The 57671-nt window shown below is 59.1% G+C and carries 52 protein-coding genes (1 of these 52 only partly in view); 27 read left to right on the forward strand and 25 right to left on the reverse strand.

All coding sequences use genetic code 11. The annotated features are described in order from the left end of the window. The first annotated feature begins 12 nt into the window (after positions 1-12). Positions 13-858: a GIY-YIG nuclease family protein gene (locus A0251_RS01595; RefSeq protein ID WP_062815077.1), complete on the forward strand. Its 846-nt coding sequence runs from the start codon at positions 13-15 to the stop codon at positions 856-858. Positions 859-870: 12 nt separating this feature from the next. Here the strand turns inward: A0251_RS01595 and A0251_RS01600 are convergent, their stop codons facing one another. The 8 genes from A0251_RS01600 to rpmH all read right to left on the reverse strand — a co-directional run bounded on the left by A0251_RS01600 (position 871) and on the right by rpmH (position 10668). Beyond that, positions 871-2988 carry a DUF6160 family protein gene (locus A0251_RS01600; RefSeq protein WP_062815078.1) on the reverse strand — a complete coding sequence of 706 codons (2118 nt, stop codon included), beginning with the start codon at positions 2986-2988 and terminating at the stop codon, positions 871-873. Then, positions 2978-3541: a hypothetical protein gene (locus A0251_RS01605; RefSeq protein WP_156478214.1), complete on the reverse strand. Its 564-nt coding sequence runs from the start codon at positions 3539-3541 to the stop codon at positions 2978-2980. The genes A0251_RS01600 and A0251_RS01605 overlap by 11 nt, the downstream gene beginning before the upstream one ends. A gap of 113 nt (positions 3542-3654) precedes the next feature. Continuing rightward, complete coding sequence (locus tag A0251_RS17320) at positions 3655-4971, reverse strand: hypothetical protein (RefSeq protein ID WP_156478215.1); 1317 nt, start codon at positions 4969-4971, stop codon at positions 3655-3657. Between the two features lie 9 nt (positions 4972-4980). Further along, a complete protein-coding gene (locus A0251_RS01615; RefSeq protein ID WP_062815081.1) occupies positions 4981-6513 on the reverse strand; it encodes a hypothetical protein in 1533 nt (510 codons plus the stop codon). A 360-nt stretch (positions 6514-6873) separates the two neighbouring features. Then, positions 6874-8256, reverse strand: a complete 1383-nt coding sequence (gene mnmE / locus A0251_RS01620) for a tRNA uridine-5-carboxymethylaminomethyl(34) synthesis GTPase MnmE (protein WP_062815082.1) — start codon at positions 8254-8256, stop codon at positions 6874-6876. A 96-nt stretch (positions 8257-8352) separates the two neighbouring features. After that, entirely contained in the window at positions 8353-10089 is a 1737-nt protein-coding gene (gene yidC, locus A0251_RS01625; protein WP_062815083.1) for a membrane protein insertase YidC, read from the reverse strand. 40 nt (positions 10090-10129) lie between these two features. After that, a complete protein-coding gene (gene rnpA, locus A0251_RS01630) occupies positions 10130-10495 on the reverse strand; it encodes a ribonuclease P protein component (RefSeq protein ID WP_062815084.1) in 366 nt (121 codons plus the stop codon). Between the two features lie 38 nt (positions 10496-10533). Next, a complete protein-coding gene (gene rpmH, locus A0251_RS01635; RefSeq protein ID WP_011590025.1) occupies positions 10534-10668 on the reverse strand; it encodes a 50S ribosomal protein L34 in 135 nt (44 codons plus the stop codon). A 593-nt stretch (positions 10669-11261) separates the two neighbouring features. Between rpmH and dnaA the strand changes: the two genes are divergently transcribed. The 4 genes from dnaA to gyrB all read left to right on the forward strand — a co-directional run bounded on the left by dnaA (position 11262) and on the right by gyrB (position 17583). Continuing rightward, on the forward strand, positions 11262-12671 hold the full coding sequence (dnaA, locus tag A0251_RS01640; RefSeq protein WP_062815479.1) for a chromosomal replication initiator protein DnaA: 1410 nt from the start codon (positions 11262-11264) through the stop codon (positions 12669-12671). 86 nt (positions 12672-12757) lie between these two features. Then, positions 12758-13858, forward strand: a complete 1101-nt coding sequence (gene dnaN / locus A0251_RS01645) for a DNA polymerase III subunit beta (protein ID WP_062815085.1) — start codon at positions 12758-12760, stop codon at positions 13856-13858. A gap of 188 nt (positions 13859-14046) precedes the next feature. Next, a complete protein-coding gene (gene recF, locus A0251_RS01650) occupies positions 14047-15156 on the forward strand; it encodes a DNA replication/repair protein RecF (protein ID WP_062815086.1) in 1110 nt (369 codons plus the stop codon). Positions 15157-15165: 9 nt separating this feature from the next. Beyond that, positions 15166-17583 carry a DNA topoisomerase (ATP-hydrolyzing) subunit B gene (gyrB, locus tag A0251_RS01655; RefSeq protein WP_062815087.1) on the forward strand — a complete coding sequence of 806 codons (2418 nt, stop codon included), beginning with the start codon at positions 15166-15168 and terminating at the stop codon, positions 17581-17583. A gap of 228 nt (positions 17584-17811) precedes the next feature. On the opposite strand, the gene A0251_RS01660 is transcribed toward gyrB, so the two are convergent. The 5 genes from A0251_RS01660 to glyQ all read right to left on the reverse strand — a co-directional run bounded on the left by A0251_RS01660 (position 17812) and on the right by glyQ (position 22802). Continuing rightward, entirely contained in the window at positions 17812-18171 is a 360-nt protein-coding gene (locus A0251_RS01660; RefSeq protein ID WP_062815088.1) for an H-NS family nucleoid-associated regulatory protein, read from the reverse strand. Between the two features lie 111 nt (positions 18172-18282). Beyond that, the gene (locus tag A0251_RS01665) at positions 18283-19011 is read right to left on the reverse strand and encodes a 1-acyl-sn-glycerol-3-phosphate acyltransferase (RefSeq protein ID WP_062815089.1); all 729 of its coding nucleotides are present in this window, start codon (positions 19009-19011) and stop codon (positions 18283-18285) included. A gap of 2 nt (positions 19012-19013) precedes the next feature. Further along, entirely contained in the window at positions 19014-19556 is a 543-nt protein-coding gene (gmhB, locus tag A0251_RS01670; RefSeq protein WP_062815090.1) for a D-glycero-beta-D-manno-heptose 1,7-bisphosphate 7-phosphatase, read from the reverse strand. Positions 19557-19737: 181 nt separating this feature from the next. Next, positions 19738-21810, reverse strand: coding sequence for a glycine--tRNA ligase subunit beta (gene glyS, locus A0251_RS01675; protein WP_062815091.1), 2073 nt, complete (start codon positions 21808-21810; stop codon positions 19738-19740). Then, positions 21810-22802 (reverse strand): glycine--tRNA ligase subunit alpha, encoded by a 993-nt coding sequence (glyQ, locus tag A0251_RS01680; protein WP_062815092.1) that lies wholly within the window; start codon positions 22800-22802, stop codon positions 21810-21812. Before glyQ ends, glyS begins: the two co-directional genes overlap by 1 nt. Positions 22803-23003: 201 nt before the next feature. Here glyQ and A0251_RS01685 point away from each other — a divergent pair, with 201 nt between their 5' ends. The 3 genes from A0251_RS01685 to A0251_RS01695 all read left to right on the forward strand — a co-directional run bounded on the left by A0251_RS01685 (position 23004) and on the right by A0251_RS01695 (position 25212). Then, positions 23004-23726 carry a YafY family protein gene (locus tag A0251_RS01685; protein ID WP_062815093.1) on the forward strand — a complete coding sequence of 241 codons (723 nt, stop codon included), beginning with the start codon at positions 23004-23006 and terminating at the stop codon, positions 23724-23726. Then, entirely contained in the window at positions 23695-24258 is a 564-nt protein-coding gene (locus A0251_RS01690; protein ID WP_062815094.1) for a DNA-3-methyladenine glycosylase I, read from the forward strand. The genes A0251_RS01685 and A0251_RS01690 overlap by 32 nt, the downstream gene beginning before the upstream one ends. A 222-nt stretch (positions 24259-24480) precedes the next feature. Beyond that, positions 24481-25212 carry a glutamine amidotransferase gene (locus A0251_RS01695; protein ID WP_062815095.1) on the forward strand — a complete coding sequence of 244 codons (732 nt, stop codon included), beginning with the start codon at positions 24481-24483 and terminating at the stop codon, positions 25210-25212. An 89-nt stretch (positions 25213-25301) separates the two neighbouring features. Here A0251_RS01695 and A0251_RS01700 read toward each other — a convergent pair whose 3' ends face one another. Continuing rightward, positions 25302-26012 (reverse strand): DUF4197 domain-containing protein, encoded by a 711-nt coding sequence (locus A0251_RS01700; RefSeq protein ID WP_062815096.1) that lies wholly within the window; start codon positions 26010-26012, stop codon positions 25302-25304. Between the two features lie 169 nt (positions 26013-26181). Between A0251_RS01700 and A0251_RS01705 the strand changes: the two genes are divergently transcribed. The 8 genes from A0251_RS01705 to A0251_RS01740 all read left to right on the forward strand — a co-directional run bounded on the left by A0251_RS01705 (position 26182) and on the right by A0251_RS01740 (position 35101). After that, positions 26182-26826 carry a DapH/DapD/GlmU-related protein gene (locus A0251_RS01705; RefSeq protein WP_062815097.1) on the forward strand — a complete coding sequence of 215 codons (645 nt, stop codon included), beginning with the start codon at positions 26182-26184 and terminating at the stop codon, positions 26824-26826. Positions 26827-27142: 316 nt separating this feature from the next. After that, a complete protein-coding gene (locus A0251_RS01710) occupies positions 27143-27736 on the forward strand; it encodes a TetR/AcrR family transcriptional regulator (RefSeq protein WP_062815098.1) in 594 nt (197 codons plus the stop codon). Positions 27737-27905: 169 nt separating this feature from the next. Beyond that, the gene (locus A0251_RS01715) at positions 27906-29825 is read left to right on the forward strand and encodes an MFS transporter (protein WP_082810724.1); all 1920 of its coding nucleotides are present in this window, start codon (positions 27906-27908) and stop codon (positions 29823-29825) included. 178 nt (positions 29826-30003) lie between these two features. Further along, positions 30004-30663, forward strand: a complete 660-nt coding sequence (locus A0251_RS01720; RefSeq protein ID WP_231866000.1) for a hypothetical protein — start codon at positions 30004-30006, stop codon at positions 30661-30663. A gap of 3 nt (positions 30664-30666) precedes the next feature. Further along, positions 30667-31923, forward strand: coding sequence for a DUF445 domain-containing protein (locus A0251_RS01725; RefSeq protein ID WP_062815100.1), 1257 nt, complete (start codon positions 30667-30669; stop codon positions 31921-31923). Positions 31924-32106: 183 nt separating this feature from the next. Further along, complete coding sequence (locus A0251_RS01730) at positions 32107-33459, forward strand: SPFH domain-containing protein (RefSeq protein WP_062815101.1); 1353 nt, start codon at positions 32107-32109, stop codon at positions 33457-33459. Between the two features lie 115 nt (positions 33460-33574). After that, positions 33575-33991 carry an alternative ribosome rescue aminoacyl-tRNA hydrolase ArfB gene (gene arfB, locus A0251_RS01735; protein WP_062815481.1) on the forward strand — a complete coding sequence of 139 codons (417 nt, stop codon included), beginning with the start codon at positions 33575-33577 and terminating at the stop codon, positions 33989-33991. A gap of 156 nt (positions 33992-34147) precedes the next feature. Then, positions 34148-35101 (forward strand): NAD(P)-dependent alcohol dehydrogenase, encoded by a 954-nt coding sequence (locus tag A0251_RS01740; protein ID WP_062815102.1) that lies wholly within the window; start codon positions 34148-34150, stop codon positions 35099-35101. Between the two features lie 111 nt (positions 35102-35212). Here the strand turns inward: A0251_RS01740 and A0251_RS01745 are convergent, their stop codons facing one another. Next, entirely contained in the window at positions 35213-37402 is a 2190-nt protein-coding gene (locus tag A0251_RS01745) for an OsmC domain/YcaO domain-containing protein (protein ID WP_062815103.1), read from the reverse strand. A gap of 251 nt (positions 37403-37653) precedes the next feature. Between A0251_RS01745 and A0251_RS01750 the strand changes: the two genes are divergently transcribed. The 3 genes from A0251_RS01750 (at position 37654) to A0251_RS01760 (ending at position 41736) form a co-directional block, all read left to right on the forward strand. Further along, positions 37654-39735 carry a TonB-dependent receptor domain-containing protein gene (locus tag A0251_RS01750; RefSeq protein WP_062815104.1) on the forward strand — a complete coding sequence of 694 codons (2082 nt, stop codon included), beginning with the start codon at positions 37654-37656 and terminating at the stop codon, positions 39733-39735. A gap of 15 nt (positions 39736-39750) precedes the next feature. Next, positions 39751-41121: a PepSY domain-containing protein gene (locus A0251_RS01755; RefSeq protein WP_062815105.1), complete on the forward strand. Its 1371-nt coding sequence runs from the start codon at positions 39751-39753 to the stop codon at positions 41119-41121. Between the two features lie 150 nt (positions 41122-41271). Then, entirely contained in the window at positions 41272-41736 is a 465-nt protein-coding gene (locus A0251_RS01760) for a bacteriohemerythrin (RefSeq protein WP_062815106.1), read from the forward strand. Between the two features lie 81 nt (positions 41737-41817). On the opposite strand, the gene uraH is transcribed toward A0251_RS01760, so the two are convergent. From uraH to A0251_RS01785, 5 genes are all read right to left on the reverse strand, one after another. After that, positions 41818-42222 carry a hydroxyisourate hydrolase gene (gene uraH, locus A0251_RS01765; RefSeq protein ID WP_062815107.1) on the reverse strand — a complete coding sequence of 135 codons (405 nt, stop codon included), beginning with the start codon at positions 42220-42222 and terminating at the stop codon, positions 41818-41820. A gap of 228 nt (positions 42223-42450) precedes the next feature. After that, the gene (locus A0251_RS01770; RefSeq protein ID WP_062815108.1) at positions 42451-42753 is read right to left on the reverse strand and encodes a helix-turn-helix transcriptional regulator; all 303 of its coding nucleotides are present in this window, start codon (positions 42751-42753) and stop codon (positions 42451-42453) included. Then, positions 42753-43109: a type II toxin-antitoxin system RelE/ParE family toxin gene (locus A0251_RS01775; protein WP_062815109.1), complete on the reverse strand. Its 357-nt coding sequence runs from the start codon at positions 43107-43109 to the stop codon at positions 42753-42755. The genes A0251_RS01770 and A0251_RS01775 overlap by 1 nt, the downstream gene beginning before the upstream one ends. A 242-nt stretch (positions 43110-43351) precedes the next feature. Next, a complete protein-coding gene (locus A0251_RS01780; RefSeq protein ID WP_062815110.1) occupies positions 43352-44050 on the reverse strand; it encodes a fumarylacetoacetate hydrolase family protein in 699 nt (232 codons plus the stop codon). Beyond that, complete coding sequence (locus tag A0251_RS01785; RefSeq protein WP_062815111.1) at positions 44043-45437, reverse strand: FAD-binding oxidoreductase; 1395 nt, start codon at positions 45435-45437, stop codon at positions 44043-44045. The genes A0251_RS01780 and A0251_RS01785 overlap by 8 nt, the downstream gene beginning before the upstream one ends. A gap of 143 nt (positions 45438-45580) precedes the next feature. Here A0251_RS01785 and serA point away from each other — a divergent pair, with 143 nt between their 5' ends. From serA to A0251_RS17110, 7 genes are all read left to right on the forward strand, one after another. Next, positions 45581-46810, forward strand: a complete 1230-nt coding sequence (serA, locus tag A0251_RS01790; RefSeq protein ID WP_062815482.1) for a phosphoglycerate dehydrogenase — start codon at positions 45581-45583, stop codon at positions 46808-46810. Positions 46811-46955: 145 nt separating this feature from the next. Further along, a complete protein-coding gene (locus A0251_RS01795; RefSeq protein WP_231874137.1) occupies positions 46956-48296 on the forward strand; it encodes a COG3014 family protein in 1341 nt (446 codons plus the stop codon). Next, on the forward strand, positions 48293-48691 hold the full coding sequence (locus A0251_RS01800) for a YcfL family protein (protein WP_062815113.1): 399 nt from the start codon (positions 48293-48295) through the stop codon (positions 48689-48691). Before A0251_RS01795 ends, A0251_RS01800 begins: the two co-directional genes overlap by 4 nt. A 41-nt stretch (positions 48692-48732) precedes the next feature. Next, complete coding sequence (lpoB, locus tag A0251_RS01805; RefSeq protein WP_062815114.1) at positions 48733-49326, forward strand: penicillin-binding protein activator LpoB; 594 nt, start codon at positions 48733-48735, stop codon at positions 49324-49326. 61 nt (positions 49327-49387) lie between these two features. Further along, positions 49388-50683, forward strand: a complete 1296-nt coding sequence (locus A0251_RS01810) for a CsgG/HfaB family protein (protein WP_062815115.1) — start codon at positions 49388-49390, stop codon at positions 50681-50683. 48 nt (positions 50684-50731) lie between these two features. Then, positions 50732-51139, forward strand: a complete 408-nt coding sequence (locus A0251_RS01815; RefSeq protein WP_062815116.1) for a DCC1-like thiol-disulfide oxidoreductase family protein — start codon at positions 50732-50734, stop codon at positions 51137-51139. Positions 51140-51243: 104 nt separating this feature from the next. Beyond that, positions 51244-51687 carry an REP-associated tyrosine transposase gene (locus A0251_RS17110; RefSeq protein WP_082810725.1) on the forward strand — a complete coding sequence of 148 codons (444 nt, stop codon included), beginning with the start codon at positions 51244-51246 and terminating at the stop codon, positions 51685-51687. A gap of 177 nt (positions 51688-51864) precedes the next feature. Here A0251_RS17110 and A0251_RS01820 read toward each other — a convergent pair whose 3' ends face one another. Together A0251_RS01820 and A0251_RS01825 are read right to left on the reverse strand one after the other, a co-directional pair. Beyond that, positions 51865-53124, reverse strand: a complete 1260-nt coding sequence (locus A0251_RS01820; RefSeq protein ID WP_062815117.1) for a PepSY domain-containing protein — start codon at positions 53122-53124, stop codon at positions 51865-51867. Between the two features lie 73 nt (positions 53125-53197). After that, entirely contained in the window at positions 53198-53800 is a 603-nt protein-coding gene (locus tag A0251_RS01825; RefSeq protein WP_062815118.1) for an HPP family protein, read from the reverse strand. Between the two features lie 153 nt (positions 53801-53953). On the opposite strand from A0251_RS01825, the gene A0251_RS01830 reads away from it, so the two are divergent. Further along, a complete protein-coding gene (locus A0251_RS01830; protein WP_062815119.1) occupies positions 53954-55714 on the forward strand; it encodes a monovalent cation:proton antiporter-2 (CPA2) family protein in 1761 nt (586 codons plus the stop codon). Between the two features lie 91 nt (positions 55715-55805). On the opposite strand, the gene A0251_RS01835 is transcribed toward A0251_RS01830, so the two are convergent. The 3 genes from A0251_RS01835 to A0251_RS01845 form a co-directional block, all read right to left on the reverse strand. Further along, the gene (locus A0251_RS01835) at positions 55806-56225 is read right to left on the reverse strand and encodes an SRPBCC family protein (RefSeq protein WP_052042504.1); all 420 of its coding nucleotides are present in this window, start codon (positions 56223-56225) and stop codon (positions 55806-55808) included. Positions 56226-56379: 154 nt separating this feature from the next. Next, entirely contained in the window at positions 56380-57414 is a 1035-nt protein-coding gene (locus A0251_RS01840; RefSeq protein ID WP_062815120.1) for a nitronate monooxygenase family protein, read from the reverse strand. 70 nt (positions 57415-57484) lie between these two features. Beyond that, a protein-coding gene (locus A0251_RS01845; RefSeq protein ID WP_062815121.1) for a hypothetical protein crosses the window boundary here: on the reverse strand, positions 57485-57671 show its 3' portion. It continues 8 nt past the right edge of the window; 187 of the gene's 195 nt are visible here — the last part of the coding sequence; its start codon lies beyond the right edge, outside the window — the gene reads right to left on this strand; the stop codon is at positions 57485-57487.

The following is a 57671-nucleotide window of genomic DNA, read 5'->3' on the forward strand; positions in this document are numbered from 1 at the left end:
GATACTAGGGCCATGCTGCCAGATACCGATTCTTCCCCGGTGGACCCAACCCTGTTCACCGACCTGCCCTGCCTCCCCGGCGTCTACCGCTTTTTTGGCGAGCAGGATGAACTCCTCTATGTGGGAAAAAGCATCAATCTGCGACAACGGGTAAAGAGCCACTTTGCGGCCCGGCACCGGGATAAAAAGGAAGCCCGGTTGTGCCACCTGACCCGCCGTATCGAGCATCAGGTCACTGCCGGCGAACTGGGCGCACTGTTGCTGGAAAACCGGGAAATCAAACAACGCCAACCCATCTTCAACCGTCGTCAGCGCCGTTACCGGCAGCTGCATACCTGGCGTCTGCAAACCAACCGTCAGGGTTTTCTTGTTCCAGTGTTATACCGGCCGCTGGTAGATAATCATGGCTGGCAACAGGACAGCTATGGTCTGTTTCGCAGCCCGCGGCAGGCAAAAGGCATGCTGGATGGCAAGGTGCGTGAAGCCGGGCTCTGCCCGCGAATCTGTGGCCTGGAAGGGAACGGCAAGGGGGCCTGCTTTGCGCATCAGCTGGGCCGATGTCAGGGTGCCTGTTGCGGCAAGGAAACCGTGGAGAGTCACAACCAGCGGCTACAGACAACCCTGGAAGACCAGCATATCCAGGCTTGGCCTTACCCGGGTGTGCTGGTGATCCGTGAGCAGAACCCGCAACAAACCGACTACCATCTGGTTGATCAATGGTGCCATCTCACCACCCTGCAACATAAGCCGGAACCGATGACCATTACCCCGGATGCGGATGCCAGCTTTGATCTGGACAGTTACCGGATGCTGATCCGTTTTCTGGATCAGGGGGTGGAACACTATGTGTTGTCGTGATGCTGCCAAGGCCTAGGGAGGTGGCACCTTGGCAATGATTTCGCTGTGCCAGGTGCCGCCCGGCATGGCAATGCGACCGTATTGCTGATCCCCAAAACTGACCTGCCCTACCAACGGCGTGCCGCCGCCGCTCTGGCCGAAGTCCGCGCTCTGCCCCAGCAAAAGTTCGTTTTCAATGGTCAGGCTGGGCAAGCCGTCACTGTTCTGATCACCGGATTTCAGCACCACGTTGCCGTTTCGCCAGCCGATACTGCCGCTGACATTGGATAGCCGGAACGCTGACTGGGGGCTGGATACTTCGGCCAGTGACAGGTATGCATTGCCATCCAGATTCATATAGCCCTCAAAGCCCAGGGTTGCCAGACCATCGGCAGTGGCCGGGTAGAGCACGAAACGAAACTGGTCCGCGGACAGATTGAAATCCCACAGTGCCACATTGGCGGTGGTTCCCCCCAGATCACTGAGACTGCCCGCCCCGAGCAGGCCCCGTACCTGGTAGTGAGACAGGGTATCGGTGCGCAGCATGATCCCTGACGCCAGATCCGGAAAGGCCGGGTCGGTGTCCCCCAACGTCAGGTACAGGTCCCTGGCTTCCCAGAGCAGGTCATTATTGAGCAGGCCTACCGCCACATCGCTGGCGGTGTTGGCGAACAAGAAATGGGAATGGGTCTGCCAGTTATCCGCCGCCGCCGCGCGCACCAACGGATCAGCGCTATTCGCCGCGTCCCAGAATCCAGGGGACTGCACCATAACGGTAGCGTCTGTCCGCAGACCCACATTGCCGGAGGGCCCTTGCGGATAAGCCAGGATATCGGCATCGAGCTTGCCCAGCGTGAGGACAACGCCCCAGTCATAACTGTCCGACCAACCGCTGGTGGGGTTGGTGACAGTCAACTGTTCACTGTAGGCATGCAGATGACCGTTGCGCAGCAGGACGGCAAACGCCGATTCACCGGCGGCGACCCGGGTCGGATGAAACACTCCCCCCGCACTGGTACACAAACCGCTATCCGGCTGCCCGCTGCTAAAGCCGCCACCAAAGCACAGGCCTGCCGGGCCGGTGCTGTTCTGCACCACATCCAGAATGGCATCCAGTGCAAACATGGGGCCGGAACCATTGCCGAGACGGCGCCAGTTCACTTGCTCCATACGGGTACGGTCACCGTCTGCATGGCCCAGGCGAAGCTGAAAATCCGTGTCGTAATCCCACTGGGTCTGTATCGTCAGGCCTTCTGAGCGGGGGGTATTGATTCCGGCATAATCCCAGTTGCCATTTGGCGCTGTACCATCATAGCCATAGCCGAGCCCACCAGCAGACACCCGCACACGGGCGTCTTTCAGCCCACCGAGCCAGGCACTGTAAAGCAGGGGCTGACGACCACTGCGATCAAAGTTTCCCGGCGATGCCTTATACATCAGGTCGAATTCCAGCGCGGTATAAGTGTGATCCGCTTCCAGCAACAAGCCATTGCTGTCGATACCGATAATGCCCGTGGCGGGTGCATGTCCCCCGGCGGAGCCGTTGGTAAACCGGTTCTGTATGATCAGATTACCAATGCTCATCTCCGCACTGCCGGCTCCGCCCTGGCGGTATATCCAGTCACCGGTCATGGAAAAGTCCAGATTCGCATGCTGGCCATTCGTGCTAAAGAGCCCCTGGTTTACCAACGTCAGGTTGCCTTGTGAATACAACCCGACCTGGCCCAAAGAGTGGCCCGCATAAGCTGGGTTCGTCCCGGTTTCCAGGGTCATCCCGTCCAGGGTGAAGAAGGAAGGCTGCCAGTCATACTGCAATGCCAGTAGCGGAACGCCGCCATCTCTGCCCACATCCAGCTGCAGTTGTGCACTCAGCGGATTGCCATCGCCCTGCAGGGTGAGCCCATTCAGTTGCGTGCAGGCATGCTGGTCCGTCACACCGCCACTGCAGGTTCCGGCTGGTGCGTTACCTCTATCGGTTATCCAGTTCAACTGTTGGGCCTGAATGGCGCCACCGCTTTCCAGATTGACGGTGAGACCGTCCTGACCGCGGATATCAGCCAGACCACTGTCATCAATAGGCGTCATGGCAGTGACCGCAGCGGACAGTGGCAATACCGCCAGGATCAACAGGGGCCGGCGATCAGAAACCATACAGAAACGCCCTCCCGTCAAAACGCATCTGCATGTCGCCGTTGGCGCTCGCCGAATCACTCATTCGAAATGCCATTGCACTACCAGGATTGTTATCCAGCATGAAACCGGGCATAGCGCCATCGTCCACTTCCACCGCCATGCGTCCGATATTGAGAAAGGTATTCATGTCCTGATACTCGCCCGGCCCTTTCGCAAAGGGGTAATCCAGCTGAATTGCCGGCAGACCATCAGGGTTACAGGGGGAAAGCAGGCAGTTACCGTCAGCATCTTCAAAACGACTCAGGTCACGGTAGCTGGATCCGCTATTACTCAGATATGCCCCTTCCAGCCGGACATCTTCAATGGCCAGGCTGCCATAGAATTCTTTCAGCACCAGCCAGTTTCCTTCCCTGGCGACAAACTCCAACCCAAGACGACAGGGGTCCGGGGTGCCGCCACACGCAGTATCCGGTGCATTGTCCTCACCAACATTATTTCGCAGCCGCAGGGTTAGCTGAATGGCATCACCGCCAATGACTGACTGAAGCTCACTGTCGTTAAGGGGAACCATGGAATTGGTTTTCCCCGTCTGAGGATAAATAATGCTTAGCAGCAACCATAGCGCCACAAACATAAAAGGGATGTATTTCGATGGCATACCATATCCAGACATATTTTCCTCTCTCAGCAGAACATGGTGCTGCCGTAGCAGTTTTGTTTCGGCGCCAGATCAAACTCGGGGTGTTCCAGCAGCAACCCCGGCGCCCCCAGCAATGCAATGGCTTCATCAATGCCGCGGTTACCAAGATCCGCATTGGGGTTGTAAACATCCAACAGCTTCACCGAAGGCGCGTTGAGCCACCATCCGGTATTCGCCGGCACCGCATAGCTGCTTGAGCAACGGGGGGTAGCATTACTGGTGGCACAGATATCAAAAGCGCCAGGAGGCAACTCTTCCGTCGGCGTCAGTTTGCTGTAACGGGGGTATGCAATGGGCTCTCTCTGGAAGGAAAGAAAGAAATCTGAGGTATCTTCAAATGTCAGTTTATGAACGTTACGAAGATCGGTATTGAGGCTGGCGAAAACCGTATCCATTACTGCCTCAGCGGCACAGGCAAGGGGGTTAAAAAAACCACAACTTCCCCCCAGGAACTCAAGGTTGTTGGTTTTCAGTTCTGCAGCTTGCAGGCCAAGCGTCTGCATTCTTGTGCCGGCAATATCAACAAAGAGTGCATCAGAAAGATTATTGCCACAGTCATCATGTCCTATGCTGGTCCTTCCCGTACACCCTGTTGCTCTTATTGTAAAAATACTCAGCAACCGGGCCTCAATATCCATGGTCAGTGATAGTTCAGAACCCAGAAATCCGCTGACACTGTTTATCCCCGAATGGCACCCCACAACGCCAGAGCCTGTTACGGCACCGGTATTACAGGTAGTGGCAAACGCTGTGTTTTCCTGATTCACCGCATTGTTCGTGTAATACCGGCGCCCCGCACTGATGGCACCATCTGCGGATTGCGCGCCAATTTTTATACCGGCAATCTCACGTAATGTGGTTGAGTCGTCATTCTTAACCGCGAACTCTATATATGGCCTGTCCAGTGTAAAGGGGCTTCCAGGATCGCCGATATCCGTGCCGTTTCTTCCCATCAGGCTCAGGTAATCAATATCAATATCACAGCCTGCGTGACCGGAAAGATGATCGTTAATGCCGCCACAGCCGAGCTGTAATTTTGAAACGTTAAGATTTAACTGAAGCTCTCCGTCCAGACCAATTCGATAGAATTCAAAGGGTGTGGAATAGGGGTTTGGATTCGACAATGCGCTGCCTGATATTTTGTCGGAAACGATCAGTCCCTGACCCGTAACAGCTCTCATCTGATCCTCATCAAGAGGACTCATACCTCCAACATTAAACGCGTAGGAAGATGAAAACCAGAACAATATGAGCGCAGCTGATATTTTTACTGACGGAATTTTTTTTGTTTTATTTTCCATAAAAATTCTCTAATCCCCTGCGCCATAGCTGGTAAATTTCATGTAATTCACCTGTAATCCTTCTGCTCTGGCATCTCCAAGGTTTGCAGCGCCTGTACGAATAACGGGGAGAGTGTTGTTGCCGGGAACTCCCAATAACGTTGATGGGTTCATCTTGTTCACTGTGGTGTAATCAGACCCGGCACTGATGTTGTAGCTGCCTCCATAGCCACATTGGTAATCACTCCCGCTATTAGCGGTACAATTAGCTGCCTGACGATAATAGCGATCCGCAACACCTCCGGAGCCTCCACGAGGGGCATAATCACCACAGTTGCTTCCCCCCGGGCAGGAGTACTGATCCTGTCCTGGCCGAACATCCACCGCCGTGATCATGTAAGCGAACGCATCAAAGTCATCGCAGCTTTCACACTTGCGAAAGAAGATGCCGTCATCGGTATCGTTGTAGGCATTGCGATTTGGAGAAACCGTTGTCGATACCGCTGGACAGCCAACCCCACGACAGGGATACCAGTCCCCCCAACGTGAGTAGCCATGGGTAACAAAGTAGGAATCATCCACCGCATGAGAAGGCGTTGCGCCAGGGGTGTTGCTCAATAACGCTGCCCGGGCAGTGATATAGCCGGCATCCGCACTGTCCGGTACTGCCAGCGAGTAGAAATGATCATGAACCGCTGTATGGGTAGGGACATCTGGAAGACGCGGAATTTCCAGAATGAAATTACCGTCCTGAGACGGCACCGTATCCAGGGTCAGCGCCTGATAGTAAAGCTGTCCCAACGGAACATAGGCATCCACATTTTTGAAATGTAGACCTTCGAGGGCATCAAACCTCACCGGTTGCCCCACCACATCGCTGGCGCCCGGACCATCATACTGTGCTGCAGAAAACCGGAAGTCGCCCTTCAGGCGACTGTGGTAAAGGATGGCAAAGGTTTCGTTACCCGGTTGGGTAAACTGGAAAAGGCGGAAGGCTGAATTGGCCGCATTACCGCGAATGATGGTCTGGGTTTTCAGCAAATCCCCGGTACCGACGGACAGGTTATCATTATTACCGGAGCGACCTACTTCCAGTTCTCCCCAAAAGGAAAAGGTGTATTCCGGCTGGGCACTGGGCGCCAGATATTCATAGATGGTGCTGTCCGGGTTATTGGGATCACTGTTGAGGACGGTGCCATCGTAGCTGACCCCTCGGGGCGAAAATGCGCGTAACAGGTACGGGTTATCATGGGGCGCAAAGTCACTGATCAGTCCACCACGAGGGCAGCCGAGGCTTGAGGCATCACAGGACGTGCCGAAATTGCCGCCGCTTTCATCCCAGTGAAATCCCCCGGTACCCGCACCGGAAATGTTCACGCCATACCAGCGCAGGTCCCCCCGTTGCAACGTGGTGCTACCTACCGGATCTGAGCCCACCTGCTCGAAATAACTGGTGGGCTTGATCAACCAGCGAAAATCCTCGAAGCCGATAGCCAGGCCCGTGCCGGTCACCTGAGACAGGCTTTCTTCATCCAGGGATTCCAGTGCAGCCTTACCCACCATAGGGCCAGCCGCGAGGACAACCAGCAAAACACGGAATAACCTGATGCAGTGTCTGTATTTGGGTCTGGTGAGCATGCTCACCTCATTGCGTTTGTTATTGTTTTATGTAAAACCGTTCACTTTTGTGACCAGTCGGTCACAAACAAACCTAGCGCAATAACTATGCAACTCAATGCTCAAAAAGAAACAATATGTTTACCTGGTAGATAGGCTTTTGATTTGAAAGGGCTTCGCCACTTATTTCTGTGATGAGCGGTTTGGTCAGAAATTGGGGATATTTGGCCAACCGGGAAGGTTGTGGGTAACTATTGCGGACGGGAGAGTGCTCCGCCCTGAATCCACGGCGGCTATGGCTCTTTCTTATTTACCAATACAGAAGGAGGAAAAGATACGCCCCAGCAAATCATCCGCGGTAAAGGCACCGGTGATTTCTTCCAGGGCTTTCTGGGCAGCGCGCAGGTCTTCCGCCAGCAGCTCGCCAGCGGCATGGTCGTGCAATTGCTGCTCGCCATTGTCCAGGGCGGCGAGAGCCTGTTGCAGGGCCGTGATGTGGCGGCGACGGGCGGAAAAGCGGCTTTGGCCTTCACCCTGCCCCGTTCCTTTAAATCCGGCGGCGGCTTTCAGGTGCTCCCGCAGTTCCGGCAAGCCGTCACCAGTGGTAGCGGAGATCACGAAGCTACCGTCATCCCGGGACCCGGTCGGGATGCCGGACAGGTCTGCCTTGTTCAGCACCACCGTCACCGGCAGATCCAGATTTTCCAGTTGCTGCTGGCTCTGCGGAAGCAAGCTGTGGATATCTTGTGGATTAACATCTCCCTCCCGGGAATCCACCATGACCAGCAGGCGGTCGGCTTTTTTCATTTCCGCATAGGCACGGCGAATGCCCTCCTGCTCCACCACATCGGCGCTGTCCCGCAGGCCAGCGGTATCAATCAGGTTCAGGGGCATGCCATCCAGCTGGATGGATTCGCGCAGCACATCCCGGGTGGTACCGGCGATATCGGTAACGATGGCCGCATCGAAGCCGGCCAGGGCATTCATCAGCGAGGACTTTCCGGCATTGGGTTTGCCGGCGATAACCAGGGTCATGCCCTCACGAACCAGGCGGCCCTGATTGGCTTCCTCCAGCACCCGCAGGCATTGCCCGCGTAACTCACGGAGATCCCCGGCCACCTTGCCATCAGAGAGAAAGTCGATTTCCTCTTCCGGGAAATCAATGGCGGCTTCCACATAGATGCGCAACCCGATGAGCTCCTCCACCAGGCGATTCACCTGGTCGGAGAACACCCCCTGCAGGGAATGCAGGGCGGCTCGTGCTGATGCACTGGTGCCCGCATCGATCAGGTCGGCGATGGCTTCAGCCTGGGTCAGATCCATCTTGTCGTTGAGGAAGGCCCGCTGGGAAAATTCCCCCGCCCGGGCCTGACGGGCGCCAGCCGCTATGCAGGCTGCCACCAGCATATCCAGGATCACCGGGCCGCCATGGCCCTGCAGCTCGACCACATCTTCGCCGGTAAACGAGTGGGGTGCCGGGAAGGCGATCACCAGCCCCTCATCGATCACCTGGCCCTGGGCATCTTTGAAGCGGGCAAAATGCGCCATTCTAGGGGTCAGTGAGCGATCACCCACCAACTTCCCGACGATCTCACGGGCCCCGGGACCGGACAGGCGAACCACGCCCACGCCGCCACGGCCTGGCGCTGTGGCAATGGCAACAATCGTATCCTGGGCAGTATTCGACATGGGCTAATTCAGGCAGACCGGCAAAGGAGCATCAGCATAAAACAAAACCGGCCGGGAAATCCCGGCCGGTTGATAAAGAACAGCAGCGCGAGGCTGTTATCCTTCGTTTTCGATCTTGCGGGTAATCGCCCACTGCTGGGCAATGGACAGCAGGTTGTTGGTCAGCCAGTACAGCACCAGACCTGCCGGGAACCACAGCATGAAGACGGAGAACACCACCGGCATCCACTTCATCACCTGGGCCTGCATGGGGTCCGCCGGCGTCGGGTTGAGGCGGGTCTGCAGGAACATGGAAGCGCCCATCAGGATTGGCAGGACGAAGTACGGGTCCATCACTGACAGATCGTTGATCCACAGGAAGAACGGGGCCTGACGCAGCTCCACCGACTCCAGCAGCACATAGTACAGGGCAATAAACACCGGCATCTGAACCAGCATGGGCAGACAGCCGCCCAGGGGGTTGATCTTCTCGCGCTGGAACAACTTCATGGTTTCCATCTGCGCTTTCTGCCGGTCGTTCTTGTTCTGCTCCTTGATGCGCTGCATCTCCGGCGCCACCTTGCGCATTTTCGCCATGGAGCGATAGCTGGTAGCGCTGAGCTTGAAGAAGATTGCCTTGATAATGAAGGTCAGCAGGATGATGGCCACACCCCAGTTCCCCACACCGGCACCGATGTCGATATCCATGCCAAACACGGACACCTCACCGCTCTGCAGGAACACCAGCAGGGCAAAGATGGGCTGGGAAATAAACCACAGCCAGCCATAGTCCACGGTCATGTTGAGACCGGGGCTGATCGCCTCCAGCTTGTCCTGCTGCTTGGGCCCGGCATAAAACTCGGCGTACAGCACTTTTTCTTCACCGGGAGCCACCTTGACGGTGGGGGAGACGAAGCGCAGCAGGTACTGGCCTCGCTTTTCCAGATGGACACTGGAGTATTGATTCCGTTGCTGGGCATCCGGTACCCAGGCAGAAACAAAGTAGTGTTGCACCATGGCCAACCAGCCGCCCTCGACCGTCAGGTTCAGGGGCTGGTCCGCCATGTCGTCAAAATCGAGTTTATTGTAGGGCTTCTCGCTATCCCAGTAGGCAGCCCCCAAATAGGTGGGCATGGGGATAAAGCCATGGTTCGCCAGACCCGGATCATCACTGCCGTCGCGCTTGATCTGGCCATACAGGGCACCGGACCATTCGTTGTTCCCCTGGTTGCGAACAATATGGCTGACGCGAACCAGGTAGCTACCGCGCTCGAAGGTGAAACGTTTGACCAGTTCGGCGCCATTGTCCTGACGCAGGGTCAGATCCACATTCAGTTCCTGGCTGCCCTCATCCAGCTGATAGCTCTGCTCGGCTGTGCTCCACAGAGGACGGCCCGCACTGGAATCGGTTCCGTTCTTGCCAATCAGTCCACTCTGGGCCACATAGGTACGGTTGGCATCCTGCTCGAGCAACACGAAGGGCTGATCCGGGGTTTCCGCATGGCGAGGGAACTCCGGCAACGCCAGGCGGACGATATCGCCCCCCTTGGGATCGATTTCCACACGCAGCACATCGGTGCTGACACGGATACGTTCCTGACGGGTGGACTGCTCGCTGGATTCGGATGCGGGAGTTTGAGCCTGTTCTGCGGGAGCAGAAGGAATGCCGCTATCGGCAGTCTCGGCCTGAGGTTCGGGGAGATCCAGCCCGTCGTCATTGCCTTGCGCAGTCTGCGCAACCTCTTCAACGGCGGCTGGCTGGGTCGGGTTGGCATAATCCTGTTGCCAGGCCTGAATCATCAGGTAGGAAACGATGGCAATGCCGGTGATCACTAGGGCGCGCTGGATTTCCATAACAGGCTATTCTGTGGCGTGAAAAACGGGCCGCAGTTTCTCAAGCTTGCCCGCACTTAGCAAGCAGCTTGTCAAAGAGCTTGCCAAGCTGGTCTGTCACTTCTGCCGGATCCGGGTGATCAATGCGTCCGCGGACCAGCAATATAATGTCCAGTCCTGCCAGTTCGTGCTGGCGTAAACGGAATTGCTCCCGGGCTCTGCGTTTGACACAGCCACGGTCAACCGCCCGCTTTGCGCGCTTGCGGCCAATCACCAGGCCCAATCGGGGCAACTGCTGCTGATTCGGACACGCCAACAACAAAAACGCCGCATTGCCCACCTTCCATTTGGGGTGGTCGAATACGGTCTGATATTGGGTTCCGGTAAGAAGTCTGTGCTGGCGGGTAAAAGCCTGGGTTGTCGGCACTGTTACCTCAGCCAGGAGGGCGGAGTAAAACGGTTGGCTCAGGCAGCCAACCGCTTACGACCCTTGGCACGACGAGCGGCCAGAATTTTACGACCGTTTTTGGTCGCCATGCGAGCACGGAAACCGTGGGCACGTTTGCGTTTGAGTACGCTGGGCTGAAATGTGCGTTTCATGGTGTCTTCCCCATGGAATGAGACAGCAATTAGAAGGCCGGCAAGTCTAGGGAAAGGGAAATCCCCTGTCAATCGGCTTTTCAGCCTTGTGCAAAGCGGGCTGGAGAGAACTGTTAATAGAACTTAAATATTTAAATGTTTTTAGTAGTAGTAGTTTTAATAGGGGAAGCGGCTTTTTGTGGATAAGCAAGAAAAATATATATTTATCAATACCTTGCTTCGTTGATAACTTGCGTACCATTGTGTGTAAGTACTGGGGACGAGCGGGGGACGAGCTGTCATTAAATGTGGGTACAAATTATCCCGGTGGTTGTCCACCGGGTTGTCCCTGTATCCCCGCACAGGGTTATGGTCCTACTTATCCACAGAAATAAAGCCAGAAAAATCCCCGCTGTCCTGTGGATAGTTATCGCTTGGAGGGGGTAGAATGACGGGCCAAATTGCGGTTCGTTGACCGAAATTTCATTCAGTTCATAAAGACGATTCAGGGCCCGAAGTGCCGCTGGACTGTGAGTCCTTTCGCGGTCGGGTTCCTTGTTCTTTCGCGCCTGCGGGCAGAAGAGCGGTATCGTTCAGGATAATAAGGCGTGTGCGTGTCTGAAGAGCTCTGGCAACGCTGCCTGACCCGACTCGAGGATGAGTTGCCGTCACAGCAGTACAACATGTGGATCCGGCCATTACAGGTGGCTGCATCTGCGGATGGCGCCGAGCTGACGCTGTTTGCACCCAACCGGTTTGTGGTGGACTGGGTACGCGACAAGTACATGGATCGCATCGGTGAGGTGCTGGGCGAATTGCAGAGCGGTGCGCTGCCCCAGTTACGCCTGGAGGTGGGATCCAGCCGTATGCCCACCCCGCCGCCACAGACGTCCTCTCCGGCCCCTGCCAGCGCGGCTGCGCCCTCTTCCGGTCATATGCGTACCCCTGAGCTGGCAGAGAGCAAACCGCAGCCCACGGCGCTGGGCGGGGCCCGCAAACATCGCAGCAATCTCAATACCGGCTTTACCTTTTCTACCTTTGTGGAAGGCAAGTCCAACCGCATGGCGGCTGCTGCTGCCCAGCAGGTGGCGGAGAACCCTGCCAGCCATGGCTATAACCCGTTGTTGTTGTATGGCGGTGTGGGCCTGGGCAAGACCCACCTGATGCACGCGGTGGGTAATGAGCTGCTGCGGCGCAACCCCAATGCCAAGGTGGTCTACCTGCACAGTGAGCGGTTTGTGGCAGACATGATTTCTGCCCTGCGCAACAAGACCATTAATGAGTTCAAGCGCTTTTACCGCTCCGTGGACGCCTTGCTGATTGATGATATTCAATTCTTTGCAGGTAAGGAGCAGTCCCAGGAAGAGTTCTTCCACACCTTTAATGCGTTGCTGGAAAATGGTCAGCAGATCATCCTCACCTGTGACAAATTCCCCAAGGAAGTGGATGGTCTGGAGGAGCGGCTCAAGAGCCGGTTCGGTTGGGGGTTGTCCCAGCCCATGGAACCGCCGGAGCTGGAGACCCGCGTGGCGATCCTGAAAAAGAAGGCGGAAGAAGCCAAGGTGGATTTGCCCAATGACGCGGCCTTCTTTATCGCGCAACGAATCCGTTCTAATGTACGGGAACTGGAAGGCGCGCTGCGCCGGGTGATCGCCCATGTGCGGTTCACCGGGGCGCAGATCGATATCGGCCTGATCAAGGAAGCGCTGAAGGATCTGATTGCCCTGCAGGCACGGCAGATCAGTATCGACAACATCCAGCGGGTGGTGGCCGAGTACTACAAGATCAAGATCAACGACCTGCTCTCACCCCGGCGGACCCGTTCGGTGGCGAGACCCCGGCAAGTGGCCATGGCCTTGTCCAAGGAGCTGACCAGCCACAGCCTGCCGGAGATTGGTGAGAATTTTGGTGGCCGTGATCACACCACCGTATTGCATGCCTGTCGTAAGGTGTTGCAGCTGCGGGAATCCAATCCGGAAATCGAGGAAGATTATCAGAGCCTGTTACGGACGTTGACGTCCTGACGGGGAGAGCCCGGCCCGGTGGCCGGTTCTGTGCATAGTAAGGGGCCGGGAGCCTCTGGCCCAAATAACCAGAACGGGAAAGCGCGATGAAATTCTCAATCAATAGAGAACAACTGCTCAAGCCCCTGCAACAGGTGGCCGCAGTGGTGGAAAAACGGCAGACACTGCCGGTGCTGTCCAATGTCTTGCTGGAAGTCGGCGATGGACAGCTTTCCATGACCGGCACCGATCTGGAGCTGGAGCTGGTGGCTCGCCTGCCCCTGGAGGGGGAGCACCAGGCAGGTGAAACCACAGTCCCGGCCCGCAAGCTGGTGGATATTGCCAAGAGCCTGCCGGCGGAAGCCGACATTCGCTTTGAAGTGGATGGCGAGCGCATGCTGGTCCGTTCCGGTCGCAGCCGTTTCACCCTCTCTACCCTGCCTGCCTCCGAGTTTCCCAATCTGGAAGAAGATGCCGCTGGCTCCACGCTGGATATTCAACCGGGGGTATTGCGGGGTCTGATTGATCGCACCGCCTTCTCCATGGCCCAGCAGGACGTGCGCTATTACCTCAATGGCATGCTGTTCGAGCTGAAGCCGGGGCGTCTGCGCGCGGTGGCCACCGATGGCCATCGTCTGGCCCTGTGTGATGCTGAGCTGGATATGCCGGTGGAAGAAGCCTCGGTGATTCTGCCCCGTAAAGGGGTGATGGAGCTGTCCCGTATTCTTGGCGATGCCGGTGAAAATGCTCGCCTGACCGTGGGGCGCAACCACGTCCGTATCGTGGTCGGGGCGATTACGTTTACCTCCAAGCTGGTGGACGGCAAGTTCCCCGAGTACGACCGGGTGATTCCGAAAGAGGGGTCTCGCACTATCATTGCGGATCGGGAAACCCTGCGTCAGGCTCTGGCCCGGGTAGCGATCCTGTCCAACGAGAAATACCGGGGTGTGCGGGTGCAGTTGTCTGAGGGCAGCCTGCGCATCGTTGCCAACAACCCGGAGCAGGAAGAAGCGGAAGAAGAAGTGTCCGTGGACTTCAATGGTCAGCCCCTGGAGATTGGCTTCAATGTGAGCTATCTGCTGGATGTGCTGAATACCATGGCCGGCACCCAGGCAGAGCTGGAAATGGGTGACAGCAACAGTAGCGCCCTGGTGCTGGATCCGGAGAGCAAGGCGGCCCTGTATGTGGTGATGCCCATGCGGTTGTGATCGCTGGCTGATCCCAGGTCTGCAAAAACCCGGCTGCGATGCCGGGTTTTTTTTGCTTAAGTGTTCTGTGTTCTGTTCCTTTCCATTTAGGCGCTGTGCCCTGCCCCTCTCCCTGGGCTACAATCGAGTGATTCATTTCTGGCCGCAATGACGGCCTCCCTGGTTGTGTAGTGGGTGGATTCCTTTCTATGTTGAGTCGTCTCCAGCTCGGAGATTTTCGCAATTACCGTCAGCTGGACATTGCCCTCTCCCCTTCCCTGAATGTGATCCTGGGCGACAACGGCAGTGGCAAGACTAGCCTGCTGGAGGCCATCTATTTTATTGGCAGCGGCGGCCGGTCGTTCCGCGGTGGCAGGTTGTCCCGGCTGGTCCGTGACGGTGCCCCGGCGGCTACCCTGTATGCGGAAGTCGTGTGCGAAGAGAAGCATCATCGGTTGGGGGTGCGACGTACGCCTGGGGGGATTGATGCCATCAAGCTGAATGGTGAGACCCCAAAAGCCCTCAGTGAAGTGGCTGGACTCTTGCCGGTCCTGGCGCTACACCCCACTTCCGTGGAGCTGGTTTTTGGTGCCTCGGCCCTGCGACGGCGTTTCATGGACTGGGGAATGTTCCACGTGGAACATGAGTTTATGCCGGTATGGCGCACTGCCTCGGCAGCCCTGAAGCAACGAAATGCCCTGCTGCGTACCGGGCGTCCGAACCCACGGGAACTGGGGTTTTGGGACCAGCAACTGGCCCAGACTTCTGATAGAATCGAAGGGTTACGCCGTCGCTATTTGCAGGCGCTGCAGACGGGGCTGGATACGGTGTTGTCCCATCTGGCACCGGAGCTGAAAATTCGCGTCCAGCTGCAGACGGGGCTGCAAAAAGATGAGAGCTATGCGGATGCGCTGTCTCGCCTGCGCCAGGATGATATCCGGCGTGGGTTTAGCCAGGCAGGGTTTCACCGCAGTGATATTCGTATTGAAACCCGGGGCGTGGTGGCACGAGATCGCCTCTCCCGGGGCCAGGCCAAGCTGGTTGCCTATGGCCTGGTGCTGGCTCAGCTGCCCCTGATCAGTCAGGCGGGTAAAGTCTGTACCTTGCTGGTGGATGATCTGGCGGCAGAGCTGGACGAAGAACACCGTAATCAAATGCTGGGGTTTCTGGCCTCCACAGGTCACCAGACACTGATTACCGCACTGGATCTGCCTCAATGGGAGGCGGTGGTGCAACAGAATAAAGCGTTACGGGCGATCGAGAGCAAAATGTTCCACGTGGAACATGGCCAACTTCGGCCCCTCACCGGGAGTGAATAAGGAAATACCATGGCGGAGAAAAATTACGATTCATCCAGCATCAAGGTGCTGAAAGGGTTGGACGCCGTTCGCAAGCGCCCTGGCATGTACATCGGGGATACGGATGATGGCACTGGCCTGCACCATATGGTCTTCGAGGTGGTGGATAACTCCATCGACGAAGCCCTGGCTGGGTTCTGCTCCGAAATCCGGGTGGTGATTCATCCGGATGAATCCGTGTCCGTCCAGGACAATGGGCGGGGTATTCCTGTGGACATGCACGAAGAAGAAGGCGTGTCTGCCGCTGAAGTGATCATGACCGTGCTCCACGCCGGGGGCAAATTCGACGACAACACCTACAAGGTGTCCGGCGGCCTCCATGGTGTGGGGGTTTCCGTGGTAAATGCCCTCTCCGAAGAGCTGAAATTGACCATTCGCCGTAACGGCCAGGTCCACGAACAGATCTACCGTCATGGTGTACCGGCGATGCCGCTGGAAGTGGTAGGCAATACCGACAGCAGCGGTACCGCCATTCACTTCCGCCCGTCTGCTGAGACCTTCACCAACATCAAGTTTCACTACGATATCCTGGCCAAACGCCTGCGGGAGCTCAGCTTTCTGAACTCCGGCGTGCGTATCCACCTGCTGGATGAGCGTAACGGTGAAGAGGATGTGTTCGAGTATGAAGGGGGTCTGAGTGCCTTTGTCAGCTATCTGAACGAAAACAAGACGCCGCTGAACCAGGTATTCCATTTCCAGTTTGACCGGGAAGAAGACGGTATCGCCGTGGAAGTGGCCATGCAGTGGAACGATTCCTACCAGGAAAACCTGTTCTGCTTCACCAATAATATTCCCCAGCGGGATGGGGGTACCCACCTGGCCGGGTTCCGGGCTGCCCTCACCCGCACCCTGAACAGCTATATGGAAAAAGAAGGTCTTCTCAAGAAAGAAAAGGCCAACCCCACCGGGGATGATGCCCGGGAAGGGCTTACCGCGGTGATTTCCGTGAAGGTCCCCGATCCCAAGTTCTCCAGCCAGACCAAAGACAAGCTGGTGTCGTCCGAGGTGAAAAGTGCGGTCGAGCAGACCATGGGCGAGCTGTTCCAGGATTACCTGCTGGAAAATCCCCAGGAAGCCAAGGCCATTTCCTCGAAGATCATCGATGCGGCCCGGGCCCGGGATGCCGCCCGTAAAGCGCGGGAAATGACCCGTCGTAAGGGCGCCCTGGATATCGCCGGCCTGCCCGGCAAACTGGCGGACTGCCAGCAGAAGGACCCTGCCCTGTCTGAACTCTATATCGTGGAGGGTGATTCTGCGGGGGGCTCTGCCAAACAGGGTCGAGACCGCAAAAATCAGGCGATCCTGCCGCTCAAGGGCAAGATCCTCAACGTGGAAAAAGCGCGTTTTGACAAGATGCTGTCTTCCCAGGAAGTGGGCACCCTGATTACCGCCCTGGGCTGCGGGATCGGCCGTGACGAATACAATGTGGAAAAACTCCGCTACCACCGCATCATCATCATGACGGATGCGGACGTGGATGGGTCCCACATCCGTACCCTGTTGCTGACGTTCTTCTTCCGTCAGATGCCGGAACTGATCGAACGGGGTTACGTCTACATTGCCCAGCCACCGCTCTACAAGGTGAAGAAAGGCAAGCAGGAGACCTATCTCAAGGATGACCTGGCCATGGAGGAGTATCTGACCACCCTGGCGCTGGAAAAAACCGCGCTTTATCCGGGGGACGATGCCCCGCCTATCAGTGGTGAGCCCCTGGCGAACCTGATTGCGGAATACCGCAATGTGATGAAGATTGTCGACCGACAGTCCCGGGTGTTCCCCAAGGAAGTGCTGGAGCAAATGATCTACATGCCCTCTCTCAGCGAAGAGGGCCTGAAGGATCAGGCGGCCATGGACGACTGGTGCCAGGTGCTTGGCAAACGGGTGGATGCCATTACCGATGCGACCCAGACCTTTACCATTACTGCTGCCAGGGACGAGGAACGGGGCCTGTATCTGCCACGTGTGCAAGTGCTCGCTCACGGTGTACCCCGCGAATACCGGGTAACTCTGGATTTTCTGCAGTCACCGGACTATCAGAAAATCAAGGCGCTCGGGGAAACCCTGGAAGGTCTGCTGGCCGCCGATGCCTATATCCAGCGTGGCGAGACCCAGCGCTCCATTCGCCACTTCGCGGATGCTCTGGAATGGCTGATGGTGCAGGCCCGTCGTGGTACCAGCTTCCAGCGTTACAAGGGGTTGGGTGAAATGAATGCGGAGCAGCTGTGGGAAACCACCATGGACCCGGAAAGCCGCCGCATGTTGCAGGTCACCATCGAAGACGCCATCGCAGCAGATCAGATCTTTACCTGCCTGATGGGTGACGATGTGGATCCGCGCCGGCAATTCATTGAGTCGAATGCCCTGCAGGTGTCCAACCTGGACGTGTAAGGGTGATGTGGGAGCCGCTTGCAGGTAATGGTATTTCGCTTGCAGGCAGGCTCCCATGCAAGGCGAGTCACCAGGTAGGAGTATCGAGTCGCGAAAACCGGAATATTTGACTCTGGATTTTGCCTTTCGATACCCGCTTCTCGTCACTCGACACTGTGGTGTCACATAAAAAAAGCGAACCCGAAGGTTCGCTTTTTTTGTGCCTTGTCGGCTGAAACGCGCTGCGATTTATACAGCGAAATCTTCCAGCTTGGCGCCCTTCTCCAGTGCGCCCTGCAGCCACAGCGGACGTTTGCCACGGCCGGTCCAGGTGTTGCTGCTGTCGTTCGGGTCGCGGTATTTCACCTTGGCCGGACGACGCACGCCACTGGCTTTCTTCTTGGTGGCTTTCTTGCGGGTGGCTTTCTTTTTGCCGGCGGTGTCCTTCAGCAATGCTTCCGGAGAAACGCCCAGATCCTTGGCCATCTTCTCAAGTACCGCCTGGGCATTCTTCAGCTCAGCCTTGCGTTTCTTGTCCAGTGCGGATTCTGCTTGCTTGATCAGTTTTTCCAGTTCATCAACGGAAAGTTCATCAAGATTAATGCTCATTGAGTAGCCCTTGTTATCGATGATTAACAGCGGCACAAACTCTAGTTATTTTACCGGGCAAAGGCAATTAAACTCGTGGCAGATAAATAATAAAAAAACGATTTGAATCGCTTATCCAGGATAATGCTGGTGAATCCACGTTTCCGCTTCTTCGGTAATCGCCTTGGCCTTTTTTCCATCACTGTGAATCGGTGGGCTGATGCGAAGGGTAATGGTGCCCGGCAGGCGTATCCAGGAACGGGCCGGCCAACAGTTTCCACTGTTATGGCTGATCGCCACCACCGGCACACCGGCCTGGCAAGCCAGCATGGAACCACCGTGATTGAATTTCCCCAGGGTGCCCGGAGCCTGACGGGTTCCTTCCGGGTAAATGACCACGGGAATGCCCTGCCCCAGTCGTTGCTTGCCCTGTTGCAACACGGATTTTAACGCCGCACTGCCATTACGCCGATTGATGGTAATGGGTTTAAGCAATGCCAGACCCCAACCAAAGAAAGGCAGCCACAGTAACTCGCGTTTCAGAACCGTGGCCTGGGGGCTGATCAGCAACTGCATATAGAAGGTTTCAAAACTGCTCTGGTGATTTGCCAGTACCACGAAGGCGCCGGGGGGCAGATTGTCCTGACCTTCCACCTTTATACGAACGCCATTGAGGTGTTTCAGCAACCACATGGCAAACCGGGTCCACAGGTTAACGAATTGATACCGGCGTCGGTAAGGCAGGAAGGGACCGATCAGAACACAGAAAAAACTGTGGATAATGCCAGCCAGGTTATACAGCACGAAGAAGAGGACGCTGCGGATCTTGATCGACAGCGAGTAATGCGTGTGCTGGGTCATGCCTAATCCTTCAACATATTATCCGTAAAATCGGCCAGAGAATGATAAACGTCCACCTGACCCAGTGTGGCGGGCAAACCCTTGTCCTGTGTTTTTAATCCCTTGCCGGTTAATACCAGTACCGGTTTGCAACCCCGGGCAACCCCGGCTTCCAGATCCCGTAGGCTATCACCAATCATGGGGACGCCGGTGACATCGCCATACTCGGTAACAATCTGGTCAATCAGACCGGGTGCGGGTTTACGGCAGAGGCAACCATCATCCGGTCCGTGGGGGCAATAAAAGATCTTGCCCATCTCTCCACCGGCGTCACGAACCAGATCCGTCAGACGTTTATGCATGGCATCCAGTGTTGCCACCGTGAAATAGCCACGGGCAATACCGGATTGGTTGGTGGCGACCACTACGGTATAGCCTGCCCGGCTGAGCCGGGCAATGGCGTCAATGCTGCCCGGCAGGGGAATCCACTCGTCCAGTGTCTTGATATAGGCGTCGGAGTCTTCGTTGATGACACCGTCGCGGTCGAGGATGATGAGGTTGTTCATGGATTCTTGCCCAATACCAATCGTGTCCGCAGGAGCCATGCTCGCATGGCGAAAGGGTTTCAGGTTAGCAACACGTTACCGGAAAAATTGAAGGCGCTCCTACGGATAAACAAAGGCCGCTGGAAAGCGGCCCTGTTTTTTTCGCGTGCTTGCCTGAAGCGTGTTGCGTGCAAGCGCCCATTTATTCCTGCAGCAGACTGATATCCGCCACATTCAGGAACAGGTCGCGCAGGAAGGCCAACAGCGCCAGACGGTTATTGCGTACGGCCTCGTCGTCCGCCATCACCATGACGGTGTCGAAGAAGGCATCCACCGGTTCACGCAGTTCGGCCAGCATTTCCAGCACGCCCTGGTAGTCACCTTTTTCCAGCAGCGGTTCGGACTGCTCGTAGCTGGCCACCACCAGGTTGGTGAGAGTCTGCTCGGCCTCGTCTTCCAGCAGTGCGCCGTCGATTTCCTCCGGCGGTGCCTGATCCAGCTTGGCGAGGATATTGGACACCCGCTTGTTGGCAGCCGCCAGCGCCTGGGCTTCTTCCCGGGGCTGGAAGGCAGCGACGGCTTTTACCCGACGATCGAAATCCAGGGGCTTGCGGCAGGCGTCATCGATGGCCAGCACCGACAGGATCACCGGCGTGGCAATGCCCTGCTCCTGGTAGATGGCCCGGTAGCGCCCCTTGATGAACTCGAAGGCTTCCGCGGCGTCGGCGCGGTTGATGCGCAGCTCCAGTTGATCACCGGCTTTTTCCAGCAGGTACTGCAGGTCCAGGTCCAGCTGGTTTTCGATGATGATGCGCAGCACCCCCAGGGTGGCCCGACGCAGGGCGTAGGGGTCCTTGGTGCCGCTGGGTTTCTGGCCGATACCGAAGATGCCCACCAGGGTATCGATCTTGTCGGCCAGGGACACGGCCATGCCGGTCTTGCTTTGCGGCAGCTTGTCGCCAGCGAAACGTGGCAGGTACTGTTCGTACAGCGCCTGGGCTACCTCGTCCGGCTGACCTTCCAGCCGCGCCAGATAGAAACCCATGATGCCCTGCATGGTGTCGAACTCGCCCACCATCTCGCTGTTCAGGTCGGCCTTGCTCAGTTCACCGGCCAGTTTTGCCTGTTCGGCATCGCCACCAATCTGCTCGGCGATAAGGGCGGCCAGGCCACCAATGCGGGCGCACTTGTCGGCCACGGTACCCAGCTTCTGCTGGAACACCACATTGGCGAGCCCCTTGCCGTGCTGGGCCAGAGTCTTCTTGCAGTCGTTGTCGTAAAAGAAGGCCGCATCCGCCAGACGGGGACGAATCACCTTCTCGTTACCGTGGATCACCTGTTGGGCATCCTTGGACTGGATATTGCTGATGGTGATAAAGCGGGGCATCAGTTTGCCGTCGCCGTCCAGCACGGAGAAATACTTCTGGTGCTCTTCCATGGCGCTGATCAGGGCTTCCTGGGGCACACGCAGGAAGTCCTCATCGAAGCTACCCATCAGGGCCACGGGCCATTCCACCAGCGCGGTGACTTCGTCGAGCAGGTCCGGGTCGATCTGTGCGGTGCCGCCAGCTTCTTTGCCGGCGGCGATGGCCTGCTCTTCAATCATGGCCTTGCGGCGAGCAAAGTCGGCGATCACATGACCGTCTTTTTCCATGCGTTCGGCGTACTCGCTGGCAGTGGCCAGCTCGATGGCCCCGGGGGCATGGAACCGGTGGCCGTAACTGGTGCGGCCGGCCTGCAGATCCAGCAGCTCGAAAGGCACCACCTCGTCACCGAACAGAGCCACCAGCCAGTGGGCCGGGCGCACAAACTGCACCTTGCGTTTGCCCCAGCGCATGCGCTTGGGGATCGGCAGCTTCTGTACCGCCTGGGCAACGAAGTCGGGAATCAGCTCGGCGGCGGGTTTGCCCTTCTCGGTGATCTGGGCTACCAGGCGCTCCCCTTTACCGGTGTCCTGACGGCCCAACTGATCCACGCTCAGACCCAGAGAGGACGCAAACCCTTGCGCGGCCTTGGTGGGGTTACCGTCCTTGTCGAAGGCCGCCTGTACGGCCGGGCCCTGGCGTTCGATATCGCGATCCGCCTGCTTGTCATCCAGGCCACGCACCAGCACAGCCAGACGACGTGGGGCGGCGAAGCTTTCTACCTCACCATGGTTGAGGCCGGCTTCGTCCAGTTGGCGGACAAACTCTTCTGTCAGCGCCGCACTCAGGGTGGGCAGCGCCTTGGGGGGCAGCTCTTCGGTGCCCAGTTCGATCAGTAAATCCCGGGACATTATTGCTTCCCCTTCTTTTTGTCGGCCTGCTTTGCGGCCTTGTCATCCTGCTTTTTCAATTCCGTCTCCACTTCCTCGCGGATGCTGGCATCCGCCATGGGGAAGCCCAGCGAACGGCGCTTGTCGAAGTAGGCCTGGGCCACGGCCCGGGCCAGGGTGCGCACACGCAGAATAAAGCGCTGGCGTTCGGTGACGGAGATGGCCTTGCGGGCATCCAGCAGGTTGAAGGTGTGGGAGGCTTTCAGCACATACTCATAGGCAGGCAGCGGCAGGCCCGCCTCGATCAGTTTGGTGGATTCGCCCTCGAACAGGTCGAACTGCTTGAACAGCTCTTCCACATTGGCGTGTTCGAAGTTGAACGTGGACATCTCGATTTCGTTCTGCAGGAACACATCGCCGTAGGTGACCTTGCCGAAGGGACCATCGGACCACACCAGGTCGTAGACCGAATCCACGCCCTGGATATACATGGCCAGGCGTTCCAGACCGTAAGTGATCTCGCCGGTGACCGGGTAGCAGTCGATGCCGCCCACCTGCTGGAAGTAGGTGAACTGGGTCACTTCCATACCATTGAGCCACACTTCCCAGCCCAGACCCCAGGCCCCCAGGGTGGGGGATTCCCAGTTGTCTTCCACAAAGCGGATATCGTGGACCAGCGGATCAAAGCCCAGCATGCGCAAGGAACCCAGATACAGTTCCTGGATATTGTCCGGCGACGGTTTCAGTACCACCTGGAACTGGTAATAGTGCTGCAGCCGGTTGGGGTTTTCCCCGTAGCGCCCGTCGGTGGGCCGGCGGGAAGGCTGCACATAGGCACTGTTCCAGTTTTCCGGGCCAATGGCGCGCAGGAAGGTGGCCGGGTGAAAGGTACCCGCGCCCACTTCCATATCCAGGGGTTGTACGACCACACACCCCTGCTCGGCCCAGTACTGTTGCAGGGCCAGAATCAGGCCCTGGAATGTCATGATGTCCGTCTGCGGTTGTTCCGCCATGCTGAATCCCGTTGTTCGATTTCGATTTGCCCCAAAAAGCAGGCGCCAAGTATACCGGGCCGACCGGGCCGGTGATACCGCTGGCCGGATGACTACTGACAGCAGGGTGTCAGGAGAGAACCGGTAGAATGACGCACCAGGCCGGCTCGGGTAATGTCGAAGGCCAGAGGGAAATCACCAGCGTGATAACAGGGAAAGAGCATGCGACGCGCGGAACGCTTGTTTCAGATCGTGCAGATTATCGGTGCCAGCCAGTGGACTACTGCCCAGGCGTTGGCCGAGCGGCTGGCGGTATCGGAACGGACCATTTATCGGGATATCGATCACCTCTCCGCCAATGGCGTGCCGGTCTATTCCCAGGCAGGCAAAGGGTATGCGTTGCTCGAGGGCTACCAGCTGCCGCCGCTGATGTTCAGCGTGGAGGAATGGCAGGCCCTGCTCACTGGCCTGGCCATGGCCCAGGGCTGGGCGGGCCGGCGCCAGGCGGAAGCCCTGCGTGCGGTGCAGGAAAAACTGGCCATGGCGGTGCCGGCCCAGTTGCGCGCCATGACGCCACCGGTGAGCGCCCCGCCGCTACCGGAGCGGCGCATGCTGGGTGCCCTGCTGGATCCGCTGCAGCAGGCCATCGCCGAACGGGCCAAGGTGCGCCTGCATTACCGGGATCTGCAGGAGCAGCACAGCAAGCGGGTGATCTGGCCCCTGGGGCTGTACTTCTGGGGCCACTGCTGGACCCTGGCGGGCTGGTGTGAACTGCGCGGTGCGTTCCGGCATTTCCGGGTGGACCGTATTGTTATCCTGCAGACCCTGGAAGACAGCTACCCGGTGCGCCCCGGCCAGACCCTGGCGGATTACGAAGCGTCTTTTGACTGTGAAACCACAAAAGAGAAAAGTGATGAACGACCGCTGTCCCTGGTGCGGGGATGACCCGCTCTATCAGCACTACCACGATCACGAGTGGGGAGTGCCGGAGTATGATGATCAGGCCCTGTTTGAATGCCTGAATCTGGAAGGTGCCCAGGCCGGGCTGAGCTGGATTACCGTACTGCGCAAGCGCGAGCATTATCGCCAGGTCTTCGATGGCTTCGACGCGCAGAAGATTGCCCGCTATGACGACCGCAAGGTGGCCGCCCTGCTTCAGGATCCGGGCATCATCCGCAATCGGTTGAAAGTGGCTGCCACCATTGGCAATGCCCGCTCCTATCTGGCGTTGCGCGAAGAGGGCCGCACCCTGAGTGACTTTCTCTGGGACTTTATGGAGGGGCAACCGCAGATCAATCACTTCCGTACACTCAAGGAGGTGCCCGCCTCCACCCCGGTGGCCGAGGCCATGAGCAAGGCCCTGAAAAAACGGGGCTTCAAGTTTGTCGGCCCCACCATCGTCTACGCCTTCATGCAGGCCACCGGCATGGTCAACGACCACCTCACCACCTGCCCGCGGCATCGGGAACTCTTATAACGCCCTAACCTTTATCGTAGGAACGTAGCGAATAGCGTCGCTGGCTGCGCGATCACGGCAGTATCGAGTTGCGAGAAGCGAGTTTCGAAAGTCAAAGCCGGGACAGCCTGGTTTTCGCTTCTCGCTTCTCGTACCTCGCGACTGGGTTATAGCGTATTGAAAAGTTGGTACAGCCCTTGCTCTGTATAAGAAACCAGACAAGGACAGTACGGTGAACAGGCCATGAACAATGTAAAACCCATCGCCATCATCAAGACTGGCAGCACCTTCCCGCAGATCAGCGAGCACTACGGGGATTTCGATGCCTGGATACACCAGGGGCTTGGATCGACCACCGGGGTTATGGTGATTGATGCGGACCGCAGGGGGCGGCTGCCAGACTTGAGCGCGCTGGGAGGCGTGGTGATTACCGGTTCCCATGCCATGGTCACCGATCAGGCGCCATGGATGCGGCAGTTGATGCGCTGGCTGTATACCCTGATCCATGAAGCGGTGCAGGTGCCCGTGCTGGGGTTGTGTTTCGGCCACCAGCTGTTGGCTCGCACCCTGGGCGGTGAAGTGGCGGACAATCCCATGGGACTGGAAGTGGGCACCGTGGCCCTGCGCCTGACCGCTGCCGGACGCCAGGATGCCCTGTTAGGTGCCATCGCAAAACACCCGTGGGCACAAGTGGTGCACCGTCAGTCAGTACTGACTCCGCCACCCGGCGCCACGGTCCTGGCCAGCAATGGCCACGACGCCTGCCAGGCCTTCCGTTACGGGGACCGGGTCTGGGGCGTGCAGTTTCATCCGGAATTCAGCGCCGATGTGATGCGCGCCTATCTGCAGGCGCTGCGTGGTGAGGGGCTGACCCAGCAGCAGGTGGACAGCCACCTGCCGGAAGTGCGCGAATGCGATGATGCCAGCGCTATCCTGGGTCGGTTTGCGCGATTGTCGGCGGTGCAGGTGGCGTAGCGAACCGGTGCCGTAGGAGCGTCGCTGGCGGCGCGATAACCCAACTTTTGGAATCGCGCCGCCAGCGACGCTCCTACCAAAAGCCCTGCTTACTCGCCCTGCCCTGAACCAAACACTGCCCCGAGTAAGGCACTGCCCTGCTGCATGGGATTCTGGCGGATCAGCGCTTCCTGTTCACCGATGCGGGTGTAGAGCTCGTCCATACTGTTATCGATGACGTAGCTCTCCAGGTTCAGATTGGGCTTGTTAGTCAGTGGCAACTTATCGTAGACCGCAAGCAGGCTCTTGTATTGATCATAGAAGCCGGTCTTTTTCAGGTTGTCTTCCACGATCGGCTGGTAGCGTTGACGGAGACTGCTTTCGGTTTCCCCGCGGAAGTAGGATGTGGCGGCGGTATCGCCCCCGCGGATAATGCCCAGGGCGTCGTTGACGCTCATGTTGCTGATGGCCTGCTTGAACACCGGGGCGGCTTCGGCCACGGCCTGTTCGGCACCCCGGTTCATGGCCGTTTCCACCTTGTCCACATAGCTGCCGAAGCCGAATTGGCGCAGGGTATCGGCAACGGGCTGGGCCGCCGCGGGCAGCTTGAGATTGAAGGCTCCGGTCTGGGAAAGCTGGGTGCTGGCCCGGTCGGTGCCCGTGATCAGGGCTTCCTTGATGCCTGCTGCCAGTTTTGAGTCGGTGTCGTAGCCGGCGTTCTTGGCCATCTGGTTGCCCGCGTCTATCCAGGGCATCGCCCCTTCCATGGTTTTGCAGCCGGCCAACACCAGCAATCCCACCAGTACCCAAAGTTGTTTCATGCCACACTCTCCTTATGGTTTGCGGCCAATGCTACTGCATTCCGGGCTGGCTGCTAAATGCGTATTGCTTATTGTAGGAGCGGCGCTTGAGCCGCGAATCATAGTTGCGAGGCCTTCGTAGGCAGATTCGCGGCTCAAGCGCCGCTCCTACGGATATATCGAGAGTGCCATGACTCACCCCGACTACCGCGAACAGCACAAAAAACGCCTGGCCTATATGCCCTGGCTCTACGGTCGCCTGAAAGCAAAACATCGTGCCTGGGCGGAACCCTGGCAGCGGGAGATCCAGCAGCAATTGATGGCACTGGAGACCGTGCGTTTCGGGGAGGCCTGCTTTGTGGCGCCCCAGGCAGTCCTTCTTGCGGAGCCGGGTCGCGACATTATCGTGGCAGATGGCTGCCAGATCGCTGCAGATTGTGTTATCCATGGCCCGGTCCGCCTGGGTGAGCGGGTCAGTCTCAACCATCATGTGACCCTGGATGGCGGGGCCGCGGGCATCCACATTGGGAACGACACCCGCATTGCCGCTTACTGCACACTCTATGCGTTTAATCATGGACTGGACGCGGTTCGCCCCATCCGCGAGCAGCCAGTGACCTCGAAGGGTATCCGCATCGGCCGGGATGTGTGGATCGGCGCCCGGGCTGGCATCGTTGATGGGGTCACTATTGGTGACCACGCGGTGGTTGGCATGGGGGCCGTGGTGACACGGGACGTGGCGCCCTGGACCATCGTTGCCGGCAACCCGGCCCGCCCCGTGGGCCGACGGCCCGGGGCACCGGAGCCCGCGCGACCTGTCGATCCCTCCTGTTGAACACCCCGCCACATAATCGGTAACAGCTTCTTTGTTGAACAGCGTTTAGCTATGTTATTTATTAAACACTGTTGAACAAAAAGACGAGTCCGGTGTAGTGTCTGATTGGCGACTTGAGACTGAGCAAACAGGTTTTGCAGCCAATCCCGCAACGGCAGGCAGAATGGGGTCGCTTATGGCACAGTTGAGATCCACCGCGACGGGACGGTTCTGGCAAGGCTGCAACTGTCCGCAAACCCTGCCAATGTGGGCGTGACCGTTCTATGGCGCTCACAGGGGCCGCAAGGAACATCGTCATCAACAATAAGGAATCCAGGTGGCACGTCGTAACCAACACAGCCGTGAGGAACTGCAAGCGTTGGCCGTTCATGCGGTACGCGAGCTGGTGGCAGAACAGGGACTGGCGAAACTCAGTGTGCGCAAGGTGGCGGAGCGCATCCGCTATACCCCGGGCATGCTCTATCATGTGTTTGCCAACCTGGATGATCTGATTCTCCACGCCAATGCTGCCACCCTGGATGTGCTGTTGGCAGAGATTGAAACCGTCAGTACAGGCTCACCACAACGGGTCCTGCATCACATGGCCAGTGCCTACCTGGCGCTGGCGAGGGAGCAGACCGCCCTGTGGCAGATGGTATTCATGCATCGCATGCAGAAAGCGGCGCCGGTGCCGGACTGGTATCAGCAGCGTACGGCCAGTCTGTTTGCCCGGGTAGAGCGGCAGATGGCACGGCTGGCGGAAGGTCAGTCAGACAGTGCCATTCACCTGGCCGCCCGCACCCTGTGGAGTAGTGTTCATGGCATCGCGGTACTGGCAGCGGAAAACAAACTGGATGTGGCCGGGGATGTGGATGAGCAGGCCATGCTGGATTCGTTGCTGGAAAACTATCTGAACAGCTGGGCGGGGTAGATCCACGGGAGACGGCTTCTCCAGGAAAAGAAAGGTCGCGCGCAGGGTGCAATGAGTCATGCGAATGGCACTGATTCATTGTGTAGTCACGAGGTACGAGTTTCGAGGAGTGAAAAGCAAAGCCGGGTTTGCCTCTCGAAACTCGTACCTCGTAACTCGCTCAACCTGAATGGATCCCGGCCTCGACGCCAACGGAAAAACCAATAAGGAACGGACAGTGAAAAAAGGGTTGCTCTCTCTACTGGCGTCACGCCGATTCGGGCCTTTCTTCTTTACCCAGTTTCTCGGCGCCTTCAACGACAATGTCTTTCGCCAGGCGCTGATACTGCTGATTGCTTCTGGCGCGGTTACGGCGGTCAGCGTCAACACCCTGAACAACGTGGCCCTGGCCCTGTTCATTCTGCCGTTCTTCCTGTTCTCTGCCCTGGCCGGCCAGGTGGCGGATAAATACGACAAGGCCTCACTGGTCCGCAAGATCAAATTTGTGGAAGTCTGCATCATGTCCGCCGCCGCCGTGGGCTTCTTCTTTGACGCGGTGTATTTCCTGCTTGGCGTACTGTTCTGCATGGGCCTGCAGTCCACCTTCTTTGGCCCGATCAAGTATTCCATCATTCCCCAGCAACTGGACGACAAGGAACTGGTATCCGGTAATGCCCTGGTGGAAATGGGCACTTTCCTGGCCATTCTGCTGGGTTCCATTTCCGGCGTGCTCCTGAAAATGGAGGGTGTGGGCGATGGCGTGGTGGCCGTGGCAGTGGTGGGCCTGGCGCTGCTGGGTTATCTGGCCGCCCGGGGTATTCCCTCGGCGCCGGCGGCGGATGAGACGCTGACGTTGAACTGGAACCTGTGGAAGGAAACCTGGCATATCGTCGGTTATGCCCGGGAAGTGAAATCCGTGTGGATGTGTGTGCTGGGGATTTCCTGGTTCTGGTTTCTTGGCGCGGCCTACACCACCCAGCTCAAGGTCTATGTGGATGACTACCTGCTGGGTACCGACGGCCTTTATGCTCTGCTGCTGGGGACCTTCTCCATCGGTATCGGCCTGGGCTCCTTCCTGTGTGAAAAACTGTCCGGCAAACGGGTGGAACTGGGTCTGGTGCCGCTGGGCTCCATCGGCCTGAGCGTATTCGGTATCGATCTGTTCTTTTCCTATGCCGGGCTGGAAGGCAGCGGCCAGGTGGATATTGCGGGTTTTCTGCAGCAGGCTGGCGGCTACCGGGTGTTGATGGACCTGCTCGGTATCGGGGTGTTCGGCGGTTTCTACATCGTGCCGCTGTTTGCCTTTATCCAGCACCGCAGCAACCCCAAACACCTGTCGCGGATCATTGCCGCCAACAATATTCTCAATGCCCTGTTGATGGTGGGCTCGGCGGTGGCCGGCATCGTGCTGGTGGGCATGCTGGAGCTGACCGTGCCCCAGTTCTTCCTGGCCCTGGCCCTGGCCAATGTGCTGGTAGCGTCCTACATTTATTCGGTGGTGCCGGAATTCCTGATTCGTCTGCTGGTGTGGATGCTGACCCACACCATGTATCGGGTGAAGCATCACGGGATGGAACACATTCCCGACGAGGGGCCCTGCATGCTGGTGTGCAACCACGTGAGCTATGTGGATGCCCTGCTGCTGGCCGGGGCCATCCGTCGCCCGGTGCGGTTTGTCATGTTCAAGCCGATCTATGACATGCCGTTGCTCAACTATATTTTCCGTACCGGCAAGACCATTCCCATCGATTCCAAAGTCCGTAACCCGGCGATCTACGAGCGGGCCTTTGTGCGAATTCGCGAGGAACTGGAAGCCGGAGAGGTGGTGTGTATCTTCCCGGAAGGGAAACTCACCGACGACGGAGAGGTGGCGGAATTCCGCGCCGGTATCGAAAAGATCGTTGCTGATTATCCGGTACCGGTGATTCCCATGGCCCTGTCGGGCCTGTGGGGCAGTTTCTTCAGCCACAAGGGCGGCAAGGCCCTGACCCGGCTACCGCGCCGGTTCTGGTCGCGGATCAAGCTGGCAGTGGGAGAGGCCGTAGCGCCGCAACAGGTCCGCGCTGAGGATCTGCGTGAGCGGGTGCTGGCCTTGCGTGAGCGGCCATAGAGCATGGCTGGCACAGGTTGCGTAATCCATACGCACGGTAACTTGCACAAAAATGAAAACCGAGCACACTCAATAATAAAGCGGTCCTTGTTCCGTCGATCTTGCCCGACCCGGCGATAGCGATAAAACCTCGTCAAGCCTCAAGGACCCGAAACCACAATAAAAACAGGAAACAATCGTGTCTGATTCGCCACTCTCGCCCGCCGCCCTGCGGGCGCGGATACAGCATTTGTTATATCAACTGCCGCCGGTACAGCGTGCCGATGAACGCCTGCATCAGGTGGAGCAGGATGTGCTTCAGGGATTAAAGCATCGTCTCGAAGGGCTGGAGTCCCCCGGCAGCCTGGCGGGGGCAGCGGACAGTTTCCAGCAGTTGCTGGAAGTGTCCATGGAGCAGAGCCAGGAGCAGGCCCGTGCCATGCTGGTCAGCCAGATCCTGGCAGGCACCACCGCCGATGAAGCCCGTCTGCTGGCGGCGCTTTCCGATGGCAGTGGTTTCCCCATGCTGACGCTGTACACCGGTGGTCGTCTTTCGCCGGGGGTAGTCCATTATCGCCATTCCAATATCGGCAGAGCGGCCGGCATCCAGTGCACGGATTTTATCGCCTTCTATCTGAGCCGCCTGTTCGCCCGCGGTCTGGTGGTGGCTGCCGGCTTCAGCGAAGCGCGACGTACCGATTATGAATTGCTGGAAGGTGACAGCGATTACCGCAAGGCCGAAGAAGCGCTGAAAGCGCACTCCCCGAAACTGAAAGTCCGTCGTGAAACCCTCCACATGAGCCCGTTGGGCAGCAAGGTGTGGGCGTTGCTGGGTGAAGACGCAGCGAGCGAGGAGTAACCCATGATTACCGATATCAATCTGATTCTGGCGGACATCCAGGCCAACTGGCTGCTTTATCTGGCCATGCCGTTTGTGGCCGCGGCCATTGGTTATTACACCAAGGTGGTGGCCATCAAGATGATGTTCAAACCCCTGAAGTTTGTGGGCTGGCGACCTTTCCTGGGCTGGCAGGGCATTGTGCCGCGCAAGGCCGCCACCATGGCCAGTATCGCCTGCGACCTGATGATGGAGCGGCTGCTCAAACCCGAGGATGTGTTCGACAAGCTGGATCCGCAACGGGTGGTAAAGGAAATCCGCGAACCACTGATCCGCTCGGTGGAAGATATCACCCGCGAGGTAGCCGCCGAATATCAGCCCGGCCTGTGGGAGTCCGCGCCGGAATCGGTGAAGAACCTGATTATCCAGCGCATCCAGAATGAAGCACCGCACATGGTCGAGCAGATCATGACGGACATCAAAAGCAACATTACCCGGGTGTTTGATCTCAAGGATCTGGTCACCAGCGCGCTGGTGCGTGACAAGGAGTTGCTCAACCGGGTGTTTCTGGAAGCCGGCCATGTGGAGTTCAAGTTCATCCGCAACTCCGGCATCTACTTCGGTTTTGCCATCGGTATTGTTCAGGCCATTGTCTGGGCCATGACCCATAACATCTGGGTGATTCCGCTGTTCGGGCTGTTCACTGGCTGGTTCACCGACTGGCTGGCGCTGAAGATGATCTTCAACCCGAAACAGCCGGTGCGCTATCTGGGCCTGTTCGAATGGCAGGGCCTGTTCCTGCGTCGTCGCAAACAGGTGGCGGCCCGTTATGGGGAACTGGTAGCCACGGAGATCGTCACCCCGGCGGCGGTGATCGGTGCCATCCTTACCGGGCCCATGTCCGACCGGCTGTTTGGCCTGGTGCAGAAACAGGTGCAGCGAACCATGGACGAACAGGCGGGTCTGGCCAAGCCGCTGGTGGTCTTCGCCGTGGGCAGCACCCGCTATCAGGAAATGAAGCGCTCCGTGTCCGAGAAGGTGATGCAGCATCTGCCGGAAACGCTCACCCATATGGAAGCCTACGCCGAAGAGGCCATGGACCTGAAAAACCTGCTGGTCACCAAGATGCAGGAACTCACCGAGGAAGAATTCGAGGGGTTGCTCAGGCCGGCCTTCCAGCAGGACGAGTGGATTCTGATTACCGTCGGGGCGTTACTCGGGTTCCTGGTCGGCGAGTTGCAGGTGCATGTGATGCTCCACTTTGCGGTACCCGTGGGGTGAGTCGCGAGTGACGAGTTTCGAGAAGCGAAAACCGGTCCTTCCCGAATGCCGTTTTTGCCTTTCGAAACTCGCTTCTCGTTACTCGTTACTTGTTTCCCCAAATGTAAGACATTGCCCACTATCCTTTCCCGGAATGCCCTCTAGAATATTCTCCTTTCACGTTGACTGACTGGGGGAACATTCATGCTCAAGGACAAACTCAAAGGGGCCCTGCCCGTACCCAAACTGATCGGCGCCGTCATTGGTGTGCTGGTCCTGGTGGTGGTTGCCAATAAATCGATTTTCTATGCCGAACCCGGCTATGTGTATCACGTTCGCACTATTACCGGTCAGGAACAGGTGGTGTCGGATGTGGGTTACCAGTTCTTCTTCTTCGGTCGCTGGAATTCCTGGAAACGGGCGCTGACCGTTCAGGCGGTCAAAGGCGGCAGTGAAAACCTGGACTATGTGGAAGTGGAGAGCTCGGAGACCTCCGCCGCCCTGCCACCCCAGAACATCATGTTCCTGGACCAGGTGGACGCCAATGCCCAGGCCACGGTGCGGTTTACCATTCCTTCCGACAAGGAAAGTTTCCTGCAGCTGGCCCATGAATACCGGAACCCGGCAAACCTGCTGCGCACGGCGCTGATTCCCGCCTTCAAGGAAACCCTGCAGGCCAATGCGTCGCTGATGAGTGCCGAAGAGTACTACTCCGGCGGTCGTACCGAGTTCAATACCGAATTCGAAAACCAGATGATCAATGGCATCTATATCGTTCGCCGCGAAGAGATCAGCGAAAAGAGAGTGGGCGATGTGAGAGGCAGCGCCAATGTTGCCATGGGCACCCAGCAGCAGGACTACGGCGATGATTCCAAAGTGGTCTTCGTGGTGCGCAAGATGCTGGACGATACCGGCATCCCGCGCCGCAAGTCCCAGCGGTTTATCGACTACGGTGTGTCCGTGGTGGAAGCCCGTATCACTCAGATGGATCCGAACCAGCGCTTCGTCGAGCGTATGCAACTGAAGCAGAAAGCCTCTGCGGATCGGGCCATTGCCCGGGAACAACGGGTGCAGGAAGAAGAGCAGCGACTGCTGGCCATTGCCCGGGGTGAGCGGGAAGTGGCCGAGCGCCAGGCCAAGGCCAAGGTGGACCAGATCCAGCGCACCACGGAAGCGGAAACCGAGAAACAGCTGGCCATTACCGAAGCGCAGAAAAAACAGGAACAGGCGGAAATCGACAAACAGACCGCCCAGGTGAACCTGGAGAAAGCGCGCATCGAGGCGGAAACCCGTCGCACCCTGGCCGATGCAGAGGCCTATCAGAAAAAGGCCGTGCTGCAGGCAGACAACGCCCTGGCCCAGAAACTGGATGCAGAAATCGAGATCCAGAAAATCTGGGCAGAAGCCTTCGCCCAGCGCAAGGTGCCGCAATATGTGTTTGGCGGTGGCGACGGGAATACGCCCACCGGCTCGGATTCCGAAACCAAGGCGTTCATGCAACTGCTGACCATGGATGCGGCCAAACGGCTCAACTACGACCGTGATGTGAAGAACTAATCACGCAAACAAACGCCTGCAGTGGTATCGACGACGCTGCAGGCGTGCTTCTTGAGGGAGGCCCCGGCGGCGCAGTCACTTGCTCCCCTTTCCCCGAAGCCGCTACAGTACCGCCATGCTGCAAATCACACCCAACCTGTCCCTGCCGGAACAGGAAATCGATCTTCAGGCAATCCGTGCCCAGGGCAGCGGCGGCCAGAATGTGAACAAGGTGGCCTCGGCGATCCATCTGCGCTTCGATATCCGGGCCTCTTCCTTGCCGGAACGGTACAAGGAACGGTTACTGGCCCTCAGTGACCAGCGCATCACCAGTGATGGGGTGGTGGTCATCAAGGCCCAGCAATTTCGCACCCAGGAAATGAACAAGGAAAACGCCCTGGCCCGGCTGGCCCAGTTGATCAAAGGCGTGACGGTGGAGCAGAAAAGCCGCAAACCGACCCGGCCCACCCTGGGCAGCAAACGGCGGCGCATGGACAGTAAAACCAAACGCGGCAGGACCAAGTCCCTGCGCGGCAAGGTGGATCCGGGCTAAAGGGAGAATCTGACGCCTTCGGCCAGGCCGAGGGCTGTCTTGTCGCCTGCCGCCGTCCTGACACAAACCCTCTTTCCCTTGGCGTCATCGGACCACACTCTTCACGCTCCCCTTTGTTAAGCTTGGGCTCGCTGAGTTCATCACGGAGCCAACACCATGAAAGCCATCACCACCACAGGCTGGGGCCTGTCTGCCAAACTGACCCTGGAAACCGCGTCCGCCCCTGCCCGTTTGGGCGCCAACGATGTGCTGGTGCAGGTACACGCCGCGTCCGTGAACCCCAAGGACTGGAAGCTGAATTACCACGCGGCGGTGGCTTTCACACCATTGCTGGTGACCAAGTTGCCGCCCTTCTTCGGTGATGATCTGGCGGGTGTGATCATCGACAAGGGCAGCAAGGTGCAGGACTTCGAGATTGGCGATGCGGTTTACGGGATGGACATGCGTCCACGCACCGCATCACTGGCCGAGTTGACCCGTATCGATCAGAAGCGCATTGCCAAGAAACCGCCATCGCTCACGTTTCAGCAGGCAGCGTCCATGCCGTTGGCCGCCCAGACTGCCCTGCAAGGCCTGAAAAAGGGCAAGGCGGAAGCCGGAAAGACGGTACTGATCATTGGTGCTTCCGGCGGTGTCGGGACCTTCGCGGTACAGATCGCCAAGGCCATGGGGCTCCATGTCACCGGCGTATGCAGTGGCCGCAACGCGGAGTTTGTCCAGGAACTGGGTGCCGATGCCATCATTGACTATACCCAGGGGGATTACCGGAAAACCGTCGGTCCGTTTGATCTGGTATTTGATGTGACCTCCTACGAATCCCCGCTCACCTGTGATGGGCTGATCGGTGACGATGGCTGGTTTATTTCCACCGGCGGTGATGCCCGCTCCATGTTGATCACCCCGTTCTACCGGGTGTTCGGCAAGCATTGCGGCACCGTGGTGGTGGAATCCTGGACACGGGACCTGGACACCCTGTCGGACCTGGTGGAGAGCGGCAAAGTGCGCCCCATCATCGACAGCGTTTTTTCTCTCGCGGAGAGCCAGCAAGCCTATGAGCGCAGCCGCACGGGCAGGTGTCGGGGCAAGGTGGTGATCGAGGTAAGCCCCTGAGGGAAAGGAATTGTTGGAGCCTTGCTCGCAAGGCGAATTGCCCCGGGTGTTCAAGCCCTTCGCTTTGCGAGCAAAGCTCCAACGGTTAGCGGAAGCGGCAGTAAGCGATCGTTACGCCAACCCGGCCTTGGCTGCCCGCGCCGCGTGCAGTTTCCTGTAGCTTTCAATCAGGCGCTGATGTTTCTCCAGGCCTTCCAGCTGCATGCTGGTGGGCGTGAGGCCGTGGAAACGGACGGTGCCATTCACGGATCCCTCCACCGCATCCAGGGTCTCTTTACCAAACATGCGCTGGAAGTTAACCCGATAATCTTCCAGCTCCAGCTCGTCATCCAGGGTGACTTCCAGCACCGCACGCATGGCCTGGTAGAACAGACCGCGTGCCACCGTGTTGTCGTTGAACTGCAGAAACATGTCCACCAGTTCCAGCGCGTCCTCATGACGCTGTAGCGCCAGATGGATCAGCAGCTTCAGTTCCAGCACGGTGAGCTGGCCCCACACGGTGTTCTCGTCGAACTCGATACCGATCAGGGTAATGATGTCCGTGTAGTTGTCGATCTGGCTTTCTTCCAGCCGCTCAGCCAGCTGGCTGAGCTGGTCGTCGTCAAGACGGTGCAGGTTGAGAATGTCTTCCCGGTAATCCAGCGCCATGTTGGTGTTGTCCCAGATCAGGTCTTCCACCGGGTAGACCTCGGAAAAGTCCGGCACCAGGATCCGGCAGGCCGGCGCACCCAGTTGATCGTACACCGCCACGTAGGCCTCTTTTTCCAGATCGTCGAGAATGGCGAACAGCCGCGCGGCTTCTTCGTCATTGGTTCCGGAAAAATCCCACTCACAGAATTCTTCATCCGCCTGGGCACTGAAGAAGCGCCAGCTCACCACCCCGGTGGAATCAATAAAGTGCTCCACGAAGTTGTTGGGCTCGGTGACTTCCTGGCTGTTGAAGGTGGGCGGTGGCACATCGTTTAACCCTTCGAAACTGCGGCCCTGCAGCAGCTCGGTCAGACTGCGCTCCAGCGCCACCTCGAAACTGGGATGGGCGCCGAAGGAGGCAAACACCCCGCCGGTGCGCGGGTTCATCAGTGTTACGCACATCACCGGGAACTGGCCGCCCAGGGAGGCATCCTTCACCAGCACCGGGAAGCCCTGTTCCTCCAGCGCCTGGATGCCTTCCACAATGCGCGGATACTTGGCCAGCACACTGTCGGGCACATCCGGCAGGGCAATTTCTTCCTCGATAATATGCTTCTTCACCGCCCGCTCGAAAATTTCTGACAGGCACTGCACCTGGGCTTCGGCCAGGGTATTGCCGGCGCTCATGCCGTTGCTGAGAAACAGGTTTTCGATCAGGTTGGAGGGGAAGTACACCGTCTCGCCGTCGGAGTGGCGGACAAAAGGCAGTGCGCAGATGCCCCGGTCCACCCGGCCAGAGTTGGTATCAATCAGGTTGGAGCCGCCCAGCTCCCCGTCCGGGTTGTAGATGCCCAGGCAGTAGTCATCCAGGATGCCTGCGGGCAGCGCATCATTGGGGCCGGGTTTGAACCACTTTTCGTTGGGGTAATGCACGAAGTCGCTGTCGGCAATGTCTTCACCGAAGAACTGGTCGTTGTAGAAGAAGTTGCAGTTGAGCCGCTCGATAAACTCGCCCAGCGCCGAACACAGGGCCGCTTCCTTGGTGGCGCCCTTACCGTTGGTAAAACACATGGGCGAGGCCGCATCGCGGATATGCAGGGACCAGACATGGGGCACGATATTGCGCCAGGAGGCAATCTCAATCTTCATGCCGAGTTCCTCGAGGATGGCGCTCATGTTGGCGATGGTCTGCTCCAGAGGCAGATCCTTGCCCTCGATAAAGGTGCGGTGTTCGGCGTCCGGTTTCACCATCAGCAGGGCCTGGGCGTCCTCGTCCAGATTGTCCACTTCCTCGATCTGGAATTCCGGCCCGGTCTGGATCACCTTCTTGACGGTGCAGCGGTCGATGGAGCGCAGAATCCCCTGGCGGTCCTTCTCGGAAATATCCTCCGGCAGCTCCACCTGGATGCGGAAGATCTGGTTATAGCGGTTTTCCGGGTCGACGATATTGTTCTGGGACAGGCGGATATTGTCCGTGGGGATATCCCGGGCCTTGCAGTACACCTTCACGAAATAGGCCGCGCACATGGCCGACGAGGCCAGGAAATAGTCAAACGGACTGGGCGCCGAGCCATCGCCCTTGTAGCGGATCGGCTGATCGGTGATGACGGTGAAGTCATCGAATTTGGCTTCCAGGCGAAGGTTATCGAGGAAGTTGACGTTGATTTCCATGGCGGGGCTACCGGGGTTGCGAAATGGCGGGCGAAGGGTCGCCATTATCCCGGTTTTAAACGCTGTCGTCTTGGTTGTTGAATCCGGGCCTCCTGACGGGGCCCATGCCATGGACATTATTTTTGCATAACAAGGTCGCAAGTGTGCGACAAAATGCCACATGTCCCCGCCCCGCCAATCCCCCTACACTCATCCGCCGCTATCGGGCCCAGTGCCCTGCCGTCCTTGCCGAATACCCCGGGGAATCGTTCATGCTGTCTTCACCGCGCCAACCGCTGCTTGCCTGCCTGTGTCTGTTGATCTCCGTGGATGCCATCGCGGCAGAGGACGAGGCCAATGTGCTGGCGCCGGTGACCGTAGAGGGCTCCGCGGAAAATGCCGCCGCGGAAACCCCAATCGAACTCCAGCGCGAGCAGGCCCTGACCCCCGGCGCGGTCACTCTGCTGGACACGCAGACGCTCAATGAGCGCAACGTGGTCAGTATCGGAGACATGCTGCGCTATGTGCCGGGCATATGGACCGCTACCGGCGCCACCGGGGATGCCACCTTTCTCTCCAGCCGGGGCTCCAATCTGGATGCCACCAACTTCGATGGCAACGGCGTCAAACTGATGATTGATGGCCTGCCGGTGACCGCTGCCGATGGCAACAACCACAACAGCTTTATTGATCCGATGGCCGCCCGCTATGCGGTCATTGCCCGGGGTGCCAATGCGCTTACCTACGGTGCCAGCACCCTGGGTGGGGCCATCGACTTTATCAGCCCCACGGCCCGTAACACCAACAACCAGATTTCCCTCAGTGGTGGCTCCCACGGCACCGTGCAAAGCCGGATTACCGGTGGTGTCGTGGCCGGTGACAAGGATGCGCTGGTGACTGTGGAGCAGCGCAGCTACGACGGTTTTCGGGATCATCAGGAACAGCAGCGCGGCAGCGTCTATGCCAACACCGGCTGGCAAATCAGCGACACGGTGGAGAACCGCTTCTACTTCTCCTATACAGACAATGATCAGGAGCTGGCCGGCTCACTCAACAAAGCCCAGTTTGATGAAGACCCCTATCAAGCGGGGGAGGACAACGAGCGCGGCAATTTCCTCAAGAATGTGGAAACCTGGCGTGTGGCCAACCGCACCCGCTGGCAACTCAGCGACACCAGCAATCTGGTGGTGGGCTTTTCCTTCGAGGATCAGTCGCTCTATCACCCTATTGTTGGTGGGGCTGATCCCGGGTTTAGCCTGTTGATCGACAACGACCAGACCACCTTTGGCACCACCGTGCGTTTCGACAAACAGATGGGCAACCATGATCTGCTGCTCGGGCTCAACTACGGGCAAACCTGGGTGAAAGGCGGCAACTACACCCATAGCGGCGGCATCCGCGATGCCCTGACCACCAAAGTGGATAACAAGGCGGACAACCTGGAAATCTTCGCCATGGATCGCTGGCACTTTGCCGAGCGCTGGACCCTGGTCTACGGGGCCCAGGCGGTGACCGGGAGCCGGGAGGTAGATAATGTAAACGTATCCTCCGGTGCACAACGCAATCCCAACGACACCTACGAATCCTTCAATCCGCGCCTTGGGGTGATCTACCAGGTGGCCGATCGCAGCGAGCTGTTCGCCAATGTGAGCAAGCTCTATGAGGCGCCCACCCTGTACGAGCTGGAAGACGAGGTCCAGGCAAACAATGACACCCTGGATGCCATGCAGGGTGTGGTTGGGGAAGTGGGAACCCGAGGTGTGGCACCGTTTGGCCAGGATAACGAGTGGAATTGGGAAGTGGCGGTCTACTACGCCCAGATCGAAGACGAAATTCTTTCTGTTGAGAAGCCGGGGGCTCCCGGCACCAGTCAGGTCACCAATGTGGAAGACACTATCCATGCCGGGGTGGAAGCCCGGGTGGGTGCCAGCTTTGCCCTGGGCGATGGCCGCCACCGCATCGAACCGCTGTTGAGCATGACCTACAACGACTTCACCTTTGACAACGACCCGGTCTACGGCGACAACCAGTTGCCCGTGGCCCCGGACTTCTTCATCAAGGGCGAAATCATGTACCGCCATGCCAACGGTTTCTTTGCCGGCCCTACCTTCGACATTGTCGATGACCGTTTTGCCGACTTTGAAAACAGCTATGAGGTGGACGGCTACGAACTGGTTGGCCTGCGTACCGGTGTCACCCGTGATGCCTGGGAAGTCTATCTGGAAGGCCGCAACCTGACCGATGAAGCCTACGTGGCCAACCTGACCGTACGGAATGACGCGAACATCAACGATGCCCTTCTTCAGGCAGGCGAACCCCGTTCCGTGTTCGCGGGCATCCGCTTTGATTTCTGACGAGAGGGTCTGCCCATGAACGCTGTCAATCCAGCCGGATCCGGGCCTACCCGTTTCTACCGGGCGGTGTGGCGCTGGCATTTCCTGGTCGGCATGCTGGTGCTTCCCTTCCTGTTTATGCTGGCGTTCACCGGCCTGCTGATGTTGCTAAGCAAGCCGCTGGATTCGGCCCTGAACGCGTCCCTGCAGACGGTTGAAGCAGGGACCAATCCCCTGCCCGCCTCCGTGTTGCTGGAAACCGTGGAGCAACAATATCCGCATGCCGCAGTAAAACTCTACCTGCCGCCCCAGGCCGCCGATCAGTCCGCACGGTTTTCTCTGCAGCCCCATTCCCATGCCGGCCACGGTGGCCATCATGCGCCGGCCACCCTGGTCTATCTGAATCCCTATACCGGACAGATACTGGGTGACCGGGATCCCGCTGCCAGCCTCTATGCGCGTATCAAGACATTCCATGGCTCCCTGTTCCTCGGTGACCTGGGCGATGCCCTGATCGAAATCGCTGCCGGTCTGGCAGTACTGATGATCGTCACCGGCCTCTATCTGGCCTGGCCGAAGGGCGGCCTGCGCACCCTGATTCCTTCCCGGACCGTCAGCAGCCGGGCAGACTGGCGCGGCTGGCACCTGGGCATTGGCTGGCTGATTGCCCTGCCGTTGTTGTTCTTCCTGATCTCCGGCCTGGCCTGGACCAACATCTGGGGTGGCAAACTGGTGCAGCCATGGGGTTCCCTGCCGGGCACCCGCTTTGATGCCACACAGGTGGCCCCGGAGGCCGTCGACAGCCATCACGCCATGAACGAAGCCGGCCTGCATCGCGTGCCCTGGGCGGTGGAGCAGACCCCCATGCCGCAGGGCAGTGCGGGTGATCGGTCCCTGCGACTGGATGATGTGGTGAGTCAGGCCCGTGCACAGGGATTCGGCAATTTCCGTGTGCATTTCCCGCAACAGGACAATGGTGTCTGGACGGTCTCGGCCACCACCATCGCCGGCGACCTGACAAACCCGATGGACGAGCGCATCCTGCACCTGGATCCCGTCACCGGCCAGGCTCTGCAGGAAATCCGCTTCGCCGACTATCCGGCCATGGGCAAGGCCATGGCCGCCTCCATTCCGCTGCACCAGGGGGACCTGGGTCTGTGGAACTGGCTGCTCAATCTGCTGCTGGTGACCCTGATACTGTCGCTCACCGTCACCGGGGCCCTGCTCTGGTGGAAGCGCCAGTCCCGCCGTGCCCCGCCCCGCGCCGAACCGGCCCCGGCACGGACCGTGGCTGTGATCATGCTGGTGGTGGCTCTGGCCTTCCCGCTCTCCGCCGCGGCCTTGCTGGCCATCATTCTGGTGGATACGTTACTGGTGTTACGCAAAGCCGCCCCAGCGGCACCGTAACAGGGATGGCCCGTCGATGCCGGGAGGGCGCAACGTCCGCCCGGCAGTTCCCCCCTGTCTTTCGCGCACAAACCTTGATCCATATCTACATTCGCCGTTTCGCCCCCTGCTAGCGTCAAGAACCTGCAGCACGGCAAACGGAGAAGGATCATGCGCATCCTATGGGGCCCGGCCTACGAACTGGGCATTCTGGTCATCGACCAGCAGCACAAACGCATTGTGGATTACATCAATGAGCTGGATCGCCTGGCCGACCAGCCGGACGCCCAGCTGGGAGTGGCCCGGGTGCTCTACGACCTGGTGGACTATACCGAATCCCACTTCAGCTTCGAGGAAGCGCTCATGGAGCGGGCCGGCTATGGTGAGCTGGATGACCATCACCATAAACACCGGCAATTCACCTTTCATATCGAATCCCTGTTACGCCGACATGAGCAAGGAGACGCCGTCACCGATGAATTACTGCGACTGCTGGAAGGCTGGTTGTTGCACCATATTCTCGAAGAGGATGGCGCCTACGCCGACGAGGTAAGGGATTTTATCAACAGCATAGGCCGGGAGCGGCTGGGCGGCTGGGTCAACGAAACGGTGCGCAAGCATTTCCGGGTGATGTAGGCATGTGACCCAGGCGCATATCCCGATACCAGTCACCCGGACAGCCCATTGCGGCGTCCGGGTGGCTTGGCGGTATCGTCGCTAGTTGCCCCGGTAGGTTGAGTAGCCAAACGGGCTGAGCAGCAGGGGGATGTGGTAGTGTGAAAGCGTTCCATCAACTTCGAAGACAACCGGGATTTCAGGGAAAAACGTTTCTGCATTGCGACGCTTCATCCAGTCACCGGTTTTGAACGTTACCTTATACACCCCCTCCTTAATTTTTTTCCCGGCAGGGTATAGGGCGGTGATACGTCCTTGCTCATTGGTTTTTCCAGCGTTCAGTGACACCCACTGGCCATTGTCGTAATACGCCAAGGTCACCTCAATGCCGGGCCCCGGAAGACCATTCTGGGTGTTGAGAACATGTACGCTGAGGGGATTATCTGCTGCGGAAACCGTTACAGAAGTGATCAGTAAAACCAGGGTGGCGAGTGCCTTCTTGAACATGTGAGATCCTGTGGAAATCTGAAAACGATGACTGTCTCACCGGGTAGGAAAAGGATGCGTGTAGATAGGTTCCCAGCTTTTTCCTTTGCCGCCACGATGTTGCCCTCAATGAACGGACAACCTGGCACTCAGGCAGCGCTGGCCGGAAGCTGTCAGGATAGCGGGCCAATTCAACGTACGGCAGTACGACATTGGGGGCCAAGTCTTGGCCCGTGGGAGAAACCTTCTCTAAAGCGTAAACCCATGATGCTGCCCATCTGGAAGCTCGATATCCAGCCGCACTTTACCCCCAGCCGCTTCAATATAACGTTTCAGGGTTGAGAGTTTCAGATCCTGACCGGCCTTTTCCATTCCGGCAATGGTGGGTTGTTTCACTCCAAGTGCAGCGGCCATTTCGGCCTGGGTTTTGTTCATCAGGGCACGGATTTCAGCCAGGTGGATATCCAGCAGGATGGCGTCAGCTTTCTTTTTGGCCTTTTCGACAATCTCTGGCTTTTCGGTTTCCAGGATCTGTTGCAGTGTTCTCGCCATTATGAACCACCTCGGTTGAGTTTCTGGAGATGCGCGGTAAATTCTTGGTCAGCCACCGGAATCATCTCGTCGTAGAACCGTTTGTCTTTCCCTGTCTTCTCGCCGGCGCAGAGCAGAATCCCGATTCGTTCCGGGTCAAAGGCGAAGAAAGCCCGGATGGGATTGCCCCTGCTCTGGACCCGCAGCTCCTTCATGTTCGGGTGAGCCGATCCTTTCACGGTATCGGCATACGGTCGGGACAGGCGTGGTCCCTTTTGTTCCAGAACAAGCATGCCGGCGATGACGTTTTCCCGGTCTGTGTTGTTGAGCGCATCGAACCATTCATCAAACCTGTCCGTGGTTTGAATCTGCCACATTGTCAGTCCTTCATCCTTGAATAGGCTATAGCCTATATAGGTTTTGTCCTATTATCAATATAAAGGGATAGGCGGGCTGAGGGGGAGACAGAGTAATGGGTTGCAGATAGAGGTTGGTGGCTTGGATGCCACCAACCTAGGCCGGAGATTCGCACCTCGAGAGATGTATTCGCTAACGCTCACCCTTCGGGCCGCCCTCCGGGCGTTACTCCGCTTCGCTCGTTCCTACAGGAGGGGCCCCGTCAGGCGACGGAGCCGAACACCTGAATGATATTACCCAGCCGGGCGGTAAATTTATCGCCGCTGTTCAGCGGGCCGACGCCGGCGGGGGTGCCGGTGAAGACCAGATCGCCGGGTTCCAGGGTGAAGGTCTGGCTGATTTCGCTGAGTAACTCGAAGGTGGGGAACAGCATCTGGCCGGTGTGGCCGTGCTGGCGCACCTCGTCGTTGATTTCCAGGGTGACGTTGAGCTTCTGCTTCACGGAAATACCGCGGGCATCGATAAAGCCGGAGACCGGGGCGGCGCCGTCGAAGGCCTTGGCACGTTCCCAGGGGTGCCCTTTTTCTTTCAGATTGTTCTGCACCTCACGCAGGGTCAGGTCCAGCCCGACGGCGTAGCCGGCGATGCTGAAGCGGACGTTGTCCAGATCGGTTTCCCTGTGAATCCGTTTGCCGATCAGCACCACCATCTCCACTTCGTGGTGCACCTCGCCCTGCCCTTTGGGTAGTTCGAGGGGTTCGTGCAGGCTTACCAACGAGGTGGCCGGCTTCATGAACAAGATGGGGGCATCCGGGACGTCATTGCCCAGTTCCCTGGCGTGGTCCGCGTAGTTGCGGCCCACGCACACGGCCTTGCCCACGGGAATGTCGATGGGCGACCCGTCGATCCAGCGGTGCTGGTAACCGTCTTGATCCACCGGGGTGTTGATTTCATCAAACATCGAACAGCTTCCCCGGGTTCATGATGTTGTTGGGGTCGAAGACGTGCTTCACTGCTTTCATGCAGGCGATTTCTTCCGGGCTGCGGGAGTATTCCAGGTAGGGCTTCTTGGTCATGCCCACGCCGTGCTCCGCAGAAATAGAGCCGTTGTACTTCTCGACGATTTCAAACACCCACTTGGACACGTTGTTGCACTGGGCGAAGAAGTCTTCCTTGGCCAGGTCCGCCGGTTTGAGGATGTTCAGGTGCATGTTGCCGTCGCCAATGTGGCCGAACCAGACGATCTCGAAATCCGGGTAGGCGTCCTGCACCACGGTGTCGATGTCTTCCACGAAGTCCGGCACTTTCGCCACGGTGACGGAGATATCGTTCTTGTAGGGGGTATGTGGCGCAATGGACTCGGAGATGCGCTCGCGCAGTTGCCACAGCTGGTCCAGCTGCTGCAGGGACTGGCTCATGACGCCGTCCAGCACCCAGCCTTCTTCCACGCACTTCTCAAAGATGGCCATGGCCTGGTCGCCGGTGGCTTCGGACAGCTGTTCGAATTCCAGCAGACAGTAGAACGGGCACGCGGTGTCGAAGGGTTTGGCCACGCCGTGTTCCAGCACATGGGCCATGGCCTTGTCGGAAAAGAACTCGAAGGCGGTCAGGTCGATGTCCTGCTGGAAGGCGTGCAGGATTTTCATCACTTCCCGGAAGCCGGGGGCGCCCAGTACCAGGGCGGTCAGGTCTTTCGGCTGGCGGGCCAGTTTCACGGTGGCTTCCACCACAAAACCCAGGGTGCCCTCGGCGCCGATGAACAGGTGCCGGAAGTCGTAACCGGTGGCGTTCTTGATCAGGCCCTTGTTCAGGTCCAGCAGCTCGCCCTTGCCGGTGACCACTTTCAGGCCGGTGATCCAGTCACGGGTCATGCCGTAGCGGATCACCTTGATGCCGCCGGCGTTGGTGCCGATGTTGCCGCCGATCTGGCTGGAGCCGGCGGAGGCGAAGTCCACCGGGTAGAACAACCCTTTCTCTTCGGCGAATTCCTGCAGTTGCTGGGTGATAACACCGGGCTGCACGGTAACGGCGCGGTCGAATTCGTTGAAATCCAGGATCTTGTTCATGCGATCAAAGGCCACCACCAGCTCGCCATTGGCGGCCACCGCCCCGGCGGACAGGCCGGTGCGGCCCCCGGACGGCACCAGGTGCAGGCCGTGGTCGTTGGCGATCTCCACGATCTGCTGCACCTCGTCGATGGTCTCCGGCAGCGCGATGGCGCTGGGGGCCGGGGCCCATACCTTGGTCCAGTCGACCCCGTAGCGCTGGGCGCTTTCCGGGTCGGTAAGGAGGCGATTGCCAAGCAAATCAGTCAGTTGCTCCAGCGCAGCATGGGCATGGGCGGTCATCAACGGGTCTCCTGAACGGGTCGTGCCGGGTGCTTGAGTCGGGCTCATGGGGACATGAAGAGAAGTCCCGCACGGGTTGCTCTCAATTTGAGCGCGCTATGGTACCATACGCGCCCATTTCACAGGCTACCGAGACTTCCATCATGGCCGATACTTCTCTTGAGAAGGACAAGATCCGCGTTCTCCTGCTCGAGGGCATCCACGAAAACGCCGTGGAGAACCTGAAGGCGCACGGCTACAGCAATGTGGAGCTGCTGCCCACTGCGCTGACCGGCAACGACCTGGCAGACAAGATCAAGGACGCCCATTTCATTGGCATCCGTTCCCGCACCCAGCTCACCGAAGAGGTGTTCCAGGCAGCGGAGAAGCTGATCGGCGTGGGTTGTTTCTGTATCGGTACCAACCAGGTAGACCTCAATGCTGCCCTGAAGCGTGGTATCCCGGTATTCAATGCCCCCTATTCCAATACCCGTTCCGTGGCGGAACTGGTGATTGCCCATACCATCAACCTGATGCGCGGCATTCCCGAGAAGAACGCCTCTGCCCACCGCGGCGGCTGGCTCAAGTCTGCCAAGGACAGCTATGAAATCCGGGGCAAGACCCTGGGTCTGGTGGGTTACGGTAATATCGGCGCCCAGGTGTCCGTACTGGCCGAGTCCATGGGCATGAAGGTGAAGTTCTACGACGTGATTCCCAAGCTGCCGCTGGGCAATGCCGAGCAGGTGAGTAGCCTCACCGAGCTGCTGGGCATGAGCGATGTGGTCAGCCTGCACGTGCCGGACACCGCCGACACCCGCTGGATGATCAAGGAAGAGCAGATCCGTGCCATGAAGCCCAAGGGCTACCTGATCAACTACGCCCGCGGCAAGGTGGTGGATATCGACGCCCTGGCGGCGGCCCTGAAAGACGGTCACCTGCTGGGCGCGGCCATCGACGTGTTCCCGGAAGAGCCCAAGGGCAACGACGACGAATTCATCAGCCCGCTGCGTGAATTCGACAACGTGATCCTGACCCCGCACATCGGTGGTTCCACCCAGGAAGCCCAGGTCAACATCGGCACCGAGGTGTCCGAAAAGCTGGCCCGCTATTCCGACAACGGTGCCACCCTGGGCGCGGTGAACTTCCCGGAAGTGGCCCTGCCGGCTCACCCGGACATGCACCGCCTGCTGCATATTCACAAGAACGTGCCCGGCGTGCTCACCCAGATCAACACCATTTTCTCCGAGAATGGCATCAACATCTGTGGCCAGTACCTGCAGACCAACGAAGAGATCGGTTACGTGGTCATCGATGTGGACAAGGGCTACAGCCAGTTGGCGCTGGAGAAGCTGCGCACCATCGACGGCACCATTCGTACCCGGGTGTTGTTCTAGGCGGGTCGGCGTTTCTCGGGGAGCGGCTGTTCGGGTCCTCCCTGAGAACGGTGAAACACTCGACAAAAAGCCGGTGGCGGGCTACCTTGCCTGCTCCGGCTTTTTTCGTATCTAACCTATGAGACGACTCAGGAAAGGATGCCTGTTGGTTGCAGGGCTGCTGGCATTGTCCGGCTGTGCCACAAACTCCCTGTTTGTGCCCTACCCCAATCAGGCCCAGCAATGGAAGGCCTCGCTGGCCACCGCTCCGGTGGCGCCGGCGGCCACCGAGAAGCTGGAAAAAGCCGCTGCTGGCGGCGATGGCGTCCTTTATCTGCAGGAACTGGGCCGGGTCAGCCAGCTCACCGGCCAGCGCGAGCAAAGCCGTGAGGCCTTTGCTGCTGCCATCCAGAAATACGACGAGGAGGATGCCAGTGCCCGTATCCAGGTCTCGTCCCTGGCGTCTTCCACCACTTCCCTGGTCACCAACGACAATGCCCGCGGCTATGTGGCGCCGGACTACGAGCGCATCTTCACCCATGCCTACCAGGCCCTGAACTACTGGGACGCCAACGATCCCACCGGTACCGCTGTGGAGCTGCGTGGTGCGGCCCTGGAACAACGGGTGGCTGCGGACAAGCGCGACAAGGAAATTGCCAAGGCGGAGGAAGCGGCGGAAGAAAACAACGTGGACCTGAGCCAGTTCGATGGCTATTTCCAGGGCATCAATGCGGTGGCCGGGGAAGTGAAGGCCAGTTTCCAGAATGCCTGGACTTTCTACCTGTCGGCCCTGTTCTGGGAAGCCCACGGCGAATACAACGATGCCCTGGTGGACTACAAGAAGGCCCTGGAGATTCATCCGGAGCTGGACATGCTCAAGGAAGACGTTGAGCGCGTGTCCAATGCCATGAAGGGCCGGCCTGAAAAAGACGGCATGGTAGCGGTACTGTACGAGCAGGGTTTTGTGCAGGCCCGGGAAGAATTCAGCCTGCCCATTCCCACGGTCCACGGCATCTTTTCGGTGGCCTTTCCCACCTATTCCCTGACCAGCAAGCCACGTCCCAACAGCCTGCGGGTGCTGGACAGCGCCAGCCAGCCGCTGGGGGAAACCGTGGTGCTGGCGGATGTGGGGGCCCTGGCCGCCAAGGACCTGAAAGAGCGGTTGCCGGGCATGCTGGTGCGCCAGACCCTGCGGGCCACCGCCAAGTACAACCTGCAGAAAAAGGCCAACGATGATTTCGGCCCGCTGGGGGCCTTTGCCACCCAGCTGTACAACCTGGTCAGCGAGCAGGCGGACCGGCGCAGCTGGCTGACCCTGCCTGCCTATGCCCAGGCAACACGATTTTCACTGCCCCAGGGGGAACATACCCTTGTATTGAGCACCCCCGGGGGCAATGCTACGTTGACGGTACCGGTGGTTAACCGTGGCCTCACCGTGATTCATGTGGCGGCCGTTCCCGGCCAGCTGATTACCCGCGTGTTACCCGTTCAGGAGGGACCCTTATGACACTGTTACGCCCGATGCTGGCGCTGCTGCTGGCGGCCATGCTGGCGGCCTGTTCGGCCACCAATATGGGCCGCATGGAAGTGGATGAAGACGGCGAGACCATCACCAAGGTCTATTCCAGCAACAGCCTGTTATCCAGCCGCATTTCCGTGCAGGACCTGAAGCAAAAGACCGTGGGCGACCTGCTCTACATACAGGCCACCCTGGAAAATGACTGGAAATTTGAACTGGATTTCCAATACAAGTTCAAATGGTTTGATAAGGACGGTTTCGAGCAGGCGCCGGAAGGCCAGCCCTGGCGGCAGGTGGTGATGGCAGGTCGTAGCCAGAACAGCGTCCAGGCCGTTGCCCCCAACCCGTCCGCCGTACGCTTTGAAATCTGGGTACGCGAATAATCGTCGCGTGCCTTCCTAAAAGGAACAAGGAGAATCTCATAATGCTACGCCTACTTTCCCTGCTGCTGCTGGGCAGCGCCCTGGCCCTGTCCGGTTGTGCCTCCAAGGTGGATTACGGTGATGCCCAGGCCCGCGAAACCGTGAACACGGATTTCGGTTCCACCGACCTGCAGATGATCGCCGCCAAGATGGTGGATGACATGATGGTGTTTCCGCCCATCGTGCAGATGACCCAGAACCGCCGTCCGGTGGTATTCGTGGATCGCATCAAGAACAAGACCACCGAACACGTGGACACCGAGTCCATCACCGACACCATCCAGTCCAAGCTGATCAACTCCGGCAAGTTCCGTTTTGTGGACATGTCCGTGGTGGATCGCGTGCGTCAGCAGCTGGAATACCAGAGCGATTCCGGCATGGTGGACCAATCCACGGCCGCCGCCATGGGCCGCCAGATCGGTGCCGAGCTGATGATGTACGGTAACTTCTCCTCCATCGTCAAACGGGATGGCAGCACCAAGGACGTGTACTACAAGTTCACCCTCAAGCTGCTCAACATCCAGACCGGCATCATCGAGTGGACCAACGAAAAAGAAATCCGCAAGACTCGCAGCAAGAGCCTGTTCGGGTTGTAAGGACGCTGCACGCAACCGGGGTGACCGGCTGCGTGCAAGCTAACCAGACATGGAGGCCGTTATGACCAAGCACCTGTTCGCTCCTTTATGTTTCATCCTGTTGTTGTGTGCGTCGCTGGCCCAGGCTGCCACGGAGACCGTTTCTGTATCGGCCCGCGGCTACGGCGACAACCCGGAGCAGGCCATGACCAATGCCCTGGTGGCGGCGGTGCGACAGGCCGGCGGGGTCAGCGTGGCCGTGGACCCGAACTTCCGCACCAATGTGCTGCAGTGGGTGGTTCGCCAGCAGGGTGATGTCAGCACCTGGATCGGTACCGAGACCTCGGTGCCGGAGCCGCAGCTGCCTACCCTGGGCAATATCAAGAGTTACCAGGTGCAGTCGGTGAAGCAGGTGGAAGACGGCCTGTGGCAGGCCAACGTGCAGGCGGAGGTGCTTCGTCCCAAGACCCTGGGTGCGGACCGCTCGCACTTGCCTGGTATTGCCATTACCACCTTCGACAGCCGCCAGCCCCGTTATGACCTGGGTGACGTGCAGGTGCCGGCCAGCCAGGTGCAGCGTCAGCTGCGCGATGATCTGGTTACCGCCTTTACCCAGTCCGGTCGCTTCCGGGTGCTGGACCGGGCCAACCTGGATGCCATTGATCAGGAGCAGTCCGTCGTCGCCAGCGGCAGTGTGGCGCCGGAAGAGCTGGCCCGGCTGGGGCAGCGCAAAGGGGCCGATCTGCTGCTGGTAGGCACCATCGAAGATTTCAGCATCGGCGACAGTCAGCGGGAATTCTATGGTGCCAAGTTTTCCGGTTATGAGCCGCGCATCCGGGTTCGCTATCGATTGATCGATACCACCAGCAGCGAAATCCTCTGGGCAGACCTGTTCGACTGGAACCAGTCTGAAGCGTCCATCCGCGAGGTGGCCCGTCAGCTCAAGATCGACGACCGCAACCACCCGGAGCGGCTGGCGGATGAACTCTATCCCGTCATTGCCCGGGCCATGGCCGGTGCCGCCACGGATGTGCTCTATCCGGTGCAGATCATCAAGGTGCAGGGCGATACCGTATTCCTGAGCCAGGGTCAGGGCCGGCTGGAGCAGGATGCCAGCATGCAGGTCTATCGCCCCGCCGGGGAAATGAAAGACCCGGACACCGGCCTGACCATCAAGCTGGAGGGTAACGCCCTGGCCACCCTGACCGTCACCGATGTGCGCCCGGATTATGGCGTCGCTCGCCTGGATGGCCCGGCCAGCAGCCCCCTGCAGGCCGGCGACCGGGTACGCAGTGCCGCTGGCGCAGACAGCCCGGCGGCCGGACCCGCCGGGCAGGCGCCCAGCCCGGGCTCGTCGGAAGCGCCGATTCAGTGGTAACAACAAGCCCCCGACAGGGGGCTTTTTTTGGGTTCAGCCGGAGGCCATGTGTCCCGTCCCAACATCTTGCTGGTCTACGACAAGGAATGCCCGGCCTGCCACGCCTATTGCCAGGTGGTGCGCATCCGCGAAAGCGTGGGTGAACTGCGCATCGTGGATGCCCGGGAAGACACGGAGGTGATGCGCGAGATTACCGGTGCCGGCCTGGATATCGATCAGGGTATGGTGCTGAAAATGGGCGACCAGCTTTATTACGGCGCCGATGCCATCCATGCCCTGGCCCTGATCGGCAGTCGCTCGGGGATCTTCAACCGTTTCAACTACTGGATGTTCCGTTCCCGGCGTGTCTCGAAAGTGCTCTATCCGCTACTGCGTTTCTTCCGCAATCTGTTACTGAAACTGCTGGGCAAGACCCGCATCAACAACCTCAACCAGCCCGGTCGTGATCGGTTTTGATGCTTGCTGTTGAGAGCCTGCTCTCGTTCGCTTGATCGTGCCGCCTACAGAAACTTCAGCGATATCGGCTTTGCTGCCTTGTGCTTGGGCGCAATCCTTTTTGTATGGAAAAGCGATATCAGGGAAACCGTCTCAGGCAGGGGCGTTACTCCGAGGCGGGAAGGGTTTATCACGTCACTGCGGTGACGAATGGGCGGTATCCTTGGTTTGCCGACTACCACCTGGCAAGACGGGTGTGCAGAACGCTTCTCTGGAGTGATCAGGCTGGCGCTACCTCAACACTTTGCTATGTGCTTATGCCTGACCATTTACACTGGTTGTTTCAGCTTGGGGATGGCGAGTCTCTGTCCAAAGTCATGCTCAGAGTGAAGGGTCGAAGTGGTCGGCTTTGCGGTTCGGCGGTCTGGCAGAAGGGGTATCATGACCATGCGGTACGCAAAGAGGAAAGCATTCGGGATGTGGCGCGATATATCGTTGCCAACCCTTTGCGTGCCGGCCTCGTCAGTTCGCTGAGAGACTACCCCTATTGGAACGCCGCCTGGCTATAACCCCCTGTAGGAGCACCTCTCGAGGTGCGAACCTCGCGAAGCGAGGCGACAACGTTTATGTTGCTCGCCTCCCCTTTCTCAAATCTGTCGAGCGTTGATATTCCTGATCGTCCTGCGGACGATTTCCGCGCTGGCGCGCGGTTCGCACCTCGAGAGGTGCTCCTACAGGTGCTGCGGTCAGGACGCGGTGGTGGCTGTCATGGCTGCTTGCTTTTTCCGTTTGCGACTCGCCACCCGCGCCTTGCGTTTCTTCCACCAGATCACTACGCCGGTGATGGAGAGCATGGCCACGGCAATGCCCATGATCGATACGATGATACGGCCGGGCAGGCCGGCGATGCGGCCGGAATGCAGGGGGAACTGCAGCTGGTTGAACACATCGGCGGCGGTGCCTTCCCAGGGCACTTCGTCACCGATCAGCTGGCCGTTTTCGCCATCGTAGTAGAGGCTTTTCACTTTCATGCCGCCGCTGTCGTGGTCTTCGCCCGGGTAATAGAAGCGCACCCCGAACACGGCGAAGTTGTCGCTGTAGAAGGTATCGCCGATGGGCTCTTGCCACTGGCGGTTATCCGCTTCGGTGCGCGCTTTATCGAACAGGGCCGGCCAGCTTACCTGGGGTTCCACCGGTTCATGCAGGGCGGTGGGGGTGCGTGTCTCGAAAGGCCCGGGGGTGGTTTCGGAGACCATGGACATGACCGGGTAGAAGATTTCCCGGTACAGGTTCAGGGAGAAAGAGGTGAACGCCAGAATCAGTAGCAGGCCGAACACCCACAGGCCCACGGCCCGGTGCAGGTCGAAATTCAGCTTGTAGGCGCCGGCGCCGCGGCGAATCATCCAGGCAGGTTTCCAGCGTTGCAGCCAGCTCTTGCCAGCGGGCTTTTGGGTACGGCGCTTACGCGGCAGGGTCAGTGCCATGGCGATAAAGGTATCGAACAGCCAGACCATGGCGGCGGCACCCATCAGCCAGATCCCCCAGCGATCAATGCCCTTCCACTCCGGCAGGTGCAGAGTGAAGTGCAGCTTGTAGAGGAACGACATCAGGTGTTCCGGGTGCAGGGAGATCTTGCCCCACAGGCGTTTGCCGACGATCTCGCCGGTGACCGGGTCCACGAAGGCGTGGTCATAGTCCAGCTCATAGCGGCGACCCGTTTCCGGATTCACCCTGGCGTCCACCCAGATTTCCGCGTTGTGGCCGGGCTCCGGCTCCAGATGGAAAAAGCTGGCGCGTACCCGTGGGTCGGCCTGCTCCACCCGGTCCACCAGTTCCAGCATGGGCAGCGGTTGCCCTTCACTCTGGCTCTCGAACAGGTGCGGGTTGAGCCATTCATCCAGCTCGTGGTCCCAGGAGATCAGCGCCCCGGTCAGGCCGGCAATAATCAGAAAGCCGGCAATAAAGAGGCCGAACCAGCGATGAAGAACCACCAGAATTGCGCGCATGGGGCACCTGTTACGATCAGACTGAGCGCCGCAGTCTATCAGGAATAAAAGTAATTCTCATTACGAAAGTGGCTCAGGCGTTCGCCTTGTTGCTGCGCCACAGCGGATAGGGAATCCCGGCAACCCGGTTGATGATAAAGGCCTGGGCGACCAGCAGGGCCACGGCGCTGATCAGCACCGGTAGTTGCTGAAGCTCATGCATCAGGCCCAGGGAGACAATCAGCGCCGTGGCCCCGGCGGGGGGATGGGCGACCCGCAACAGGATCATCAGGGCACTGGTGAAGCCCAGCGAAAGACTGGCCGCCACCACACGAGGCCATTCCACCCCGGTCAGAAACGCGGCGGGGGCATCGTCCAGCCCGCATATCCACAGGGCAGCCCAGCCACAGAGCACGCCGATCACGTGACCGCTGAGCACATTGCGCGGCGAGGCGGCTTCCGCCAGGGGCAGGTGGAACAGAAGAAAGGCGGTGGCCCCCAGGGAGGGAAAGATAAACGACTGCTGGGTAATCAGCGCCACGATGGCAATCAGGGCAATGCTCAACCCACCGTTGACCAGGTTGAACAGCGCCAGCACCAGGCGGGGATTAAACCGCTGGCTCATCACATCCAGATGCAGTTGCCGCAACAGGCCGCCGACCAGTTGCTGGCGCAGCCGGTCATTCTGTTCACTCATCTCGCGCACTATTCCGGGGCGAATAAAGAGCGCGCATGGTAAGGCTTTGGCGATGGTTGGGCAATTTTGGTGCAGGCCAGGATGAAAGCGCTTTTTAACAACGGCCCGGGGGTAAATCCGCTAGCATGAGCGGATCAGAAAAAGGAGATCATCGTGGAAGGCTTTTTCTCTCAGGCGCTGGTGCTGCTGGCGGCGACCCTGTTGTTATTGCCCCTGTTCCAGCGACTGGGACTGGGCAGCATTCTGGGCTATCTGGCGGCGGGGATCGCCGTGGGGCCGCTGGGGTTGGCGCTGGTCAGCGGCGGCACCGACGTGCTGCACTTCGCCGAGCTCGGTGTGGTGCTGATGCTGTTTCTGGTGGGGCTGGAACTGGCACCGCAACAACTGTGGGCGCAGCGGCGCCGGCTGGTGGGCCTGGGGGCCAGCCAGGTGCTGCTCAGTGCCGCGCTGCTGGCGGGGGCCTTTCTGCTGCTGGGCTTCGAGACCAACGTGAGTCTGGCCATCGGCTTCACCCTGGCGCTGTCCTCCACCGCCTTTGTGGTACAGATGCTGGTGGAAAACAATCAGCTGGGGACACCCCAGGGCCGCTCCGCGTTCTCCATTCTGCTGTTCCAGGATCTGGCGGTCATCCCCATCCTGCTGCTGTTGCCCCTGCTGGCCGGCACCCAGGCCGGAGAGGACAGCCCGCAGTTGCTGGCCGGTCTGGTGGCATTGGTGGCCATGGTGCTGGCGGGCAAGTATGCCCTCAATCCCTGGCTGGGCTGGCTGGCGAAATTGCGCAACCGGGAGTTGATGATCGCCAGTGCCCTGATGCTGGTGCTGGGCGCCGCCGCCCTGATGGAGCACCTGGGGCTGTCCATGGGCCTGGGGGCTTTCGTGGCCGGGGTTCTGCTGGCCAACTCGCCCTACCGGGAGCAACTGGAAACGGATATCCAGCCCTTCAAGAGTCTGTTGCTGGGGCTGTTCTTCCTGGCCATCGGCATGACCATGGATCTGCGTTTGCTGGTCGACAACCCGGGGGATATTGCCCTCTATCTGCTGGTGCTGTTGGGCCTGAAAGCCCTGGTGCTGGCGGTGATCAGCCGGGTGCGCGGGGTGGAATGGCGCAATACCGCCCTGTTCGGCATCCTGCTCTGCCAGGGCGGTGAGTTCGCCTTTGTGCTGTTCACCCAGGCCCAGGCCCTGAACCTGCTGGACACCACCCTGGTGGGCCAGCTCAACCTGGTGGTGGCCCTGTCCATGGCCGCCACCCCGCTGCTGCTGAAACTGGTCACCCTGCTGTGGCCGGAGCGCAGCAAGAGCACCTCGCGCCCGGACTTGGAAGCGGAAGACATGCCCGACCATCACCCGCGGGTGGTGATCGCTGGCCTGGGGCGTTTCGGGCAGATCACCGCGCGGATCCTGGTGGCACGCAAGATCCCGTTCACCGCCCTGGATTCCGATCCGGACGAGATCGACATGCTGCGCCGCTATGGCAACGAGGTGTACTTCGGTGATGTGACCCGCCTGGACCTGTTACGCAATGCGGGACTGGAATACGCCCGGGTGCTGGTGCTGGCGGTGGACGATGTGGACGACTCGCTCAAGGCCGCGGAACTGGTACGTCACCACTTCCCTGATGTGACTATCGTGGCCCGGGCCCGGGACCGCTTCCACGCCTACAAGCTCCATGCCCTGGGGGTCGATCAGGTAATCCGGGAGACGTTCGAGTCCGCCCTGCTCAGTACCCGGGTGACGCTGATGCAACTGGGTGTGCCGGAATCCACCGCCATCGATCTGGTGCGCAGCTTCCGGGAACTGGACGAGACACTGCTGCGCGAGCAGGTGGAACACCAGCACGATGGCGACAAGCTGGTGGAAGCCAACCAGCGCGGCCGGGCAGAGCTGGAATCCCTGCTGTCCAGCGGCGACTGATGCGCGTTGCCGAGCCGTTGTCGCCGGGACAGGCGCCGGGCTCGCCGGGTCGCTCAAGCCAGGAACGCCCCGCCAGCCCGGACAGGCGGAACTACAGCTTCAGCTTGTTCAGCCCACGGCTGATGGCCTGACCCAGGCCGGCTTTTACTACCGGACCGAGCAGCGGCAGCTTGCCTTCAAACTCGATCACATAGTGCAGCTGACTGCCGCCGTTGCCGTTTTCGGAAAAGCGCATGGTGCCCTTGTGGTTCTTCAGGGGGCTACCCTTGCTGATCTTGTATTCGATCAGTTCGTTGGGGACCACCTTGGTGACGGTTTCTTCGAACGGCGGCGCGATCAGGATGCGCATGCGGCGGGTGGAGCCCACGCCGTTGGGGCTGTCGATGCCGGGCTTCACTCGCTTGATCTTGGCCGGGGCGAAAATCACTTCCAGGTTTTCGTGGTCACTGAGAAAGTCGAACAGCTTGTCCACGGAAAACGGGAAGGTCTTGGTAATCTCGATACGCTGCATGTAAAGCACTCCGCTGGGGCCCGGCAGCGGGCCGGGCAAGTCTCACACCGGCATGGCCGGTAAACAGGATGTCGATTCTGACCGCTGCCCCGCAACCTGCAAGGTTAAATCGGGCCATAGGGGGGAAGCGGCCCTGCATAGCTCCTACAAAAAACTAACCCCAGCCCTCGGCCAGCCACCGGGTCACTTCTGCCGCCGATATGTCCCGGCACGCACTGGCGAACTGCCCTGCCCACAAGGGGGAGCAATCACCGCTGCCCTTGGCTTCCGCCGCTGCCCGCAACGGTCCGATGGCGTTGCCCGCCAGGGGGAAGGCCGGGGTCACGTCCGGCATGGGGCCCAGGGCATCCATCAGCCGGTTCACCATGCCCCGGGCGGGACGCCCGGAAAACACTGTGGTCAGGGCCGTATGCCGGGCGCGTTCACTCTGCAGCCACTGCCGGTGCACGGCCTTGGTAGTGGCTTCCGGGCACAGCAGATAGGCCGTGCCCACCTGAACGGCGCTGGCGCCCAGCGCGCGGGCGGCCCGGACCCCTGCCGGGGTGGCAATGCCGCCGGCGGCGATCACCGGCAGGGAAATGGCGTCGCAAATCTGTGGCAGCAAGCTGAAGGTGCCCTGCTGCAGGCTGAGGTCGTCACTGAGGAAATGGCCCCGATGGCCGCCGGCCTCCAGCCCTTGGGCAATCACCCCGTCGGCACCGTGCTCTGCAAGCCAGATGGCTTCTTCTACCGTGGTGGCGCTGGACAGCACCCGGGCCCCTGTGGCTTTTACCCGCGCCAGCAAGGCCGGGGCCGGCAAGCCGTAATGGAAGCTCACCACCGCCGGGCGAAACCGTTCCAGCACCGCCGCGCTGTCTTCGTCGAAGGGTTGCCGGGAGGGGCCGCTGGCAATGGCCGAGGTATCCGCTGCGAATTCCTCATAGAAAGGCCGCAGGGCGTCCACCCAGCGCTGCTCCCCTGCCGGGTCCGGCGCCGGAGCCGTGTGGCAGAAAAAATTCACATTCCAGGGTTGGTTGGTGGCGGCAGACAGTTGCGTCAGTTGTTCTTCCAGCCCCTGGGCACTGAGCATCCCCGCCGGCACGGATCCAAGACCACCGGCCTCACATACCGCCGCAGCCAGGCGCCAGTCCTGCACGCCGGCCATGGGGGCCTGGATCAGGGGAAAAGCGGTATGAAACAGGGCAGACATGGCGGCTCCGGTCGCAGTCACGGGAAGCAGCCACGCTAACCGGAAACCGGCTGCCAGGCCAGCGTGGCGGCTAGTCGTTCAATTCCCGGCGTTCCCGTTCATAGTCGTCATAGGGCTTGCTGGCCCGCTCCATGCAGGCATCGTATTCCGACAACGGCACCTTGTCGCACTGGAGGCGGTTGTTGTGCTGGAGGTTGTCGTAGACCGCCTTCTCACTACAGGCGGCCAGCAGTGCGGCGAAGCTCAACAGCAGAAGT

This window comes from Alcanivorax sp. NBRC 102024, from assembly GCF_001602235.1.
In the GTDB taxonomy this organism is placed as follows: domain Bacteria; phylum Pseudomonadota; class Gammaproteobacteria; order Pseudomonadales; family Alcanivoracaceae; genus Alcanivorax.

Coding starts and splice junctions, on each gene's coding strand:
- A0251_RS01595 (WP_062815077.1), top strand. CDS start 13: ATGCTGCCAGATACCGATTCTTCCCCGGTGGACCCAACCCTGTTCACC.
- A0251_RS01600 (WP_062815078.1), bottom strand. CDS start 2,988: ATGGTTTCTGATCGCCGGCCCCTGTTGATCCTGGCGGTATTGCCACTG.
- A0251_RS01605 (WP_156478214.1), bottom strand. CDS start 3,541: ATGGTTCCCCTTAACGACAGTGAGCTTCAGTCAGTCATTGGCGGTGAT.
- A0251_RS17320 (WP_156478215.1), bottom strand. CDS start 4,971: ATGGAAAATAAAACAAAAAAAATTCCGTCAGTAAAAATATCAGCTGCG.
- A0251_RS01615 (WP_062815081.1), bottom strand. CDS start 6,513: ATGGTGGGTAAGGCTGCACTGGAATCCCTGGATGAAGAAAGCCTGTCT.
- mnmE (WP_062815082.1), bottom strand. CDS start 8,256: ATGTCGAATACTGCCCAGGATACGATTGTTGCCATTGCCACAGCGCCA.
- yidC (WP_062815083.1), bottom strand. CDS start 10,089: ATGGAAATCCAGCGCGCCCTAGTGATCACCGGCATTGCCATCGTTTCC.
- rpmH (WP_011590025.1), bottom strand. CDS start 10,668: ATGAAACGCACATTTCAGCCCAGCGTACTCAAACGCAAACGTGCCCAC.
- dnaN (WP_062815085.1), top strand. CDS start 12,758: ATGAAATTCTCAATCAATAGAGAACAACTGCTCAAGCCCCTGCAACAG.
- recF (WP_062815086.1), top strand. CDS start 14,047: ATGTTGAGTCGTCTCCAGCTCGGAGATTTTCGCAATTACCGTCAGCTG.
- gyrB (WP_062815087.1), top strand. CDS start 15,166: ATGGCGGAGAAAAATTACGATTCATCCAGCATCAAGGTGCTGAAAGGG.
- A0251_RS01660 (WP_062815088.1), bottom strand. CDS start 18,171: ATGAGCATTAATCTTGATGAACTTTCCGTTGATGAACTGGAAAAACTG.
- A0251_RS01665 (WP_062815089.1), bottom strand. CDS start 19,011: ATGACCCAGCACACGCATTACTCGCTGTCGATCAAGATCCGCAGCGTC.
- gmhB (WP_062815090.1), bottom strand. CDS start 19,556: ATGAACAACCTCATCATCCTCGACCGCGACGGTGTCATCAACGAAGAC.
- glyS (WP_062815091.1), bottom strand. CDS start 21,810: ATGTCCCGGGATTTACTGATCGAACTGGGCACCGAAGAGCTGCCCCCC.
- glyQ (WP_062815092.1), bottom strand. CDS start 22,802: ATGGCGGAACAACCGCAGACGGACATCATGACATTCCAGGGCCTGATT.
- A0251_RS01685 (WP_062815093.1), top strand. CDS start 23,004: ATGCGACGCGCGGAACGCTTGTTTCAGATCGTGCAGATTATCGGTGCC.
- A0251_RS01690 (WP_062815094.1), top strand. CDS start 23,695: ATGAACGACCGCTGTCCCTGGTGCGGGGATGACCCGCTCTATCAGCAC.
- A0251_RS01695 (WP_062815095.1), top strand. CDS start 24,481: ATGAACAATGTAAAACCCATCGCCATCATCAAGACTGGCAGCACCTTC.
- A0251_RS01700 (WP_062815096.1), bottom strand. CDS start 26,012: ATGAAACAACTTTGGGTACTGGTGGGATTGCTGGTGTTGGCCGGCTGC.
- A0251_RS01705 (WP_062815097.1), top strand. CDS start 26,182: ATGACTCACCCCGACTACCGCGAACAGCACAAAAAACGCCTGGCCTAT.
- A0251_RS01715 (WP_082810724.1), top strand. CDS start 27,906: ATGGATCCCGGCCTCGACGCCAACGGAAAAACCAATAAGGAACGGACA.
- A0251_RS01725 (WP_062815100.1), top strand. CDS start 30,667: ATGATTACCGATATCAATCTGATTCTGGCGGACATCCAGGCCAACTGG.
- A0251_RS01730 (WP_062815101.1), top strand. CDS start 32,107: ATGCTCAAGGACAAACTCAAAGGGGCCCTGCCCGTACCCAAACTGATC.
- arfB (WP_062815481.1), top strand. CDS start 33,575: ATGCTGCAAATCACACCCAACCTGTCCCTGCCGGAACAGGAAATCGAT.
- A0251_RS01740 (WP_062815102.1), top strand. CDS start 34,148: ATGAAAGCCATCACCACCACAGGCTGGGGCCTGTCTGCCAAACTGACC.
- A0251_RS01745 (WP_062815103.1), bottom strand. CDS start 37,402: ATGGAAATCAACGTCAACTTCCTCGATAACCTTCGCCTGGAAGCCAAA.
- A0251_RS01750 (WP_062815104.1), top strand. CDS start 37,654: ATGCTGTCTTCACCGCGCCAACCGCTGCTTGCCTGCCTGTGTCTGTTG.
- A0251_RS01755 (WP_062815105.1), top strand. CDS start 39,751: ATGAACGCTGTCAATCCAGCCGGATCCGGGCCTACCCGTTTCTACCGG.
- A0251_RS01760 (WP_062815106.1), top strand. CDS start 41,272: ATGCGCATCCTATGGGGCCCGGCCTACGAACTGGGCATTCTGGTCATC.
- uraH (WP_062815107.1), bottom strand. CDS start 42,222: ATGTTCAAGAAGGCACTCGCCACCCTGGTTTTACTGATCACTTCTGTA.
- A0251_RS01770 (WP_062815108.1), bottom strand. CDS start 42,753: ATGGCGAGAACACTGCAACAGATCCTGGAAACCGAAAAGCCAGAGATT.
- A0251_RS01775 (WP_062815109.1), bottom strand. CDS start 43,109: ATGTGGCAGATTCAAACCACGGACAGGTTTGATGAATGGTTCGATGCG.
- A0251_RS01780 (WP_062815110.1), bottom strand. CDS start 44,050: ATGTTTGATGAAATCAACACCCCGGTGGATCAAGACGGTTACCAGCAC.
- A0251_RS01785 (WP_062815111.1), bottom strand. CDS start 45,437: ATGACCGCCCATGCCCATGCTGCGCTGGAGCAACTGACTGATTTGCTT.
- serA (WP_062815482.1), top strand. CDS start 45,581: ATGGCCGATACTTCTCTTGAGAAGGACAAGATCCGCGTTCTCCTGCTC.
- A0251_RS01800 (WP_062815113.1), top strand. CDS start 48,293: ATGACACTGTTACGCCCGATGCTGGCGCTGCTGCTGGCGGCCATGCTG.
- lpoB (WP_062815114.1), top strand. CDS start 48,733: ATGCTACGCCTACTTTCCCTGCTGCTGCTGGGCAGCGCCCTGGCCCTG.
- A0251_RS01810 (WP_062815115.1), top strand. CDS start 49,388: ATGACCAAGCACCTGTTCGCTCCTTTATGTTTCATCCTGTTGTTGTGT.
- A0251_RS17110 (WP_082810725.1), top strand. CDS start 51,244: ATGGAAAAGCGATATCAGGGAAACCGTCTCAGGCAGGGGCGTTACTCC.
- A0251_RS01820 (WP_062815117.1), bottom strand. CDS start 53,124: ATGCGCGCAATTCTGGTGGTTCTTCATCGCTGGTTCGGCCTCTTTATT.
- A0251_RS01825 (WP_062815118.1), bottom strand. CDS start 53,800: ATGAGTGAACAGAATGACCGGCTGCGCCAGCAACTGGTCGGCGGCCTG.
- A0251_RS01835 (WP_052042504.1), bottom strand. CDS start 56,225: ATGCAGCGTATCGAGATTACCAAGACCTTCCCGTTTTCCGTGGACAAG.
- A0251_RS01840 (WP_062815120.1), bottom strand. CDS start 57,414: ATGTCTGCCCTGTTTCATACCGCTTTTCCCCTGATCCAGGCCCCCATG.